A 57,671-nucleotide genomic window follows, 5' to 3' on the forward strand; every position below is an offset into this window, starting at 1 on the left:
TCTGCCTTGTCGACACCAAGGGTATGGGCGGCTGCAACTGCAGGCAACAAGAATCCAGCCAAAACAACAATTAGGATCAAGCAGCCAGAGCGGAATTTATCCATTGGTTTTGATGTCCGCCGGCTGGATTTCTATACGATAGTTCTGCCGCATTTTGTCGAGCGAAGCGTCTAGCAGTTCACGTGTTTTAGACGATAACCAATGGGTTGAAATCCAATCCTTGGCTGTTTCGAACTCTGGCGTATGTGGGAGATTTCGGTTGGCGACCCTCAAAAAATGCAAAGTACCATCGGGCGCCTCAATTGGCCCACGCCATGTGTTGTCTCCGACCGGTATAGAAAGAAGGTCCTTGGCCGTCTCAACACCAAACAGACCAACGAGGCGCCGTTGGTCAAGGTATCGCATGTGATAGCCAAGACGGGTATCTAGATCACCAAGTTCGGAGGGGTCTTCGGCCTCGTTGAGCGATGGAAGAATGTCATCGGGAACCCTTTCAGGATCATTGAACATGACATGGTTCAGGTCGAGGCTCGGCGGGCTGGTGAATTCGGCTATGTTGGTTTCAAAGTGCGTGCGCAGATCCTCTTCCGTCGGTTCGGGCACATCACTGCCGATGAAAAAGCGCATGTTTTGAAGAAGTAGGGCGCGGATACGGGAGCTGTCGGTAAAGCCGCGGGCTTTCGCCTCGCGAACCAGGATTTCTTCCTCAATGTAAGTTTCGATAATTCGTTGTTGGTCGTCTTTAGTGAGCGGCCTTAGGCGCAGATTTTCTTCCTGTTTAAAGAGGTATTTTTGTGCTTGTGCATCAACAACGATCAGCTCTTTTTCATCACTGCCGACAAATCCTTGAACTGCAAACAAGGCTGACGCCAGAAGCAGAAAATGCAGAAGAGGTTCGCGGATGATGCGCTGGAAAATGGATTGTTTAGGCGGCTCGTTTGGAGAGGTCTTTGCAGGAGGAGAGGAGCTGGTCATCTCGGTTCCTGCTGAGGCGTTGGGGCATCCGCAAATCTGTTGTTTTGCATAAGAGCTGTCCAATCTCGATCAAAGGCTTGCAACAGATGGGTTTGGCGCAAAATAGATCGCAAGCATCATCGCTGAAATAGCGGCGACCCATGCTGCGGCAACCCGCAAGGCAATTGGGATCCAGGCCCGTGACGCTCTCTCCTTCACGATGATCACCAATCCGGAAATGTAGAGCAATAGCAGGTTTGCACCTATGAAAGAACCGGCCATCGTAATGAGCCGTTCACGCAAAAGTCCACCTTCCGGGACAGACATCGCGCCAACTACCAACCCTCCGAGAACAACCAAGGCCGCCATAGCTGGAAAATATCGGCCGGCGGCCAAAGCAGCCAGTGTGCTTGCCAGCGTCGCGACGGCAAAGGCTGCCATGTCCGGCACGGCCCCGCTGGTCCACAACAGCCCAGCACCGGTTGCCACAAAAAAGGCGATCAGCAACCATCGTGCTGACGCCTTTGCCAATCCACCGGTGAGAAGGCCCAGTCCAAGCATTAACAGTGCTTGGGCTGGGGTCGAAATTGGGTGAAGAAGCCCGAGATAAAAGCCCTCAATCCCAGGCACCGGGCTATGGGCACCGGCTGGGGTGGCGAGGCACAATATGGCCAGTATCGCAAGACTGGCGGCTCTCATTCTCAAACAGCGCCGACCAGGAACGCGACACCGGCGAGGGAAATAGCGCCGCCTGCGCTGCGCACCGCAACGCGCCCGGCTGGCCATTTGACCAAAAGCCCAAAGGCAATCCCGATCATGTGCAGCATGCCTGTAGCTATGACGAACCCGACGGCGTAGGCAAAAATATTTGCAGACGCGGGCAATTCAGTGCCATGCGCATAGCCGTGGAATATCGCGAAGAGGCCAACGAGCACAGCAGACATCCAAATTGGTGCTTTCACCGCGAAAGCGATCATAAGTCCGAGAACCACGGCGGAAAGCGCTATACCGGTTTCAACGGCCGGGACAGGCACACCCAGGATCCCAAGAATGGCACCGAAGGCCATAACTATAGGAAAGACGACCGGAAGGACCCAGATTGAGGGCGCTCCCAGAAAGGCCCCCCACAAGCCAACGGCGACCATGGCAGCGACATGATCCCAGCCGAGGATGGGATGTACAAATCCGCTGATAAAGCCGCCGCCGTATCCGCCGCCGGAATGGGCGAGTGCGGGTTCGGAAATGATGAAAGAAAAAACAACCAGAAGGGTCATGCAAATAAAGGTTTTGGAACGCATGAGCGGCTCCCTTTTGTCTAGTTGGATCAGGTGCTTGTTCCTCGTGACATTACACAGGATTAGTTGCTTATGAAATTCCTTATAGGTGTCAGCTAGGAGAATTTTGCGCCTGCTGTCTTCAGAAGAACACCGAAATCCCGAAATTGAACTGCGCATCGGCGCCGCCTTTCAGATGCACAGGCGACCGCTATTGATTTTGCTCAATCTTTTGAGGGGTGAGGTGAGGGAAGCTAGGCTCCACTCACAAGCCGCTTAATTCTCGGCACTGTTGTCCTTCAGCATGGCGGGATGAACATAGTTCGGATCGGTGATCCCTTCTTTGCGAGCGGCCATCGCGGCAAACATGTGCCGCTGTAAGCGGCTGATGGTGTTGGCTGTATTGCGGCGGCGGTCGTCCAAAAGTGGTGAGTATTCCGTCCAGTCCACCATGATCACTTCATTCTGTAGCATTAGTCCGCGCAGCAGTTTCATCATTTGCAAGGAGGTGAAACCGCCGGTCTCGGGGTTGGATGTGCCAGGTACGACTGATGGGTCCATAACATCGACATCAATGGAAATGTAGATCCGGCGTCCCTTCAACTCTTCAAACAGTTCTTGTGCCGTTTCTTCGAAACCGTTTCGTTCGAACCGCGGCATGAAGTAATAATTCGTCTTGGTGTCCTGCATCCAGTTCATCCGTTCGACGCTTTCATAGGCACCGCGCAAGCCAACGTGAAAAATTTGGTCACCGTTAATCAGACCTTGTTCATGCGCCCAACGCAGCGCAGCACCGCCGTGTGTAAACATCCCCAATCGTCCATCGGGTGGAGCAAGATCGGTGTGTGCATCGAAGTGAACCACCGTGAAGCTCTTTGGCCCGAAATGACTATAAAGTGCCAAAAGCGAGGCAACCTGAGTGCCGTGCTCCCCGCCAATGACCATCGGCATGGCGCCGCCTTCAAGGATCTCTTTAAAAACAAGCGCCTGATCGGCGAAATTTTGGACCATTAGGGAAGGATGCTGGTTGGCATTGCCGTAATCGACAATGTTCAACAGATCAAAATATTGATTGTTGAACCACATGTCGTGGCCCGTCTGCGCGAAGTCGTAGTTGTGGATCAGGCGCATATAGTTGGCAGCCCAACCCGTACCTGCGGAGGGGTTAAAGGACGAAGGCGCGCCGACAAGCGCAACGTCAACTTCGCCAGCAATGAGGTCTTCGGTTGTCATTGCATAGGGTAAGCCAAAATAGGTAGGAAAGGCGTGTTTTGTCGGCAGGACGTGATAGCGCTGCAAGTCAATTGGGCCCGGTTCGCGCTTCGGGTTATCACCCATCATGTCCTTCCGCAGGTAGTACTTGTTCCACCCCTTATCGAGCAATTGGACGTTTGGATTGTTTGGGTCGCGCCAAGGCAATAGTGTTTCTGGCAAACCATCGATGAGAGTGTCATTTGACAGATCTGGCGCAGGGTTGTCTTGAGCATGTGCCTCAAAACTGATGCCGGAGCACAGTGCGCAGGTGACGAGCCAAATCCTAATCCAAGGCAACTTTAACATCACTGGGTTCCGTCCATTCTCGCAGGATCTGTCTTAAGCCTTTTGATGTTGCCGAAGGCAGATCTGTAGCGCTATGCAGAAAGTGCCAAAGCTTTAAAATTGATCAGTGCTTCCAATTGGGTGAATTCCCAGTATGGTTCTGAAGGCGTTGCGATATTTGTGGGATACCACGTGGTGCCAATGCGCCGTTGTCGGATGGATTTGCAGCTGGGAAGGAGGGACCCCGGTATGGCAATCGAGACATGCGTCTTACGGGACAGCGAGGAGATCGCAGCTTTCTTTCTGGAAATGACTGGGATGAAACCTGGCTTCTTCCAATTGTCCGCGGGAGTTATCGACCTCAGTTTAGAAACCGTTGATCTTGGTGGGGTCACTTTGATCTGGACCCGTTCGAAAGGTCGGCAGCGCTGGAAAGATTACATGACCGGCGATGGCCTGCACCTTGGGATCGCCGTAGAGAGTGATGGATCGATCCAGTTCAGGGGATCAGATGTCGCTAGAACGGAGGTTGCAGTTTGGCACCCTGGCGTAGAAATGGATTTCATCATGCAAGGCCCGCTCATCTCACTTGATATTGGCATTGAGAGCTGGCTGGTCGAAGAATTGGGGTGGTCAATCAACAGGCTGCCTATCGCCGAAACAACAAACGAATTTCTTCAGAAATTGCTTCACTATTGCTCTGATTGCAGCCGGATCCTTGAAAGGCTAGGTACAGCAAGTCCAGCAAAGCCACTAAAGACGGCGATGCGTGATCAGGTATTGGATCTTCTTGAACCGATCCTTGTGCCTTGGACCAGTTCAGATGCTGCCTCTCAAACCAGCTCCATCTCCAAAGATTACCGTATAATGACCCGGGCAGAAGATTTGTTTCGCGAATTTTCCGATCCGGCTCAGTTGGAAATTGGGATATTGTGCCGCGAGCTAGGTGTTTCTCGCAGGACTTTGTTCCGGGCTTTCCGGCAAACTTTAGGCGTTGGGCCTCGGCGTTATTTTGAACTGCGCCGACTTTACCAGCTAAGGTCGACACTCAAGGCTGCTTGTTCCGATGAAACGACGGTCACATCAATCGCAAATGACAGTGGTTTTACCGAACTTGGACGATTGGCAGGTCTCTACAAGCGGCACTTCGGTGAGACCCCTATTGAGACATTGAAAAGCAGCTACCCTCACTGACTTAAGCAGGTTTCGTTCACGAAAAATTCTATTGGGCTTCTTTAGCGCCGCATGTTTTGGACAGCGCGGAACGGCTAAGAGCGTAGCCGGAGATGCTGTTTCAAAGTGTCGGAAATTCCGACAATCCCAATAGTCTGTGCACGGTTAAAATTCACTTTGATTGTTGCATTTGTTATTTGCAAATTATACAAATTTATTACAAATATAACAAGTGAGGTGATTGATGATTGTTCATGCTGACAAGCCGTCTGAGTGGATGGATTCCGGGCCGGGTGCCAAGCGGAGAATCCTGTGTGAAAGCAAGGATATCATGATGGTGGAATTTCGTTTTGAAGAAGGCGGCGAGGGCGCATTGCACAATCACCCGCATACACAGACAACCTATGTTGCGTCCGGCCGGTTTCGTTTCACTGTCGATGGTGAGACAAAAGTGCTTCGTCCGGGAGATGCTATGGTGATCCCATCCAACGCGATGCATTCGTGTGTCTGTGAAGAGGCCGGCAATCTCTATGATGCCTTTTCACCGCGCCGGGATGACTTTCTTGCAGCACATGGCTGGCCGGTAAGCTGAGTTTTCCAAACCTATCGTCCGGCTTGTCCGGACCGGCGCAGCCCTAACCTGCAGCCTTTTATTGGGACAGGGCTGCGCTAACCTTCGAAAATACGTTTGCGGGCATTTTCGACATGCGCCCGCATAGCCGTTCTTGCTGCATCACTGTCACGGGCTTCAATCGCATCGAAGATGTCGTAGTGCTCGCTTTGAACCAGACGCATACGGTCCTGTGGCTTGGTCAGCGACAAGTTCCGGGTCAAGTTCATTCCAGTCAGAATGTTCGATTTCATGGAGGATCTGGCAGCAGCAAAATATTGGTTGTCAGCCGCGTTGCAGACCGCGGCGTGGAAAACTTCATCGGCCGCAACGCCGAGTTCGCCTTCCGCAATACAGCGTTCCAGTTCGGTCAGCGCATCTTGCATGTCTTTCAGGTCGGCATCCGTGCGCCGTTCGGCTGCAAGATAAGCTGCTTCCCCCTCAATGGCAGCCCTGAACTCAAATGTCCGCTGAATGTCCGCGATGGAGCCGACCGGCGCAAAATCGCGCACCGCTCCCTCGGGACGGCGTTTGACATAGGATCCGGAGCCTTGACGTGAAACGACCACATCGTCTTCGCGCAATTGCTTCAAGGCCTGGCGAAGAACCGGGCGGGAAACGCCGAGTTCCTCAGAAAGAACTTGTTCAGTGGGCAATTTACCGCCGACCGGGATGTCGCCATCCATGATCTTGGCAAGGATGTTTTCATACGCTTTGTCTGAGAGCGTCCGGTCCCGCACTTGCCGCTCGCTTGCCGCGGAACTTTTTACCTGCCGTTTGCTTGCCGCCACGCTTTAAACCTGTCCATAGTCGACGGATCGGTCGGGGGATAGAGCCCGAATGTCGAAGCGCCTTGTTGCACCATCTCCATCACAAAGTCTTCAAAGACTGTCATCTCTGCAGCTTCGTCTGCAACTTCATTTGCCATATGTTGCGGTATACAAACAACTCCTTCGTTGTCTCCAACGATGATGTCACCCGGGAAAATCGAAACACCACCACAAGCAATCGGGTCGTTGACGGCGACTGCATGGTGCTTCGTCAAGTTTGTCGGTGCGCTGGGTCGGGCGTGAAAACTCGGCATGTCGAGGTCCGCAATTTCAGGCGTATCACGAAAACCACCGTCAGTGACAATGCCTCTACAGCCGCGGGCCTGCAGCCGAGCGGCTAGAATGCAACCCGCCGAGGCTGCAGACGCATCTCCTCTGGAATCAATCACAAAAACAGCGCCGGCCGGACACTCCTCAACGCCCTTTCTTTGTGCGTTTGTGCGATCGGCAAACGAGTCTAGATGATCCAGATCCTCGCGCGCCGGAATGTATCTCAAAGTATAAGCCATGCCGACCATATTGGCGCCGGGACGCAACCGATGCAGGCCTTGCAGGAAAATGTTCCGCAAGCCGCGTTTGAACAGGACGGTGGTCAGTGTTGCCGTGCTGACGGCCATTAGCGTTTCCTGAGTTTGTTTGGTTAGACCGGACATCAAGCACGCTCCTCCATGCGCATTTTTAAAATGAGCGCCTTCTGATTTTTGTTCTCATTGGAATGATTAGTCAGCTGGAATGAATTTGTCAAATATTTGTAAATCTCGCCTTTTTGAGTGAAGGGGTGCTATGAAGTGGAGAATTTATCTGCTGAAATTTTGTATATAAACAATAGTTTAGAGTATTTTTCATTCTCATTTTTGACTGCCGGATCGATCTCGTTAGAGTAACGAATTACTGTTTTCGAACGTCGTGTTCAGCTTTGGAAAACTTATTTGTAATAATTTGTATTGATTTGTGCCGGTCAGGTGCTGTATCGAATTGGTTAGTTGGTCCGAGGTGTTGACTGCTATGGACATACGATTCCTGATCTGAAGGCTGCGAAGAAGTCAAAAAATCCGAACAAAAGCTATACATATCAATGATATAGAGTGTTTGAAATGCTTCATGATCATCCTAGCCGGTCATGGGCATCAACCAAGCGGAAATGTTTCGGACGAGGTTTTGACGAGAATTTGTAAATCAGCAACTTTCAGCCGCGGATCCACGACCTTTAGAGCGCCTTTGAAACCAAAAATAGTCACTCTCACGTGTTCAGGAGACAATGAGTATGAACCTCAACGGAAAAACAGCAATCGTGACTGGAGGCGGGCGCGATATTGGCCGGGCGTGTGTTCTGGCGCTTGCAGAGGCCGGCGCGAATGTTGCCGTAAATTATCACAGCAGTTCAGCAGGGGCTGATAGTGCAGTCGCTGAAATAATTGCGGCAGGCGGTAAGGCGTTTGCACTTCAAGGCGATATGACCCAAGAGGCGGATGTCCGGGCTTTTGTTGAAAAAACCGTCGCCGAATTTGGGGCGATTGATGTTGTTATTCCGGTCACGGGTGGATTGGTTGCGCGCAAAACGATTTCAGAGATCACTCCAGAGCATTGGAAGACTGTCTTTGATCTCAATGTGATGACTGCGTTTTCCATCATTCAGGCCGCGCTGCCGCACATGAACACGGGAGGGGCGATAGTTAATATGGCATCGCAAGCTGCGCGCGATGGCGGTGGGCCTGGCGCGATGGCATACGCGGCCACTAAGGGGGCTGTTCTGACAATGACGCGCAGCATGGCGAAAGAGCTTGCGCCCAATATTCGTGTCAATGCGTTGTGCCCGGGTATGATCGATACCGACTTTCACAACACTTTTACCAAGCCTGAAGTTCGGCAGCATGTTGCTGGGATTACCCCGCTCAAGCGTGAGGGAACTTCCGAAGATGTGGCGAACCTTGCAGTTTATCTCGCGTCAGACAAGGCGGCATTCGTCACGGGTGCCTGCGTAGACATCAACGGCGGTCTTTTCTTCTCGTGAATACAGGGCGGGGCTTCCAGTCGGCCCCGCCTTTCTTGTTTATGGCGCCGGAGAAGGTTTGTTTCGGTATTTTTACAAGTATCGAAATCCCTGGAGCCAAAATAGATCAACAAATACAATGCTTTATATCGAATGGCAAAAATTATTTGTTCAATTAATTTTTTAACTTGTAAAAATTTGTAAATTGCATATCGTGAAGTTGGTCAAAAGGGAGGAACCAATGACCTTGTTTAAATCTATCAAGTCAGGCGCACTGCTTGGATCAGTAGCTGCCGTAGCCTTGGCCTTCGCCGCAGTCACTGCCGAAGCAAAAGAAATCCGCGGGTGGAACATCCACGTTGAGGACTACCCCGTTTCCCACGGCATGGAAGCGTTCATAAAAGAAGTCTCGGAAAAGACCGGCGGTGAGATCACCGGTAAAGTCTTTCACAGCGGCGTACTTGGCTCTCAGCCTGACGCGATCGAACAGACACGCCTTGGTGTGATTGATTTTGGTGTGTTCAGCCTTGGGCCGATGGGGCAGGTTGTGCCTGAAGCAAATGTTGTTTCATTGCCGTTTATTTTCAAAAGCGTCCCGCAGATGTATGAGCTGATGGATGGCGAGCAAGGTGAGGCCCTGAGCAAGGGGCTGGAAGCCAAAGGTATTATCGCGCTTGGGTACTATGACGCCGGTGCACGCTCCTTCTATACGTCCGTCAAGCCAATCAATGATCCGGCGGATGTTGAGAGCCTGAAAATCCGTGTCATGAACAACGACCTATTTGTTGGCATGGTTGACTCCATGGGTGGCAACGCGACGCCAATGGCTTTTGCTGAAGTTTATCAGGCCATCAAAACCGGCGTTGTTGATGGTGCGGAAAACAATCCGCCGTCCTACGAATCCACGAACCACTTTGAAGTGGCCCAGTACTACTCTTTGACGCAGCATTTGATCATTCCTGAGTGCCTGTGCATGAGCAAACGCACATTTGATGCGCTGACGCCTGAGCAACAGAAAATCGTCAAGGAAGCTGGCCGCAATTCAACTGAACTGCAGCGCAAACTGTGGCAGGAGCGCGAAGCTGCGTCCATGAAAAAGGTTGAAGCTGGCGGTGTCACAGTTAATTCTGTCGAAGACAAAGCTGCATTCCAGGCCGCTATGGCTCCGGTTTACGAGCAGTTCCTGACCCAAAGCCCGGATCTGCGCAACCTGGTCGATATGTTCCGGAACGCAAACTAACATCACCGGCGGGCGGCACTCTTTTCGCGGGGTGCCGCCCGTATTTTATTCGGGGGAATAAATGGAACGCTCTGGAAGTATCGCGGACCAAATCGAAAAATGGTTGACCCAACTAAAACAAATCTGCGTGTTTTTTGGGTCCTTGGCTTTGGTTGTTCTCGTGGCAACATTTGGTTGGCTGGTCTTCGGGCGATATGTGCTTAATGCAACACCAACCTGGGTGGAGCAGCTTGCACTCCTGCTGATCTGCTACATCACCTTTCTTGGTGCCGCTGTCGGCATTCATGAGCAATCCCATCTTGGCGTGACGCTGCTACGTGACGCGCTTCCTCCTAAGCTGAGGCAGATCTTGTTTCTCTTGACGGATTTTGTTCTCGCTCTCTTCGGAGCGGTGATGTTGACCGCAAGTCTCGAATTGTTCGAGTTCGGCTGGTCCACACTTCTTCCGATGTTGAACATCCCGGAAAGCATTCGCACCGCAGCGGCTGTGATTTGCGGCGGGCTAATGGTTATCTTTGCTGGAGCACGCGTCTTCTTGAGAGGCTATAGCGCCCTCCGTGGCGAGATCCGCGAATTTGAAGAGGTGAAATAATGGGTCTCGCAATCTTGCTGGGTGTCTTCGGGGTGAGTGTCATTCTCGGAGTCCCGGTCGCCTTTGCCATGGGCATCTCTGCCGCCGCTGCCTTCTGGTATGAAGGCTTTCCCCTACTGATGACCTTTCAAAGGTCGATCTCAGGCATTTCAACGTTCTCCCTGCTGGCGATTCCGTTCTTTGTCTTTGCCGGCGAGTTGATGCTCCATGGCGGTATCGCGGTCCGCCTTGTCCGCTTTGCATCCTCTTTGGTCGGCCACATCCGTGGCGGCCTGGCGTCTGTGAACATTTTTTCCAGCATGCTCTTTGGCGGCATTTCCGGATCCGCAATTGCCGACATCTCTGCGCTGGGCTCGCTTCTCATTCCTGTCATGAAGGAAAAAGGGTACCGGCCCGACTACGCGGTCAATGTGACCGTGACATCATCGATCGCCGGGATCGTCATTCCACCGAGTCACAACATGATCATCTTTGTGGTGGCTGCTGGCGGAGGGATCTCGATCTCCAAGCTGTTCCTGGCAGGTGTGATCCCTGGCATCTTGATGTGCTTGTGCCTCGCTGTTGCTGCCTATTTTGTTGCCCTGAAGCACAATTACGGCGCAGAACCTTTTCCAGGTTGGCGTGTTGTGGCGCACACAGCGATCAGTGCCATTCCGGGCTTGATCACCGCAGTGATTATCGTTGGTGGCGTGCTGTCCGGTATTTTCACCGTCACTGAGTCTGGTGCCTTTGGAGCGATCTACGCTTTGGCCCTGACAGCGGTCGTGTATCGGACCCTTGGTTGGGAAGAATTCAAGATCTCGGTCACGTCGGCCATGCGCACAACCGCGATGGTGATGATCCTGATCGGTTTTGCCAGCTCATTTGCCTATCTGCTCGCGCTTTATCAGGTGCCGTCAAAACTGAGCGATTTCCTGGTTGGCATTTCGGATAATAAGATCGCTATCTTGCTGATGATCAACATCATGCTGCTGGTGCTTGGCATGATCATGGATATGGCTGCGCTGATCTTGATCTGTACACCGATCTTCTTGCCAATTGCCCGCGATCTTGGAATGGACCCGGTTCAGTTTGGTATCATGATGTTGGTGAACCTTGGTCTGGGTCTTTGTACACCGCCTGTTGGCACCTGCCTGTTTGTCGGCTGCGCAGTTGGCAAGATCAAAATCGAAGAGGCGTTGAAATCGATCTGGCCGTTCTATCTGGCACTCTTCGCGGCGCTCATGCTGATCACCTATGTGCCGGCGTTCTCCTTGTTCCTGCCGTCCTTGTTTGAGTAACCGCAAATGATGGATCGCGTGACTATTCGGAGAGCCCGATGACTCGCCGTTTTCTCGCAATTGGCGAGTGCATGGTTGAACTGGCTCCGGAACAAGGAGCCTCCTACAAGCTCGGCTTTGCGGGAGACACGTTCAACACGGCCTGGTACGCCCGGCAGCTGACTGAGCCGGAAGCCCTGAAGGTGGGGTACTTCAGTGCCGTAGGTAGCGATGATCTCTCCAGGCAGATGGCAGATTTCATGTGCGCGGCCGGAATAGAGCCGCATCTTGCCAAGGTGCAGGAATCTGGGCCAGGCCTCTACATGATCCAGTTGAAAGACGGAGAGCGGAGTTTTCAGTACTGGCGCTCCACATCCGCAGCGCGGCACCTTGCGGACGATCTCGACCGGTTTCCGTCAATCGTGTATGGGGATGTCGTTTATTTCTCCGGTATCACAGCGGCGATATTGCCGGAACTGCGGCGGGTCGAACTGCTGGGGCGATTAGCGGAGCTTTCAAATGCCGGCGCTCAAGTTGTTTTTGACCCTAATCTGAGGCCGCATCTTTGGCCGGACGCCGAAACCATGACCCGGTGGACTATGACGGCCGCGGCGATTGCCGACATCGTTTTACCGTCTCATGAAGACGAGGCGGCCCATTTCGGAGACGTAAGTTCCGACGCAACTGCACAGCGCTACATCGAAAACGGTGCGACCCTTGTTGTTGTCAAAAACGGTCCTGATCCAGTGGTGGTGCAAGCATCGGATGGTGACCGGTTTCAGTACCAGCCTGCTGTTTTAGATAAGGTTGTCGATACAACAGCGGCTGGCGATGCTTTTAACGCAGCCTTCCTTGCAGATTATCTGCAGCACAGCCGGTTGCGGGATGCTGTGCGGGCTGGATGCGTTTTGGCGCGCCATGTTGTTAGCCACAAGGGTGCATTAATCCCGGTCTCACAATTGGGGTTGATCAACGACCGAGCACGCTTCAGTGCCTGATGCCAATCACGATTTCCGGTGAAGACCGGAGCAGCTTTCGCGGACGACGAGGTCGCCATGCAGTAGGTGCGTTTGGGCAGGCAGAGATTTATTGGCGAGCTTGTCGAGCAAGATATTCATGGCGAGTTCGCCGATATGATGCCGGGGCTGGCGGATCGTTGTCAGGCCTGGCGTAAAGTTGTTGGCGAAAGGAATGTCGTCAAAGCCAAGCACGGAAAAGTCTTCAGGAACGTTGTAGCCGCGCAATTGCAGAGCTGAAATTACACCGATGGCGGTGTTGTCATTGAAGCAGAAAAACGCGGTCGGCAGATCATCCTTGATAAACAGTCGTTCGACCGCAGCGCGCCCGCTTTCGGCAGAGCCGTCGCCTTCCATGCGCCAGTCGCGCAAGGATACAGCAGATTCCTGAAGCCCCTTTTGATAACCGGTATGGCGCAAATCGCTGCGGATGTCGGCTGGTCCGCCGGAGATAAACACGATCCGCCGGTGGCCGAGGGAAATCAGATATTCCGTCGCCATCTTTGAGCTGGCGACATCGTCCACGCCAACGTAGCTGATATCTGGCCGGTCGACAGGCCGCTCTGTCGCGACAATCGGTGGAAGGGCGGTGAGCGGTGTCTGAGGTTCGCCTGCGACCGGAATATGGCCTGTAAGCAGGATCAGGCCATCCGCCATGCCGGTAGACAGAAATCTCAGGTAATTCTGTTCCAGGCCGGTCGTGCCTTCGGTGTTGCCGATCAGAACGCCATAACCACGGTCATTGGCCGCTTTTTCAAGGCCGGTGAGCAAGCCGGCGAAATTCGGATCTGCGATGGCGGAAGCGAGGACCAGCACCATTTGCGACCGTTGCATGCGCAGGTTCTGCGCCATGGCGTTGGCTGTATAACCCGTGCGGGCAATTGCAGCGGTAACCTTTTTTCGTGTGCTCTCAGCAACCTTCTCGGGGGAGCGCAGTGCCCGGCTTACGGTCGCAATCGATACGCCCGCGAGCTTTGCAACATCTTCGATTGTCGCCGGCCGGTTGCCCGGTTCGTCCATTTTTTATCCCCGATTATGCTGCGGTGCGCCGTTCCATTAAGCCCATGAAATTGCACACCTCTCTACGCTGTATAGGGTTTAAGAGCCCTATTGAAAAGGTTTACAAGGGATAATGTAAAGGTTTACATCGCATATGAAAACGTTTACATATCCGTTATGACGCCGATGTGGTAGAGGATGTCGGGGTCTGGGAGGAGTTACAGATGCAGCAGCATGCGTCTCAGTCGCAGACGGTGATCGAAGCCGTTAACATCAGCAAGTCCTTTGGGCCTGTACCGGTTCTATTCAGCGTCAGTATGGATATCCGTCCGGGCGAAGTGCATGCGTTGATCGGTGAGAACGGCGCGGGTAAGTCGACCTTGATGAAAATCCTTTCAGGGTTTCATGATCCGACATCCGGCCACATCAAGCTGGATGGAGAGACAACAGACCTTCCGGCCAACGGTGCGGCGGAGAAACTCGGCATTGTCCTCATCCACCAGGAACTCAATCTTGCCGAACAAATGACGGTCGAAGAGAACGTGTTTCTCGGCCGTGAAATGAAGGCGAAGGGTTTCCTGGATCGGGCTGGCATGCGCGCGGTGGTTCAAAAGTACTTGGATGACGTGGGGCTGGATATCTCACCTGCGGACCGGATATCGGATCTGACAATTGCGCAAAAGCAGATGGTTGAGATCGTCAAGGCGGTTAGCCGGAATGCGCGCATTCTCATTATGGATGAGCCGACTGCGGTTTTGACGGAAGAAGAAACAGAAATCTTCTTCCGCCAGGTTCAAAAACTGAAAGAAAGCGGCGTTGGCATTGTTTTTGTGTCGCATAAGCTCAATGAGGTTAAGGCGATTGCCGATCGCGTAACGGTTCTTAGGGACGGTCAATGGATCGACACCCGCCCGGCCAACGAGCTTACTCCAGACACCATGGCTCAGATGATGGTAGGGCGCGAACTGTCGGATCTTTATCCGCCGATGCAGGAAGCAGATGTCGATGCAGACCTGGTGCTGGAGGTGCAAAACCTGACCGCTCCGGGCATTGAAAATGTCAGTTTCAATTTGCGGAGCGGCGAAATTCTCGGATTTTCCGGACTGATCGGATCTGGCCGGACAGCCGTTTTCGAAGCGGTTTGCGGCTTGGCTCCGATCGAGAACGGCACGATCCGGCTTTTTGGTGAAGATGTCGGCCATTTGTCGGTCGCTGCTGCCCGAGATGCCGGGCTCGCCTATCTGACCAAGGACCGGAAAGAAAAAGGACTGCTGCTCGACAAGAAAATGCAGCCGAATTTGACCCTTTTTGCGCTACCTAAGTTTGTCAAAAACTTCGCGCTCGACCGGAAAGCGGAGGGAGCTGCTCTCGAACGGGCGATCCGGCGCTTTGATGTCCGGTCACGCGATCAGGACATCATCGTTGGCAAGCTTTCCGGGGGCAATCAGCAGAAGCTGCTCCTCGCCAAGATTATGGAGTGTGACCCACGGATCGTCATCATCGATGAACCGACGCGGGGCATCGATGTCGGCACCAAGCAGCAGATCTACCATTTCATTGCGGCACTCGCCGCAGAAGGGGTTTCCGTCGTCGTGATCTCCTCGGAAATGCCTGAAATCATCGGAATTTGCCATCGTGTCGTGGTGATGCGCGAAGGCCAGATCACTGGTGTTTTGACTGGCGATCACATCAACGAAAACGAAATCATGCGCTATGCCGCCGGGCTGAAACGGGAGGAAATCCATTGACCATGATGACTGCATCGGAAAACGCCGGCGTAAAACCGGCCAAGCGGTGGTCCGTAGACCTTAAAACTCTCGGACCTGCACTCGCGCTGCTGCTGCTTTGTATTATCGGTTTTCTGCTGAACCCGGCCTTTGTCAGCGAAGGCAATCTTGCCAATCTGCTCACGCGATCTGCCTTTATTGGCATCATCGCGGTTGGAGCAACATTTGTGATCACTGCTGGTGGCATAGATCTGTCGGTCGGATCCATGGCGGCAGCGATTTCCGGCGTGATGATCATTGTTATGAACAATGCAGTCGATACTCTAGGAACCGGTATTCCGACTGTTCTTTTCGGCTGCGGACTGGCAATTCTGCTTGGCATCGGTGCGGGTTGGATCAATGGCGCGCTGACCACCAAAGGCAAAATCGAGGCTTTTATCGTGACCCTTGGAACGATGGGGATTTATCGTTCGCTGGTGACTTATTTTGCCGATGGCGGCACCCTGTCTCTGAACTTTGACATCCGCGGCACCTACCGGCCGGTCTATTACGACAGCTTCTTGGGACTGCCGATTCCGGTCTGGGTCTTCATCGGTGTTGCCATCTGCGGCTGGCTACTTCTGAACCGGACAGCTTTTGGCCGTTACTGCACAGCGATCGGATCGAACGAGGCTGTTGCCAAGTATTCCGCGATCAACGTCGACCGGGTTAAAACGCTCACCTACATCATTCAGGGGTTGTGCGTTTCCTTTGCTACAATCATCTATGTGCCCCGTCTTGGGTCAGCCTCTGCGTCGACCGGCGTGCTGTGGGAATTGGAAGCAATTGCGGCGGTGATTATTGGCGGAACCGTGCTGAAAGGCGGTTATGGCCGGATTGGCGGGACTATTCTGGGGGCTTTGATCCTGACCACCATCGGCAATATTTTGAACTTCACTGATATGATCTCGAACTATCTGAACGGCACCATGCAAGGTTTGATCATCATCGTGGCTGTTCTTTTGCAGCGAAGCGACTGGAAACTGACCAAGAGCAACAAAGAGTAGCTCGTTAATCCAAGGAATCGGGACCCGTCCCCAACTTGAACCGGCTCGCACCGGACGGGAGAGGTGCGTCTAATCGAAGGTATTGGAGGAGGAAACAATGCTGGTAAGAAAAACTTTGGGAGCATTAGCTGTAACTGGATTGCTTGCATTTGCGGGCGCTGCGGCAGCTGCAGACAAAATCAAGATTGGTGTCAGCTATCCGACACCGACGCATGCCTGGGCCGCCGGTATGAACTGGCATGCGGAACAGGCCGAAAAACGGCTGGAAAAGCTCTATCCGGATGTGGATCTGATCCTGGTAAACTCACCGGACCCGGGCGCGCAGGCAAGTGCTCTGGAGGACCTGGTGTCCGTTCATCAGATTGACGCCTTGGTCGTGCTGCCGTTCGAATCCGAGCCGCTGACCGACCCGGTGCTGAACGTTAAGAAATCGGGTGCCTGGATCACCGTTGTTGACCGCGGCCTCAGCCAGCCGGGCATCGAGGATCTTTATGTCGCTGGTAACAATCCGGAACTCGGCCGGGTGTCCGCCCAATACATGAAGGGCCGTTTGAAGGATGGCGACAACATCGTTGTTCTGCGCGGCATTCCGACTGTCATCGACAATGAGCGCTTTGATGCTTTCATGACCGAGATCGAAGGCTCCGGCATCAATGTTCTTGATCACAAACATGCCAACTGGAATCGCGATGATGGCTTTGAAGTCATGCAGGACTTCCTATCCCGCTTTCCGGATATCGATGCGGTCTGGGCCCAGGATGATGACATCGCAATTGGTGTGGTTGCCGCTCTGAAACAGGCGGGCCGGGATGGCAATGGCATGTTCGTTGTCGGTGGTGCCGGCATGAAGGAAATCATCAAGGGCATCATGGACGGCGATGAGCTGATCCCGGTCGATGTGCTGTATCCGCCGGCAATGATCGCAACTGCAATGGATGCAACGGTTTCTGCTTTCAAGTCCAACGGTCCGGTTGCCGGTCGCTACATTCTCGGTGCGACCCTGATCACACGTGAGAACGCGGAAAGCTACTACTTCCCAGAGTCACCGTTCTAAGACCTGGCACGAAAACCGGGGCCGGAGTTTGATCGAGAACACCGGCCCTCTTTGTCTTTAGATTTTGGGAGGCCATCATGAAAACAATCAAAGGGCCGGCGTTGTTTCTGGCTCAATTCGCAGGGGATGAAGCCCCGTTCAATTCCTGGGATTCGATCACCAAATGGGCAGCCGATTGTGGCTACAAGGGTGTCCAGGTTCCCAGCTGGGATGGCCGACTGATCGATCTGGAGAAGGCCGCGAGTTCCATAGGCTATTGTGAGGACTTTGCTGGAACGGCGAAGGAAAACGGTGTCGAAGTCACCGAGCTTTCAACACATCTGCAAGGTCAGCTGGTTGCGGTTCATCCTGCGTATGATTCAGCCTTTGACGGTTTTGCAGCGCCGGAAGTCCGCGGCAATCCGGCTGCACGTCAAGCCTGGGCCGTAGAGCAGCTGAAACAGGCACTGACCGCAAGCCGGAACCTCGGCATCTCCGCCCATGCGACATTCTCCGGTGCTCTTGCCTGGCCTTACATTTATCCGTGGCCGCAACGTCCGGCTGGTCTTGTTGAAACCGCTTTTGATGAACTCGCCAAACGCTGGCGGCCGATCCTCGATTATGCCAACGATATGGGCGTCGACGTTTGTTACGAGATCCATCCCGGCGAAGATCTTCATGACGGCATTACGTATGAGATGTTCCTGGAGCGGGTTGATAATCACGCGCGCGCAAAGATGCTCTATGACCCGTCCCACTACGTTCTCCAGTGCCTCGACTATCTGGACAACATCGACATCTACAAAGACCGGATCGGTATGTTCCACGTTAAGGATGCTGAGTTTAATCCGACGGGTCGGCAAGGCGTTTACAGCGGTTATCAGCCGTGGGTTGACCGGGCAGGACGTTTCCGATCGCTCGGCGATGGCCAGGTCGATTTTGGGGCGATCTTTTCAAAAATGGCGGCCAACAACTTCGACGGTTGGGCTGTGGTTGAATGGGAATGCTGTCTGAAACACCCGGAAGACGGCGCGCGGGAAGGGGCCCAGTTCGTCGCTGACCACATAATCCGTGTGACGGAAAAGGCCTTTGACGATTTCGCTGATGGCGGGACGGACGAAGCGGCCAACCGCAAGATGCTGGGCATTTCCTAGGAGAGATTGATGGCTATTGAAGGAAAAGAAAATACAGCCGATAGGCCTCTCCGACTTGGTATGGTCGGCGGCGGCAAAGACGCCTTCATTGGTGCGGTTCACCGGATTGCAGCGCGGCTGGATGCGAGTTTTGAGCTTGTGGCTGGCGCATTGTCATCAACACCGGAAAAAGCACAGGAGTCCGGCCGTGCGCTCGGGCTCAAGGATGACCGGATCTATGATTCCTATTCTGATATGGCCAAGCGTGAAGCCCGGCTGAAGGACGGAATTGATGCTGTGGCGATCGTCACCCCGAACCATGTGCATTATCCGGCTGCCCGCGAGTTCTTGAAGCGTGGCATTCATGTCATTTGCGATAAGCCGCTGACATCGACACTGGCCGATGCCAATAAACTGGCGAAGGCTGTCGAGGCGTCGAATGGATTGTTCTTTCTGACCCACAATTACACCGGCTATCCAATGGTCCGGCAGGCGCGGGAAATGGCCGCGAATGGAGACCTCGGCGAGATCCGCGTTGTTCAGGTCGAATATCCTCAGGATTGGCTGACAGTCGAACAGCATAACAAACAAGCAGATTGGCGCACGGATCCAAGCCGTTCAGGTGCAGGCGGATCAACAGGCGACATTGGCACCCATGCCTATAACCTGGCGTGTTTTATCACAGGTCAGACAGCCGAAAGCTTGGCTGCGGATCTTCAATCCTTTGTTCCGGGCCGTCAGGTCGATGACAACGGTCATGTGCTCTTACGCTTTGCTAGCGGTGCCCGCGGTATGCTGTGGTGTTCACAGGTCGCGCCGGGTAACGAGAATAACCTGAAGATCCGAGTCTATGGAGATAAGGGTGGGCTTGAGTGGCATCAGGAACATCCGAACCATCTTCATTTCACGCCGTTCGGACAGCCGCAGCAACTGATCACCCGTGGTGGCGCAGGCATGCTGGAGAGCGTGGGGCCGACTACACGGATCCCGCCCGGTCATCCGGAAGGGTACCTGGAGGGATTTGCAAACCTCTACAAGGAAGCGGCAGAGGTAATCCGGGCTCATAAAAACGGCCAGACCGCAGAAACACTGGTTCCAGGTATCGCTGAAGGTGTTGCCGGTGTCCGGTTCGTTGATGCGTGTGTCCGTTCGTCTTCCAGGAATGCGGCTTGGGTCAAACTGACCTAAGTGCAAAAAACGTCTCACCTGCCGCAGAGGTGCGCATCTTTCCGCAGCAGGTGAGATAAGTTGCAGGTTGGGTGGGGACTTAAGCGCCCCAGGTGTCACTCAGCTTGTAACCGGCTGGCCAAGGATCGCTGGGATCCAGCATGTGCTGGTGGGTTCCGGTGATCCAGCCCCGGCCACTGATTTGCGGGACGATGCCTGGCCGCCCGCCGACTGAATGTTCAGACAGTATTTTTCCGGTGAACCTGGAGCCGATGATCGAAATCGCTTCAAACTCTTGACCGACGGACATTTGTCCACGCGCAGCCATAAGCGCCATGCGCGCTGAAACCGCTGTTCCACACGGAGAGCGGTCTACTTTTCCTGGTTGGATGGCGATCGCCGATTTACCGGCAAAGCCTCTTTCAGTCTTTTCAACCGGACCGCAAAACGCGCAAAATGAAATGCTGTTCCAATCGGAGTTCTCAGGATGTGAGAAACCCAGCTGCTCGTTTGCAGCATTGGTGATACGAACACCAAGATGTGCGATTTTAGCAGCTTCGCTTTCGACGATGTCCATTCCGAGCGCTTTTGCATCCACAACGACAAAGCTGTCTCCGCCATAGGCAGTGTCGACGGTCAACGTTCCGATACCTTCAACTTCCAGCTTTGCATCCAGTTTATCCGCGAAACTGGCAACGTTCTGGACATGAATGCGCTCGGCTTTGCCGTCCCGGCAGTCTGCTTTCACTCGGACAAGCCCACCGGGAGCTTCCAAAGTCAGCTCCGTGACTGGCTCGGTCATTGGAAGAATACCGCTGTCCAACAGGACCGTCGACACACAAATCGAATTGGAGCCTGACATCGGAGGCGTGTCCTCGGGCTCCATTATGATGAAAGCCGCATCTGCCGCTGGATGTTTCGGCGGCACAAGCAAATTGACATGCCGGAAGACACCGCCACGCGGTTCGTTCAAAACGAAGTTCCGGAGTGTTTGGTCCTTGGCGATGAAACTGCGCTGATCCCATACGGTTTCGCCGGGGGGCGGGGTGACACCTCCTACGATCACGTCACCGACTTCGCCTTCGGCATGACAAGAGACAACATGGATGGTTTTATTGCTGCGCATTGTCTTGTCCTCACGAATAGCTGGCGACGGGATCGCCGAGGGCTTCAAAGATCGGTGTGATGCCGAGGCCCGGCCGGTCTGAGGCGGTCATCCGGCCGTTGACCCGCTGCGGTGCCCCCTCAGCGATATCGACTGTGCCGTAGCTGTTGAAGTCCGTGGCGGAGAAGGTGAATTCGGACGGTGTCGACCGGGCCAGATGGGCGATCGTAGCCGTAGTGATGTCGCCGCCCCAAGTGTCTTCAATGGTCATTGGGATGCCGTGCACAACGCACAAATCCCGCATGAGTTTGGCCTTCGTCAGGCCGCCGACCTTGGAGATCTTCAGGTTGATGCAATCCATGGCGTCATCGGCGAGGCCGCGGACCAGCATGTTCGGCCCGTCGATCACTTCATCCATGACAAACGGCAGCGCTGTTCGGCGGCGGATGGAGATACTTTCTTCGTAGGTCAGACAGGGCTGTTCGATGTAGACATCCAGCGCCGACACTGCGCCCACAACCCGGGCCGCCTCATGGCGTGTCCAGCCTGTGTTAGCGTCGGCAACCAGAATATCCGTGGATCGTAAAACTGCACGTGTGGCCTTGATACGCTCGATGTCATCATTGGCATCGCCGCCAACCTTCAACTGGAACTTGGTGTACCCTTCTGCCGCATAGCCTTCGATCTTGGCCGCCATGGTTTCAGGCGCTTCTTGGCTGATGGCGCGGTAAAGCACAACATCGTCCTGCGCGGCGCCGCCAAGAAGTGTATAGACGGGCTGGCCGGTGGCCTTGCCCAGAAGATCCCAGCAGGCGATGTCGACTGGGGCCTTGGCGTAGGGATGACCTCTTAGCGCTGCATCCATCACCCGGTTGATCTCGCCGATGTTGAGCGGATCCTTGCCAATTAGGTGCGGCGCAAGCTCCTGTATCCCGCTTCGCACACCCAGCGCGTAGCTCGGCAGATAGGCCGATCCGAGCGGGCAGCATTCAGCATAGCCCTTCAGCCCTTCATCGGTGATGACTTCCAGCACTGTGCTGTCGAATACTTCGACGAAATTGCCGTTAGACCAACTGTAGCGGCCCTCCTTCAAAGGAAGGTCCACCTGATAGACATTGATGGCAGTGATTTTCATGGTGTCCCTCCAATTGTTGAGGCTCAGAAGCGGTTGGGTGAATAAGCAGAAAGGTCGATCGGCGGCGGTGCGCCTTTCGCGATGGTCGCAACAATTTCAGCAGTGCCTGCCGCCTGTGTGAGACCCAGATGGCCATGGCCGAACGCATAAATGATACGAGGATCCTTGGAAGAGTGGCCGATGACCGGCAGGCTGTCCGGAAGAGACGGACGGAAGCCCATCCATTGTCTGCCGGTGTTTGCTTCTATGCCGGGCAAGAAGGATTTGGCTTTATCAAAAAGGATTTGTGATCGTTTGTAGTTCGGCGGCAGCTTGAGCCCGCCCAGTTCAACCGCGCCGCCCACCCGGATGCCATTGTTAATGCGGGTCACAACAAAGCCATGACCGGGAAAGGTCAGATGTGTTCGAAGATCGAAAGATTCATCCGAAATAGTCGAATTGTAGCCCCGCTCGGTTTCTAGCGGGATTTTGTCGCCAATTGACTGCGCAAGGTGATGCGACCAGGCGCCGGCGCAGATGATGACCTGCTGTGCAGAATGCTGTCTTTCTGGTGTATTGAGTTGGATGGCATTTTCTTTTGGTTGGAGCGAAGTGATCGTAGCCGTGGACATCACGCCGCCTCTGGATTTGAAAAGGTCCGTCAGATGCGCAAGCCATGCAGCGGGATCACAAGTGTTGATCCATTCCGGGGTGTAGCCCGCATAGGCGAACCGGCCATTGATACCCGGCTGGATTTTTGCAATTTCGGCAGCACTTTTCAGGAGATTGAAATCCACGCCATGCTCCCGGCGGAGATCCCAGCCTGGAAGGCTGGTACGGAATTCCCGTTCGCTTTCATAGAGCTGTAGCTGCCCATCCCGCTGGATCAGGTGTTCGGCTGACGTATCCTTAATCTGCTGCTCAAGTGCCGCTTGCGACAGTTTCATCAGGCTTGCTTGAGCGGCGAGGCTCTTATGGTAACGGTCCGGAAGACTTGCCCGCCAAAACCGCAGCAGCCACGGCAGGATCTGGAGCGCGTAGGCCGGCGGGATCGACAGAGGACCGAGCGGATCAAGCAACCACTTCGGTGCCTTAAGCATAATACCGGGCGCAGCCAGCGGCATGATGTCGGCAAACGCAAAGGCACCCGCGTTCATTTCAGATGCCCGGGGGGGGGCGTCTTGCCGGTCGAGGATCGTCACCTTCCGCCCTTCTGCCTGGAGGGCAAGAGCCGTGCAGGTTCCAACGATCCCGGAGCCGATCACAATCACGTCTTTGATATTTGGATCCGTCATGGAAAATCAGCCGCACTTTCCCGCCAGAACAGAGTGCCTGGCGGGAACCGAATAGAAGTTAGGGGAGAGTGTAGGCGGTTTTTACCGTCGTATAGAATTCCGCCGCGTAGCGTCCTTGCTCGCGGGAACCGAAGCTGGAGCCCTTCGTGCCGCCAAATGGAACGTGATAGTCGACACCTGCTGTCGGCAAGTTGACCATCACCATTCCTGCCTGTGAGTTCCGTTTGAAGTGATGGGCGTGTTTCAGCGATGTCGTGCAGATACCAGCGCTCAGACCAAACTCCGTGTCATTGGCAACGGCAAGGGCTTCATCGTAATCCTTTACCCGAACCACAGACGCGACCGGACCGAAGACTTCTTCGCGGTTGATGCGCATGTCGTTGCTGGTTTCGGTCACCAGCGCGGGCGCCATGAAGAACCCTTTTGTCGCCAGATCCAGGCGCTGTCCGCCCAGAACCTTGCCACCTTCACTGCTAGCAATGTCGACATAGGAGAGATTTTGTTCCAGCTGCCGATTATCGACAACAGGGCCCATCTGGATACCGGCTTCCAACGCGTGCCCGACTTTCAGCGCGACCATCCGGTCGTAGAGCGTTGCGACGAACTGATCATGGATTTTCTCTGTTACGATCAAGCGGGAGCTGGCGGTACAGCGTTGACCCGTTGAGAAGAACGCACCGTTGAGACAGGTCTCCACCGCAACGTCGAGATCGGCATCATCTAGGATCACCATCGGGTTTTTGCCGCCCATCTCCAGCTGAACTTTTTTTAGTTTTGCGCCACAGGCTGCTGCAATACCGCGGCCGGTCGGAACCGACCCTGTGAAGGAGATGGCATTGACCTTTTCATTGTCGATCATGCGCGGACCGAGTTCGGAACCACGTCCGAACACAAGATTGACCACACCGTCTGGAAGGCCAGCCCGGGACACAATTTCGACAAGCGCATGCGCGCTGGCAGGAACCAATTCGGCGGGCTTCAGGACAACTGCATTGCCGAAGCAAATTGCCGGAGCCAGTTTCCAAGCCGGAATGGCAATCGGGAAGTTCCACGGCGTAATCAGACCGACAACTCCGACCGGTGACCGGGTGACATCCACCTCTATGCCAGGACGGACAGACGCAAGATGATCTCCCGACTGGCGTAGTGCTTCGCCGGCAAAGAATTTGAAGATCTGTCCTGCGCGGGCAGCTTCTCCGATCCCTTCTGGCAGGGTTTTGCCTTCTTCTCTGGAAAGCAATCTTCCCAGTTCTTCCTCGCGCGCCAGGATCTCCGTGCCGATGAAGTCCAGAACATCAAATCGTTGTTGCGGCGTCGAAGTTGCCCAGCCTGGAGCTGCTTCGTGCGCTGCATCAATGGCCTTATCAAGATCGGAAACGGTACCCTTGGCGGCAAAACCGATTGTATCTGTTGTGTCGGAGGGATTGATGTTCGGGATGCTTTCAGCGGTTGCGGCCCACGCTCCGCCGATGAAATTTTTATAGTCCATGATGTGGTCCAGTTTTAAGGCCGGATGCCCAGACGATAGGGGTCGGCCAGATTGAAAATCAGATTTGCGTCAGACGTGACAAAGGCTTGTCCGGTGATGGTCGGGAGAACCCCCTTGCCTGTTCCGGGCTGGTATGAGGCCCGGTAAGTACTGCCGATGACGCTTTCCTGTATCCAGGTTTCTCCCGGCGCTAGAACGCCGTCTTCAGCGAGGCAGGCGAGTTTGGCTGAACACCCGGTCCCGCAAGGTGACCGGTCGTAAGCGCCGCCAGGGCAAAGAACGAAGTTCCGGCTGTTTGAAGATGGATCGACAGGCGGCCCAAAGAGTTCGATATGGTCAATCCAGGCCCCATCTGTTCCGGTGATATCTGCGTCTTCAAGAGCTGTGCGGATGTCCTTTGTATAGGCGGTCAAATCCGTGACATTCGCCAAAGTCAGGTCGATCGGGCTTTCTTTAACCAGGAAAAACCAATTGCCGCCGTAAGCAACATCTCCAGTTACTTTCCCGCGCCCCGGAACATCAACAGACACGTCTTTTTGTAGGCGATAGCTTTCCACATTCGAAACAGCGACTGTGTTGGCATCAAGCAGGTCGACTTCGACAATGCCAACTGGGGTTTCTATGCGGTGTTGTCCGTGCGGCAATCTTCCAAGATGGGCGAGCGTAACCGCCAAACCTATCGTCGCGTGGCCGCACATCCCGAGATTTTGCAGGTTGTTGAAGTAGATCACCGCTGCTGTGCAGTCTGGTTGGGACGGCGGTAAGAGCAATGCCCCAACAATTGCATCGTGCCCCCGTGGTTCCAGGACCACGGATGAGCAGAAATCAAGATGCTCTGCTTCCAGGCGCGCCGCTCGTTCGGCAAGGGAGCCGGATCCAAGATCCGGTCCACCATCGACGACCAGCCGGGTCGGTTCTCCTGCTGTGTGGCTGTCGATTACGCGCATTCGGCCAAAACTCCGCCTTGCCCGCACCAGTCAGCATACCAGGTTTTGAAGAGGTCATATTGCGCTTCGATGTAGCCGCGCTGGGCGTCTGTCAGGGCGTCTGTCTCATTGAAGTGAAGGCGGTATTCGTCTTCGCCGTTCAGAACCATCAGGTGTTTGTAGTAGAGCACAAGATCCGGTCCCTCATCGAAGCTGGATAGCACGCCGAGCGCCTCTTCCAGTTCCTTTGCCCGGTTCCGAGCTTCCGCGTTTCCTTCTGCGGCTTTTTTACAAAGTGCCACAAGGTGCAGAACCGCATCCGGCAGGGCATTGCCGATGCCCGTGATGGCGCCGGTTGCACCGCAATTGACAAAGCCATGGTAGACTGCGGTGTCGACCCCGACCATCAAAGTAACATCAGCATCCTGAGACGTGATGTTTTCGGCTGCATAGCGTAGGTCATCGTGGCCGCCGAATTCCTTGAAGCCAATCAGGTTTGGAAACTGCTTTCGCAGGTCGAAGAAGAGATCTGCTCGGGTTGCAAAGCCATAATAGGGGCTGTTGTAGATGACAGCCGGAAGGCTCGGCGCTGCAGCCAGAATGGCACTGAAGTGATTGCGCTGGGCTATCGCTGAAACACCGCGGGATAAAACTCTCGGGATCACCATCAAACCATGAGCACCCACCTTTGCGGCATGAGCTGCATGCGCAACAGCCGACTTGGTGTTGACTGCGCCCGTCCCGACAATTGTCGGGACGCCAGCTTTGACCAGGCGCTCGACGCCTTCCATGCGCTCTTCATCGGTCAAGAGCGGCCAATCGCCCATGGAGCCGCAATAAACAACAGCTGACATGCCTTTGGAAATCAGGTCCTGTCCCTTTTTCACCAGCGCATCGAAGTCCGGCGTCCGGTCTGCTTTACACGGGGTCATCAGGGCCGGAATGGTGCCGGAAAAAATGTTTGAGGACATTGCCTTCTCCTTTTGAGACGAGCCGAACGGTCGCTGGAAAACCGAGCGTAAACCGTTGGCTTCGAAATTTAAATCAGCGCTGTTCAGCGCACATTGGACAGGAATTTTCGGGTGTGTTCGGATTGTGCGTCCCCAAACACTTGTTCAGGCGGGCCAATCTCTTCCATAACACCGTGGTGGAAGTAGGCGACGCGGTCGGAGACATCGCGCGCAAACCCCATTTCATGGGTGACACAAATCATCGTCATGCCCTCTTCGGCCAGAAGCCGCATGGTGTCGAGCACCTCGCCAACCAGTTCGGGATCGAGCGCCGATGTTGCTTCGTCAAACAGCATATAGGCCGGTTCCATGGCGAGCGCCCTTGCGATTGCGAGCCGCTGCTGCTGGCCGCCGGACAGAGCACTTGGATAGACATTCAGTTTGTCTTCCAGGCCGACATGCTTGAGTTGTTGTTCGGCGATCGCATTGGCTTCCGCACGAGATTTGCCTTTCACGATCTTTGGCGCCAGGGCCACATTCTCCAAGGCTGTCAAATGCGGGAAGCTGTTCCACTGTTGGAATACCATGCCGAGTTTCTGGCGCAGTTTGTTGATGTCTGTGCTCTTGTCATGAACGTTGGTGCCGTCCACGAGAACCGAGCCTTTTTGGATCGGCTCCAGTCCATTGATGCAATAGAGCAGAGTTGATTTGCCGGAGCCGGACGCGCCGATGACGGAGAGTACTTCGCCCTTGTCGACATCCAAGTCGATGCCTTTGAGGACTTGAAGCGCACCGAAGTATTTTTCTAGACCGCGTATCTCGATCATTGGGCCCACCTTTTTTCTAGTTGTGCGGCATAGCGCGAGATCGGAAAGGACAGCGCGAAATAGAACGCACCGGCAATTGCTAGGATCAGGAAGGGTTCCTGGGTCCGGGTAATCAGGATCTGGCTGGCTTTCAGAAGTTCGACATATCCAAGGACAGAGACCAGGGCGCTGTCCTTCATGACGCCGAGCGCAACACCGACCCAGGATGGAAAGACCGCACGGCCACCGATCGGCAGAACAACATGGCGCATGTCCTGCCAATAGCTCAGGCCAAGCGAGCGGGCGGCGCGGCGCATCGGTTTGCCAACAGCCTCAATGCCGCCGCGGGCAACATTGGCGACCAAAGACGCCGTATAGATCGTCAGAACCACCACTCCGGAGCCAAACGGACCAAAATCCAGGCCGATAATCGGCGCGAAGTTGTAGAAAAGGACCAGCTGGATGATCAGCGGGATCGACCGGAAGATATCCAGAACCGGCGCCAGCGCCATGGCTCCCAGAAGTTTGCCTTCGTAGAGCAGCCAGCCAAAGAAGATTCCGAGGACCGTTCCAAGGGAAATTGATACGGCCGAGATCCAGAGTGTACGGAGCGCTGCCTCGCCCAGAAACCACAGGTCATTGATGGTAAAGCCACTGAAGAAGCTTATCGTCTCTTGCACGGTCATCTCCTCAGTAGCGGAACAGGCGCAGAGCAAGCAGGCGCGAGGCCGCAAGGATGACCTTGACGATCACGTAGTAGATGATCGCGGTCACGGCGAAGTATTCGAAGATGCGGAAGGTCCGGCTGGCGAAAAATTGTGTTTCACCGCTGAGTTCCCGGAATCCTACGAGCATGCCTAATGATGACATGAGCACAGCCCAGACCAGCTGGTTGGTCAGCGGGTGATAAACTACGCGAAACACCTGAGGAATGATGATCCGTGTGTAGGCTTGCCAGGACGACATGCCAAGGCTGCGGGCGGCGCGCAATTGGGTGTTTGGAATTGATTGGAAACCACCGCGGAAGTTTTCCGCCAGATATCCTGCGCAGTTGAAGCTAAGGCCCGCGAGGACGATGGTGAAGGGACTGAGGTGCAGTCCGAAGGCGCCCAGACCAAATCCGAAAAAGAACAGCTGAAATAGAGCCGGGGTGTTCCGTGCCAACTCGACCCAAGCGGTCGCGAACCAATAGGCCGGTCCACTCCAGTTCAGGCGGATGAGGGCGAGCCCCAGGCCAATGATGATGCCGATGACCATTGAAAGCGTTGCGACCTGCAAGGTCAGCAAACCTGCTTCCAAAAGGTCCGGCAAGCTTTTCATCACCGGGCGCCAATGGAAATTGTAGTCAAACATTCTCAGGATGCTCCACCAGATCTGCCAGTCTGTGAACTGGGTGTCTGCGGAAAGAGGAAGTGGGAAATCAGCATTGAGCCGTTTTCAAAGACCTCTTGAACAAAGGGACGCAGGGCATGCCTTTGGTGGGGTGGCATGCCCTGCATATCGTCAGTACATGACGCCCGGGATGCGGAGTTCCGGAGCTTCGCCTCCGACGTACTTGCCCCAAAGCTCATCGTAACGGCCGGAGCGGACCTGATGGGTGACAAACAGGTTGAGGAAGTTCAGCCAGGTCACATCTTCACGTTTTCCGACAACGGAAGTGTAATCTGTTGTCCAGGGCATGCGTGGGCCGGCCAGAACAGTGTCATACTGGTCCGTGATGGGCTTGACCGCTGTGTTGGTTGTGATGCCGATATCGGCTTTGCCTTGGGCGACTGCCAGAAACACTTCGTTTTCCGACTGATACCCCTGATAAAGGTGTTCTTCGCCCCATTCTTTGGCGATTTTGAGCCATTCCTGCTCTGGGACGGTGCCGATCGCGCCAGCAACAGTTTTGCCGCGGATATCCTCGAACGACTCGATACCGCTTTCCGCGTTGACGACGCCCTGCGCGTAGTAGATTGCATAAGGAATGGTGAACCCAACAGTTCGGGCGCGGGCCAGACTGTCCGATGTGGCTCCAAAGACAACATCTGCACGACCGGTGACGATGACCGGGAGGCGCTCGGCCCACGTTACTGGGTAAATGGACGGTTCAACTTCCAGAGCGGCTGCGAGATCATTGCAGTATTCGACGTCAAAGCCCGCAGGCTCGTTGTTGGCGTCCCGGTAACCGATCGGCGGAAAGTCGAGGACTACGCCACAGCGAAGTTCACCGCGATCAACGACATCGTCCAGAGTGTCAGCCTTGGCTGGTAAAGTGGCAACGAGCGTAAGCGCTGCTGCGGCTGCGAATTTCCTAAACATGATTTTCCCCTCTTCTTTTCGAAGATTTTTGGTCAGCGCGGAATTGATAATCCAAATCGGATCCAATATTCAATATAAAATATTCAAAAAATTTCCCGCTGTACCAAAACAGGGCGTTCGCCTAAAAAGATCCCGAACGGAGAGGCGTTGGTATGAAACTGAAATCAATGGACATTTCTGCAACGGCATCGGCGTCATCGATTGTCTTCGATGCCTTGCGAACGGCCATTATCGAAGGTCAGCTGGAGGAGGGGGAACCCTTACGCCAGGATGAAATCGCGCGCCTTTTCAACACGAGCCGGATTCCGGTTCGGGAAGCTATTTCCCGTCTTGAAGAGCAAGGCCTGGTTAAAACGCAGCGCTACAAAGGGGCGGTTGTCGCTGGTCTGTCGCCGGAGGAAGTCGAAGAGATTTTTAACTTAAGGGCACTCGTGGAGCCGGAGATCATCAAGAATGCGGTTCCGAGGATGTCCATGGAGCTGCTCTCCCAGGCCCGGGAGAAATGCTCTGATTTTTCGGCCTCAAAGGATCCGATGGAGTGGGGCAACCTCAACCGTGATTTTCACGAAACGCTCTATAGTGCCAGCGACTTGAAGTATTTTCTTGAAATTGCTGGCAATGCGATTGACCGGGTGGAGAGGCAAATCCGGGCTCAATTGGTGATGAGCAATGGTATGGAGCGGGCCGGTCGCGAGCATTTTGGTATTCTTGAAGCTTGTGAGAAGGGGGAAGCGGAAAAGGCCGCCGACCTGACCCGGGCACACATTATGGGGGCAAAATCCTCACTGCTGCAGTTCCTGCCAAAAAAGTAGCTTGCTGCGGCAAGCTCACGTCACCATAAGGCGCCGCCCGAATGCGGCAACGGGCTTCAATTGCCAATGCGCAAACGTTTCGAAGCGAGCATGTTTTGCTTGCTCCAAAGGGTGATATATCGGTTAGGTGAGTGCTGGTGAGAAATTGTGGCCGATATAATGTATGCACAACAGTTCCCGGCAAAAATAGGCTCTCCGGCAAATTCTGCCTGATCGAGTATTTTTCTAAGTAATCTCATTTTATCCGGACTTTTTGGCGGTGTTAACACTTGATTAACTATAAAATTCGCGCATCTTTTAAGTATAATTCATAGAAATATTACTAGTAGGCACATTTTTCCCACTTAAAGGCAAAATTTTCCCAAATTAAAGCAAAAAATTCCTAGTAAAAAATCTAAAAAAATTAATAAATCTCCGCCTGATCTGGAGTATTGGTACGTTATAGACTTGTACAACCAAGTTTGGGGCCAGGCAAAGGACCTGTGGGCGGGTGAGCAAATATGACAATCGCGGCAACAAGTTCACATCCGGAAATGGACTTGCCCGGCAATGAACGGGCGCCAGAACAGCCGACGCAAAGCGTGAATCTTACGGATTTGGGAGACGATGCGCTTTTGGAGTTGATAGGCCAGCATCGGGAAGATGCGTTCCGGCTTTTGATCCAGCGGCATATTGATCGAGCCTACGCGGTTGCCTACCGGATTTTGCACAATGGTCCGGATGCTGAAGATGCGGTCCAGGATGCGTTTTTGAAAGTCTGGACGCAACGCGGAACCTGGCAAGCGGGGAAGGCCAAGTTCTCCACCTGGCTCTTCCGGGTCGTCACCAACCGCTGCATCGACCTCCTGCGCAAGAGCAAGGTGGATGTGACGGACGAGCTGCCGGAGCTGGAAGACGATGCATGCGACCAGTCTGAAGAATTGGAGCGGACGGAGGCAGCCGAAATTCTCGAGGGGGCAATGGGAAAGCTGCCGGATCAGCAACGCATTGCCATCGTCTTGTCGTATAATGAAAGCTTGAGCAATCCAGAAATTGCCGAGATCATGGAAACAACAGTTTCCGCAGTGGAGTCGCTTTTAAAGCGTGGGCGGCAGAAACTCCGGGATTTGCTTAAATCACACAGTGTCGAAATCTTGGCGTTGTTTACTTCTGGTTAACAATAAACCTGAAGTGAAGCGGAGAAACTCCGCCTGAATTCATGCAGTTGCTTCGTTGTAGGGACAAGGCACGGGAAACCCGCGCCGCCCGCGCCGCTTCTTTTGTGCGGCCCGCTTGACTGCAGGAGTTAGACTATGCCCGTTATTTCAACGAACACTGCCGCAAACACTGCGGTTCGCTATCTTAACATGAATTCGCTGGATCAATCCGATTCCCTGGCCAAGCTCGCCAGCGGTTCGCGGATCAACAAGGCCTCTGACGATGCGGCCGGTCTTGCGATCGCCACCAAGATCTCCTCCGACATTGCCGCGCTCGACCAGGCCGCGACCAACTCCTCCCACGGCATTTCCGTGCTGCGAACCGCAGACGGCGGCGCGGCCAACGTTGCCGACATTCTGGAGCGGATGAAGACCCTGGCCTCCCAATCGGCATCCGGGACCGTGACCGACACCGAGCGCGCCTATGTTCAGGCGGAATTCGATCAGCTGAAACAGGAAATTGACGGCATCTCCAAGAGCACCCGGTACAACGGTGTCAGTCTCCTGGACGGCAAAAGCGACTTCTCGGACGATAACACTTATACCGCTGCTACGGTGACCGGTGCGACTGCAAATGCCACTGGTTTGACGGCTAACACGAGCGGGACAATCCAGATCAATGGAGCGACCATAACTCTCTCCACTACGGCAACGTCTATGACTGTTGCTGACATGGTTACGCAGATTAACGCAGGGCTGACTGCCGCTGGTAACACCAGTGTTGTTGCTTCAAACAACTCCGGCACCCTAACGTTAACTTCTTCGGCTAAGGGTGCTGATGCGAGCATTACGATTGCTGCGGGAACGGGCACTCTCGGCTTAGGAACTGTGGGTCTAACCGCTGGCACCACAAATGGCTCAACCACTGTAGCTGCTACGACCGGTGCCGATATCGTGGTTGGTTCATCCGCATCCGATACGATTAATCTTGTGCTGCCCACACTGGATACGACAACTCTCGGATTGTCATCATTGAATGTATCGAGCCAATCCGGTGCAAAGGCGGCTATTTCAGCTCTGGATACAGCGATCGACAAAGTCTCCAACGCCCGGGCCGATATGGGTGCCACCATGTCGCGCTTCGAGTTCCGCTCGTCCCAGATCGCAACCAGTGTTGAAAACCTGGATGCAGCCAAATCGGCGATCTCCGATGTCGATATCGCCAAGGAGCAGGCCAAGCTTGCTGCGTCCAAAGTCAAGGTTCAGGCGGCGGTCGCAGCTGCCAGCCAGGCCAACCAAATGCCGGAAAATCTGCTTCAGCTGATGCGGTAAATTTTTACCGGCATAGGCCGGACCGGGTGACCGTAGTGACTGCCCCCACCTAGCGCTGCGTCAGCCGGTCCGGCTCTTCATTTTCCCTTTGGGCAAATAGATCTCGGGTTTAGGGAGTGAGTTGATGAATGTCGGTGGCACCGCTTCAACGGCAAATACGGCGACCCAGTCTCCGGCAAAAACAACCCCACAATCCGTACCGCAACCTTCCAGCAAATCTGCAAACGGCAGCGATTCTGTCGATTGGAATTCGCTGGTCGAAGCCTCCGTTGTGCAGAAGAAGGCCCCTGCGGTTCGGCTGGACTTGAAAATCAAGGAAAACACAACAGAAATCAAAGCCTATCAAAAGATGCAAGGGCTGATGCAGAACCTTGCCTCGTCCTTGAAGTCTATCCGGGGCTCCGACAGTTCGCTAACCCGCAATGACGACATCTTTTCCAAGCGCCAGGCGTATTTGACCGGGCGCGGCGTGACCAACCCGCAGTCCAATGTCGTTGTCACCGCCACCAATGGCGCGGATGTGCGTACTTATGATCTGAAGATCCTGAAGGTGGCGACGGCGCAAAAGGTGGCCAGCCAGTCCTTTCCTGATTCCAAGACGGACCTCAATCTGGAAGGTTCGTTTTCGCTGAAGCTCGACGGCGCGGCCGGTGCCGCCACCACCATCGATATCAAAAAAGATATGCCTCTGGCTGAAATCGCCGAGGCGATCAATGCCAAGAAGGCCGGAACCGGTGTGTCCGCGGCGGTCGTCAAGGTGTCCGAGACCGAATCCAAGTTGATATTGAATGCGGACAAAACCGGCAAGAACATCCTCATGACGCCGGTTGCGGGCGCCAACATCGGCCAGTCTCTCGGCCTCGTCGCGCCGGGCGGCGGGTTTGCCAATCAGCTTCAAGCTGCCACCGATGCGCTTGTTGAACTGGATGGTGTTCAGGCGAGCCGCGATTCAAACGTGATCGACGATCTGGTCAAGGGCGTCACTTTCTCGCTCTACAAGGAAACCGGGGCCGGCAATTCGGTATCGGTGGAAGTCGCGCAGTCGCTGAACGACATCAACACCGCGATCAAGGGACTTGTCGACAGCTACAACGCCTACCGCACGTTCGCGATCAGCCAGCAGCAAGTCGCCACAGGCGGGCAGGTGTCGGCCGATGCAGCTTTGTTTGGTGAAAGCATCCTGCGCAACGCCAACACAGGGATTGCCGGTGCTTTATCGACCACGATCAACACCGAAAGCATGGCGCTCCTGGGTTTGTCATACGACCCCAACAACATGCTGCAGATCGACGCTACCAAGTTGAACGACGCCTTGATCAACCGGCTGCCGGATGTTGAAAAGATCCTGGGGTTCCAGGCCTCGTCCAGTTCCGCCGATGTTGGTTTGCTGACGCGGGGGGCGAACATGCCAGCCAGCCTGTCGCTGGATATCAAAACCGACGGCAATGGCAAAATTACTTCAGTTTTAGCAGACGGCAAGGCAGATCAGTTTGTGGTCAGCGGCCAGCGGATCGTCGGTGCGGAAGGCACGGCCTACGCAGGGATGACGCTTGTTTTTACCGGCAAGACAGACACGACGGCGAACCTGTCGTTTTCGTCCGGCATCGCAGAGCGGCTTTATCAAAGTGTTACGCAGTATTCGGATCCGCAAAACGGCCTGATCCAAAAGGTTGTGACCGAAATGACGGCCGACAACGAAGGCCATACAAAGAGATACAATCGCATGATGAGCGATGTGAACCAATTCCGCACGCGCCTGATCAAGCTGTTTTCTGAATATCAGAAAGAGATTGTGCGCGCTGAGTCGGACCTGAACTATTTGAAAGCAATCTTGGGAATAAAGGACTGAGTGTTGTGAGTTATGCAATGAACCGCGCGATCGGGGCCTATCAAACCGCTGCAACCACCGTGGCGCCGCCTGCCGCTGTCACTCTTTTGCTGGATGAGGTGTTGAACGCTTTTGTCCTGGCTGCAGGCCACATGCGCAACAATGAACACGAAGACGCGTTTGCCCGCGTGAACCGGGCGTCCGGAATTCTGCGCGGTCTGCGCCAGAATGTGGACCTGGAGTACGATCTTGAGATGGGACACCAGCTTGTCGACATGTACACGCGCAACATTTTTGCGATCAACATGGCTTATCCGGCTGCGGATGCGATCGAGCAATTTGCCGATCTTGCCGAAGGTCTGCTTGAGTTCCGCAACTCCTGGGCGGAGATGACGACTCTAGCGCCTCGGGGGCTGGAAACACTCAGAAACGATATTTTGACGGAAAGATCTGTTGTCGACGGACTGGCTTTGGTAGACACGGCTTAGTCAGGCCTGTAGCGTTCGCCTGAGTATTAGTTATCAGGTGGCGCATGGCCGGATCAAAATCTGAAATGTCGTTAGAGCAGTTCGATGAACTGCTAAAGCGGCATGGACCAGACATCGGGAAATGGCCGGAAATGGAACAAGAAAGCGCCAGGTATCTTCTCGATCATTCTCCCGCGGCAAAAGCGCTCTTCCAATTTGAACAGGGCATGGATGATCTGATTCGTTCCGGAGATACCCCCAAAGCGCCAGCGTCTTTGATTGATTCAATCATGGATAAGGCGAAAAAAAGCTAGCATAATCGTTTTCATGGAAGTTCGATTGCAGCTTCTTAATATGTAGATTTCTTCTTTGCCCGGTCTGGGCGACTTCCTTGATGTGCATCAGATTTTAAATGACTTCGTTAAGGGAAGGCTGTGCCAGACCGCTTCACCTGATGTGAAGGCCGGAATATTTGGCCAATTTCTCCCGTTTTTTCATCATTTTCATCAGAAAGCCAATAGGAAGCGCCTTCATTATTGTTGGTGGGCAATATTTTCCTTGGTAAATTCTTCTTATGGGAAAATATTTCCGAAGTAAAAAATATAAAAAAACTTCGCCTGAACTTGGCTTCGTGTCCGTTTCAGAAATAACGGGCGATGTTTTGCCGTAAGGCGGTGTCTTCGTCCTCTTCCGTAGATCCTTCAAGGTGGGGCGAAAATGTCGATTACTTCCATAACACAAACGCCGCAAGCTCAGGCGCAGGCTGGTGCCACGCCGATCAAAGGCTCGAAGCTGACGACATCTGATTTTCTTCAATTGATGGTGTTGCAGCTGAAAAATCAGAACCCGACATCTCCATCTGACCCGAACCAGGTCATGAAACAGATGATGGATCTAGCGGGCTATGAAGCGCAGGTCGACACCGGCAAAAAACTGGATGCGATTACATCGTCGCTTAGTGCCCTGCTGTCCGGCAATGGTCTTGGGTACATCGGCCGTACGGTTGAGGCAGCTGGTGACACGACCGCTCTCCAAAGCGGGCAGGCCAAATGGTCCTACGCGACAAATGGTAAGGCGCAATCGGTCAAACTGCAGGTGCTGGATGAAAAAGGCGCGGTGGTTTTTGAGACGGCCGGGAAGACAGATCCCGGCAAGCAAAGTTTCTCCTGGGATGGCAAGGACAAAGACGGAAAGCAATTGCCTGATGGCGGTAAATACACGCTCAAGGTCACAGCTCTAGACGGCAATGACAAGGCCGTTCCGACAGGCACCACGATTTTCGGCAAGGTCACCGGCATCGATGCCACGGGTGACAAATCTGTTCTTCAAATCGGCGGCATAAGCGTTCTGATGCAGAACGTTCTGGCTGTCCTCGAATCTAAGTAAGGGGACGGTCATGAGTTTGATGGGTGCAATGAATTCAGCGATTTCGGCACTGGCTGCTCAAAGCCACGCTTTGTCCACGATCGCCAACAATCTCGCCAATTCAGATACGACAGCCTACAAGTCTTCCAAAACCAGTTTTAACAACCTGGTGGCGGGAACCGGATCAAACACAAGCGGCGGGGTCGCTGCAACGACACGGTCGAACATCAGCCAGCAAGGTTTGGTCACTCAATCCACGCATACAACTCATTTGGGCATTGAAGGTAACGGCTTTTTTGTGGTCTCCGACAACGCTGACTCGCGTTCGCGCTATTACACGCGGAACGGTGAATTCAACGTCGACACTGGCGGTTATCTTGTCAACGGTGGTCACTATCTTCTCGGTTGGACAACAGATGCGTCTGGGAACCCGACTGGTGGAACAAGCGAGACGAACTTGCAGCCGATCAATCTGAACGCAATCCGCAGTTCGGTTGAGGCGACCAATAAAGTACACACTCAGGCGAATTTGCCATCCGAAGCGGCTGTTGGCACAAAATACCAAACCAGCTTTGAGGTTTATGATGCGCTGGGGACGACCAGCACAATAACGGCCACTTATGAAAAAACTGCCGCAAACGAGTGGAAGCTGACCTATGCCGATCCGGTGTCGCCGTCTACCAAGGCGAAGACCGGCACGGTGACATCTGCCGCAATCACGCTGAAGTTTAATTCTACGGATGGCACGCTTGCCAGCACCACACCAGCCAATCCGCAGCTGACCATCGGCAGCTGGACGACCGGCGCAGCCAACAGCACCATCGATATCAGTCTAGGAACGCCGGGCAAAAAAGATGGCATGACACAGCATGCATCAAAAAACCCGAACAAACCGGATATCGACGTTCAGGATATTCAGCAAAACGGCTTGGCATACGGCAACTTGAAAAACGTGCAGATTGCCAAGGATGGTCAGGTTGTCGCGTTCTTCGACAACGGTGAGCAACGGACCATCTATCAGATCCCGATTGCCAACTTCCGGAATATCAACGGTCTCACCGCAATGAGTAATGGCCTTTATGCGCGCTCAGCGGAAAGCGGCAATTCGACTTTGCATGTTCCGAGTAACGGCGGTGCCGGGTCGATCAAGGGCGGTCACTTGGAGCGCAGCACGGTCGATACCAGTGCTGAATTCGCTGACATGCTGGCCGCGCAACAAGCCTATTCGTCAGCATCTCAGATCATGTCGACTTCTAACAAGATGTTCGACACGCTGCTGAATGCTGTGAGGTAACAGTCATGGAAGAGGACCTGGACGGCTGTCGTGCAGAACGCCATCGGCTCAAAATTGAGATGAATCGTCTCTCGTCCAGCCCCGCCCAAACTGCAAGCCGGCTCCAACTGCTGGTTTTAAAACAAGAGCTGGAAGCCCTGATTGGCCGCATGTCGGCCGCTCAGTTGGAGCTGAAATACAAAATGGCCCGAACAACGGAAGCCAACAGAGTAGCAGGAGCCTACGCTCAGGTTCCGCAAAAAAGCAGGTGAGTGATGCCCCAGAAAACACCAAGCAGAGTGCGCTTACCGCAAACATATATCGCGGAAGTGGAAGCAGCCATCTCAAACGCCATTGCTGTTGCCGAAGAACTGATCTCGGTCACGGAAGAGGAGACGCGGCGCCTTTCCAGCGGGCGGCCCGAAGCGATTGAGGAGCTTGTTGCCCGCAAGAAAAAACTGGCTTCGGATTTTGAGGAGTTTCTCCAGAAGTATAAGGCAGAGCGCAATCTGTTCATGCTCGCTTCGGATGAACGTTTTGAGGCGTTGCAGGTCAAAACCAATCACCTAGCCAAAATTCTGATTGAGAACACGGATCATTTGAAACGCGCGATGACCGCAAATGAGCGCCGCATTGAAACCATCATGCGGGCGATCCGGGAACAGCAGACTTCGGTATCGCCGTATGGTGCAAATGGGGTTCAGCGTCATCAAGGGCAGGCACCAATTTCCATGCATACGGGCCACAAGGCGTAATTCTCAATACGGTAAAGGATGTGAGCCATGACCTCCCTGAGTACGGCGCTACAGATTGCTTCCGGATCACTTGGTGCAACTCAGGTAAAACTGTCTGTAGCGGCGAACAACATTGCCAATGCGGACACTAAGGGATTTACGGCGAAACAAACCAGCCAGTCCGCACTTGTCACCTCCGGGTTCGGTTCGGGATTGTCGATCGAGCGGGTTCTGTCGAATGTCAGCAAGTTTCTACTTGATGATCTGCTCTCGGCGACCACCGCGACTGTGGCCGCTGAGACTCAAGCCAGCTACATGGATAGTCTTCAAAAGACATTTGGCGCGATAACGGGACCAAATGGTGAAAGCACGTCGCTTGCTAGCACGATCGCCAAATTCGAGGAAGCTCTGACGAAACTTGCGGGCACACCGGAAAGCGCCAGTCTTGCAAACAGCGCTGTTCAAGCTCTGCAGGATGTGACCCGGCAGCTTCAAAAGTTTTCGATCAAAGTCGATGATCAAATCCTGCAAGCCGACAGCCAGATGGATCTCGGTGTCAAAGCGGCAAACCAGGCGATTACAGAGATCCACCAGATCAATCAACAGATTAGGCAAGCTGGAGCGAGCGGGCAGCCGTCAGCGGAATATGAAGACAAACTCAACTTGGCACTTGGAAAACTCTCCGAGCAGCTTGGGATCAAGCCGTTCCGCGCGGCAGACGGTTCCGTGAAGGTCTACTCCCTGTCAGGTCAGGTTTTGGTCGATAATTCACCACATCCCTTAGCAACATCAAAGGATGCGAATGGCCACACACGGGTTTCGGCCAATGGGGCAGATATCACGGGTGCTCTCAACGGTGGAAAACTGGGTGGCCTAGCGGAAGTGCGGGATAAGATGCTTCCAGCTTATCAGGAAACCTTTCATGAGCTCGCTGGAAACCTAATTTCTGGATTGAATGCCGTGCGCCCGAATTTGCTGGTCGGCACAAATGCACGGGATATCACGGTCAATTCCACCGTGTTGAACAACCCCAAATCTATGCTTGGAACGACTCAGCCGGCGAAGGTTGCCAATGCACTGCTTGATGTCATGCAAAAACCTACGTCCTTTGGCGCGGCTGGTGGTATCGCAGCGGGCAACAGAACCTTTTCCGGCTATGCCAACGAAATACTGTCAAAGGCGGTGAGTGAAACCAACGCCGAAAAGGCGATCCTGGCCTCTGCGCGGCTTGAGCTCGACACTGTGTCGGGAACGATTGCTTCCATGCATGGAGTCAACGTGAATGAGGAAACAGCCAATCTTGCGCAATTAAAGCAGCTTTATTCGGTATCCTCGACCGTTCTGAAGATAATTCAGGAAATGTTTCAAGACCTAAGAGCTGCTGTGAATTGAGGAATTGTTGAATGCGTGTTGCAACCTTTCATCAAAGCACTCTGGTACTTCAGCACGCGATGGAGACTCAGGCGCGTCTGGCTTCGGTGCAAACACAGCAGGCAAGCGGTCTCAAGTCTGCGGACTATGCGGGGCTCGGAACGGATGCTGCTATCCTTGCCAATCTCGAAGTGTCGGTCTCTCGTTCAGAAACCGTAATTGGTGCTGCGAAAGAAACGCAAAGCCGTGTGGATATGGTGCACGCCACTCTGGGCAAACTCTCCGACATCTTGACCAAAATGCGCGCCACGGTGAACGGTACAACGTCGGAAGACCAGATTAGCGCCTTGCAGAGCGAGGCTGCGGCCCATCTGAAAGATGCTGCGCAGCTGGTGAATTCTCAATTCTCGGGCAGATATCTTTTTGCTGGCAGTCTCACGGAGACACCGCCTGCCGACCTGACCGGCTATAAGGCAACGTCGCTTACAGCCACAGATACAAGCTTTTATAAAGGCGACAGCTATGTTCAAACCGTGCGATTGGGGCCGGACAATTCAGTTGACTATGGCCTGACTGGGGATAGGCCGGGATTTGAGAAGACACTCCGGGCACTGTCTTACGTGGCAACGGCATCCCCGTTAACACTGGACAAACTCAAAGACGTGTCTGACTTATTGGTCAGCGCGCAAGACGATGTAATTGCGGATCAGAGCATCAACGGGGCAACGGCAAGCCGATTGAAAACGTTTATCGATAACGAAACGCAATATGCAGCGGAAGCAGGGAGACTTTCCCTCGAGTTGGCTTCTGTCGATGTTGCTGCGGCTGCTGTCCAGGCGGCAAGTTACAATGTTCAGCTGCAAGCCAGTTTTTCTGCGATCAAGACCCTGACCAGCCTCAATTTGCACGATTATCTGAGGTGATGGATCTTTGGGCCCCGGGCGATAGGCCGGCCAGTTAACACGCCGCTGCTTGCAATCCGCATTTTTATACAATCTCTTCGTTGTGCTGCTGGTTTTTGACCTTAAATGCGGTTTACAAACAAGGCGTGCCGGATTGAACTATCGTCCGCTCCACGTCTTTTGTTATTCGCCCCGGAAAAGGACACCTTTCTCATGTCACTTCGCATCAATGACACTGTTCCTAATTTTACTGCCGAAACCGATCAGGGCCAGATCACATTTCATGATTGGATCGGAGATAGCTGGGCCATCCTTTTCAGCCATCCGAAGGACTTTACACCGGTCTGCACCACCGAATTTGGTGTTGTTGCTCAGCTAGCTGACGAGTGGGAAAAGCGCGGTACCAAAGTGATCGGAGTATCGGTCGACAGCGCGGATGATCACAAGAAATGGAAAACTGACATCGAAAAAGTCGGCGGAGCGGCCGCTGGTTTTCCGATCATCGCAGATGAAGGCCTGGAAGTCTCCAAAGCTTTCGACATGCTGCCGGCAGAAGCCTATCTGCCGGATGGCCGTACACCAGCTGACAGTGCGACAGTCCGTTCTGTTTTCATCATCGGTCCAGACAAACAGCTGAAGCTGTCTATGACCTACCCAATGACCGTTGGCCGGAATTTTGCCGAGGTTGTCCGGGCGCTTGATGGGCTGCAGACATCCGCAAAAGGCGTCGCTACCCCTGCAAACTGGCAGGTTGGTGAGGACGTGATTGTGCCGCCGGCTGTGAGCGATGAGGACGCAAAGGCAAAATTCGGCAGTTTCGATGCTGTTCTGCCATACTTGCGCAAAGTGAAAATGCCAGCCTAATCAAGTTTAGGAGGCGGTGGTCTATCAGCCGTTTCATCCAAAACTGTATCAAATTGCGGCACAGGGCAGGGCCCTGTGCCGTTTGCGTTCTGGGTTTCTGAAATAGGCCTAGCCGACGATCAGCTGTTTGAGCTGCAGAGATTCGTATTCCAGCTCATTCAGCCGGTAGTTCACCACATCTCCGATGGTAACGATCCCGACGATGTTGTCGTCGTCGAGAACCGGCATATGACGGAAACGGCCTTCTTTCATCTTGCGAAGAACCGCAATCAAGGGATCGTTTGGACTGCAGACTTCCACTTTCCGGGTCATGATGTCTTCGACCTTCTGAGGAAGGGTTTGGCCGGGCGTTTCTGCAAGCCGGCGGACAATGTCGCGCTCCGATAAGATGCCTTGGAGCTTGCCGTCTGCATCTTTCACCAGTAGCGCACCGATCCCTTTTTCTTTGAGCATCACGACGGCCTCGTGAAGGGTGTTTTGCGGACGCAGCGCAAAAATGTCTTTGCCCTTCGAATCGAGGATCTTTCCAACCGTCACGACCTCATGTGAGGTGTTTGATTGTTGGGACTGGCTGTGGGTCGTCTCGTGAATCTTGTCTTTTCGGCTTGGGGCCTGATAAGAGCTTGGCATGAAATATGGCTCCCTGCTGGTCTATCCACTTTCGAAGTGATGAACCAGCTTAACCGAAACTTGGCGGCTTAAGGAACTCTACAAATTGGCTGATTTGGTATTGACGCCGCTCACGGCAACGATTCTATTCGTTTTAGCCTGTTTTGCGGGGTATCAGTATCGCCGGGTCTGGGTCAAAGAGGGGCCGCGCTGGCAGCTTTGGTTGTTCGGCATTATCGCCGGCAGCTGCCTGGCGCTGGTCGCATTTATCCCGGTGCGGTAACAAAAGCTTCCGGTAAAATCCGGTCAGCCTTCCATTTCAGCCAGCTTTTTGCGGGCATTGGGGCACGTCAACCGATCCCGCAGCGGGCTGTTCGGGTCGATTTCCTTGTTGCAGACCACACAATGGTCGGCTCCGGAAATCGCATTTAGCCCGCCGCAGCTGCCCTTGATCGTCTTGCCTGCAAAAATCACCCCAAGCGCCATGCCGAGCACGACGGTCAGAAGCAATCCAAAAGCCAGAAAAAAAGTCAGCACGGTGAACGCCTTCTTGTTGGGTATTAGGCCTGCAGTTGGGTGAAGCGCTTGCTGGCTGCAGAAACAAACCCGTTATTTCCGGCCTCTGCCTTGCGATCAATAAACAAAACCGCGAGGTCGAGTTTATTTGCGATCTCAAGGCCGCGCTCTGTTCCAAGAACCAGCATTGCAGTTGACCACGCGTCTGCCAGCATTGTGTTTTCAGCCAAAACAGTCACAGACGCTGTTTTGTGAGTGATCGGTTTGCCGGTATGCGCATCAATAATGTGAGAGAATCGCTCGCCATCGCGTTCGAAATAGTTGCGGTAGTCACCGGACGTCGCCATGCCCATGTTGGAGACGCTGGCGACTTGGAATACCTTCTTGCTGATGGAATCAGGCGTCTCAATACCGATCTGCCAATCCATGCTGTCGGCATTGCGTCCAGAAACGTAAATGTCACCGCCGATTTCAACCATGAAATCTGTCAGGCCGAAGCTCTTGGCAACTTCTGCCATCTGATCAACGCCATAACCTTTGCCGATGGACGGCAAATAGATTTGTGCATCCGGATGGCTCTTGCTCAGCTGCGTGCCGTTGACTTTGAGACCCTGAGTCTGACCGGCAACTTCTAGAGCTGCAGTCAATGCGCTGGAGTCAGCACTTGGACGCTGACCTGCATTTTGTGCGCCGAAGCCCCAGGCTTCGATGACTGGGCCAAGGGTAATGTCAAATTGACCGTTGCTGGCTTCATGAATCTCGCGGGAAGCCTGCACAACTTTGGCCAGGCCTTCGGAAACGTGCATTGGTGCCGTGGAATTATGCGCGTTAAAGCGCGACACTTCCGAGGAAGCATCCCAGTTCGACATTTGTGCGTTGACGGCCAAAAGGCTCTTTTCAAGAGCGCTCTTCAAAGCCGCCTTGTCGACGTTTCGATCATGATCGAGAGCGGTGACCGAATAATTGGTCCCCATGGTAGAGCCAGAAAGCTCGATTACATCCGCACCACCTTTGCAGGCAGCCAAGGTCAGCGACATCAGGATGAAGCTGCGCCGGGAGAATTTGATGTTAGTTGGCACGGTAACCTTCTCCGATTGATCTGAAGCGACAAGCGTCGCACTTCATGCGGCGCTTTTCATTGGTTTTTAGAGCCGATTCAACAAAAAAATGTACCCATGCGGCAAAATAGTGCTTTTTAAGGGCGCGAAAACGTAGCATATGGCGCTTTATCGAATTCTGGAGGCCGGATGCGTGCAAAGTTTTAAACTCAAAAAAGGTCTGGATCTACCTGTACAGGGAGCGCCAGTCCAAGAGATTGACGCTAAAGGGGAGATCCGAACCGCTGCGGTGCTTGCCGCGGACTATATTGGTTTGAAACCCCGCCTGGTTGTTCAAGAAGGTGATTCGGTCGGTGTTGGCGCTCCGGTGTTTTTCCACAAGGATACACCGGATGTGATGGTTACCTCTCCGGTCTCTGGTCGCGTGAAGGCGATTAACCGCGGTGCCCGTCGTGTTCTGATCAGCGTTGAGATCGAAGTAGATGCATCTACGGCCGAACCGGTTGATTTTTCTGGGGTAGGCGATGTGTCGACACCAGAAGGACTTGTTGAACGGCTTTGTGCATCCGGATTGTGGACGTCTTTCCAGACCCGTCCGTATTCGAAAGTCCCGGACCCAGCGACACGGCCTGCCGCGCTTTTTGTAACTGCAATGGATACGGAGCCGTTATCTGCCGATGCAGCTGTCATCATCAATGACAGCAGTGCCGCTTTCGAAAAAGGCCTTGAGGCAATCAAAATCCTGAGTGCAGGAAAAACGTATCTTTGCTGTGAGACCGGGGCGAACATCCCAGGTCTTTCAATGGACGGGATTGAAGTTGCTGGTTTCTCCGGGCCGCATCCTGCAGGTCTGGCTGGAACCCACATCCATTTCCTGGATGCGCCGAGCGCAGAAAAAACCGTTTGGGCGATCGGCTATCAGGACGTCATCGCGATTGGCCGCCTGCTGGAAACCGGCCAGTATGATCCGGCTAGAGTCATCGCACTGTCCGGCCCAATGTGTTCCAAGCCGCGCCTCATCCGAACGGTTGCCGGTGCTTCCATGGCCGAACTGGCCGACGGTGAAATCTCTAGTGATGCGCCTATTCGCCTCATTTCTGGCTCTATCCTGAGTGGCCGTCTGGGAGAAGGGCATAGTGCTTATCTTGGACGGTATGCCCGGCAGATGACCCTGATCGAAGAGGATCAGAAACAGAATATGCTCGGATGGATCCTACCAATGCCATCCAAGTATGCTGTTCAACCAGTTCTGGGCTCAGCCTTCTCCAAAAAACTATATGCGCTGACGTCGAACCTGAATGGCGGACGTCGTGCAATGGTGCCACTGGGTACGTTCGAAGAGCTTATGCCGCAGGATTTTCTGCCCACTCAGCTGTTGCGTGCATTGCTGGTAATGGATACGGATCAGGCCCAAGCGCTTGGCGCTTTGGAACTGGATGAAGAAGATCTGGGGCTGGTGGGCTTTGCTTGCCCTGCCAAATATGAATATGGCATGGCGCTTCGCGACTGCCTCACCAAAATCGAAAAGGAGGGCTAGACCTTGGGTCTGCGCAACTTCTTCGACCGCATCGAGCCTTATTTCGTCAAGGGCGGCAAATACGAGAAGTTCTTCCCCATCTACGAGATGGTGGAAAGCTTGGTCTACACACCGAAAACAGTGACGACAGCCGCGCCGCATGCGCGGTCTTATGTCGACATGAAACGGATCATGACCTACGTGGTCATCGCAACGTTCCCATGTATTTTGTTCGGGCTGTATAATGTCGGCTTTCAAGTCAACTTGGCGCTGACGGGCACAGAGCCGTCCGGCTGGCGGGCTTGGATAATTGAGGCGCTTGGCATCGGCTTCAATCCGGCCAATCCGTTCGCTAACTTCATGCACGGCCTGATGTACTTCCTACCGATCTATCTGACGACTCTGGTCGTTGGCGGTATCTGGGAAGTTCTCTTTGCGACCGTTCGTGGCCACGAGGTGAACGAGGGTTTTCTCGTCACATCGATGCTGTATTCCTTGATCCTTCCGGCTTCGGCACCTTTGTGGCAGGTCGCGCTTGGGATTTCCTTCGGTGTTGTGATCGGCAAGGAAGTGTTCGGCGGAACTGGCAAGAACTTTCTCAATCCGGCGCTGGTCGGGCGGGCGTTCCTGTATTTTGCCTATCCAGCGCAAATGTCCGGCGATACGATTTGGACGCCTGTTGATGGTTTTTCCGGGGCGACGGCTCTTTCTGTCTCCGCCTCCGAAGGCTATCAACAGCTGGCAGCCAATGGCATGAGCTGGACGACGTCTTTCCTTGGCACGATTCAAGGCAGTATTGGTGAAACCTCAACCTTGGCCTGTTTGATCGGTTTGGCCTTCCTGCTGATCACCAAAATCGCAAACTGGCGCCTAATCGTTGGCTGTATGGCCGGAATGATGGCCTTCTCCACTTTGCTCAACATCATTGGCTCAGACAGCAATCCGATGTTTGCTATGCCGTGGTACTGGCACCTCGTGGTCGGTGGCTTTGCATTTGGCTTGGTCTTTATGGTCACCGAACCAGTGTCGGCCTCTCACACCAATCTCGGACGGTACATCTACGGTGCCTTGATCGGGGTTATGGTAGTGATGATCCGGGTCATCAATCCGGCTTTCCCGGAAGGAATGATGCTGGCAATTCTGTTCGGTAATGTTTTCGCACCACTTATCGATTATTTCGTGGTGCAAGCAAACATCAAACGCAGGGCGAAGCGAAATGCCTGAAGACAGCGGACACAACGAAAACAAAGGCTTCCTGCGGCGCTTTCTAGACCTACCGACGGACTCCATTCCGAAGACGATTTTCGTCGCCGTTTCGGTCTGTCTGGTCGCGTCCATGATCGTGTCGGCTGCGGCGGTTTCGCTGCGCCCGCTGCAAGAAGTGAACAAACTGAAAGACAAGCAGATCAACATTCTGCAGGTTGCTGGTCTTTACGACCCGCAGGCCGATGTTGTTGAGGCTTTCTCGGTTTTTGAGCCGCAGGTGCTGGAACTGGAAACAGGCAAGTTTACCGATCAGTTTGATGCTGCAACGTTCGATGACCGGGCAGCGGCCTCCGATCCTGCCTTGTCAGTGGCGTTGACCAATGATCCCGCATCGATCGGCCGCAAGTCCAAGTATGTGACGGTCTATCTGCTCCGCAAGGACGACGGCAGCCTCGACAAAGTGGTTTTGCCGATCCACGGCTATGGCCTTTGGTCAACGCTGTACGGCTTTATCTCGCTTGAGGCGAATGGCAACGACATCTATGGCCTGCAGTTCTACAGTCACGGCGAAACACCGGGCCTTGGTGCTGAAGTGGACAATCCGCGCTGGAAATCACTTTGGAAGGGCAAGAAGTTGGCGGATGACAGCGGCGAACTGCTCATCACCGTGGCTAAGACCGCACCTGCACAAGGCGAGGACTTTCATGTCGATGCCTTAGCCGGTGCAACGCTGACAACAGTCGGTGTCGACAACCTTGTCCGTTTCTGGATGGGTGAGGCTGGGTTTGCACCGTTCCTTGAAAACCTTAAAGCAGGAGAGATCTGATGGCGCAGACCAGAAGAAGCATGTTGATCGACCCGCTGGTCGACAACAATCCGATCACTCTTCAGGTTCTTGGGATTTGTTCTGCCCTTGCGGTGACTTCGTCCTTGCAAGTTGCCTTTGTGATGACGGTCGCGGTGACATTCGTGACGGCTTTCTCGTCGATGTTCATCTCGATTTTGAGAAACCATATTCCGGGTGCGATCCGGATTATCGTTCAGATGGTCATTATCGCATCGCTGGTGATCCTGGTGGACCAGGTGCTCAAGGCTTACCTCTTCGAAATCTCTAAAACGCTTTCGGTTTTTGTTGGCCTGATCATTACCAACTGTATCGTGATGGGCCGCGCTGAAGCGTTTGCGATGAAAAACCCGCCGCTCGACTCCTTTATCGACGGGATCGGCAACGGGCTCGGCTACGGCTTGATCCTGATGCTGGTTGGCGTCATCCGCGAATTGTTCGGCTCCGGCAGCCTCTTCGGTGTGACCATTCTGGAAACCGTGAACAATGGCGGTTGGTATGTCCCGAATGGCATGCTGCTGCTGCCGCCTTCGGCATTCTTCATCATCGGTTTGCTGATCTGGGCGTTCCGGTCCTGGAAACCGGAGCAGGTCGAAGAACCTGAGTACAAGATCCAAGTGGTGGATGCGCACTGATGGAACAGCTGATTTCCCTTGCCGTTAAGGCCATCTTTGTCGAGAATCTCGCACTGTCGTTTTTCCTTGGCATGTGTACGTTCATCGCCGTGTCGAAGAAGATCTCAACGGCGCTTGGTCTTGGCATTTCGGTCATGGTCGTTCAGGCGATCACCGTTCCGGCCAACAATCTCATTCTGACCTATCTCCTGGCCCCGGGTGCATTGGCTTGGGCTGGATTTAGCGATGTCGATCTGACCTTCTTGGGATTGATCTCTTATATCGGAGTGATTGCAGCCCTGGTTCAGATTCTGGAAATGGTGCTCGATAAGTATTTCCCTCCGCTTTACAACGCGCTCGGCGTGTTTCTGCCTCTGATCACCGTGAATTGCGCCATTCTTGGCGGCTCACTTTTCATGGTGGAGCGGGACTACAACTTCCCGGAAGCCGTTACCTACGGCTTGTCCTCAGGCTTTGGTTGGGCGTTGGCGATCACAGCCATGGCCGGCGTACGCGAGAAGTTGAAGTACTCCGACATTCCGGAAGGCCTTCAGGGTCTGGGCATCACCTTTATCACCGCAGGTCTGATGGCGCTGGCCTTCATGTCCTTCAGCGGCGTCAAACTGTAACGGGAGAGCCTTGTGGCCACATTAGGACTAGGCATACTGCTCTTTACCCTGATCGTGCTGGCACTTGTCACGATCATTCTTGCAGCGCGCTCAAAGCTCGTGTCGACCGGCAACGTCAACATCTCCATCAACGGTGAGAAGACGATCTCTGTTCCGGCCGGCGGCAAGCTGCTGCAAACTCTGGCCGAACAAAAGTTGTTTGTTCCCTCTGCTTGCGGCGGTGGCGGCACATGTGCCCAGTGCCGGGTGAAGGTTCATTCCGGCGGCGGGTCTATTTTGCCGACCGAGGAAAGCCATATCACCAAGCGTGAAGCGGCCTGCGGCGACCGCTTGTCCTGCCAGGTTGCTGTCAAACAGGACATGGAGATCGAGGTTCCTGAAGAGGTCTTCGGCGTCAAAAAGTGGGAATGTACGGTTCGTTCCAATGAGAACGTTGCGACGTTCATCAAGGCTCTTGTTCTTGAATTGCCGGAAGGCGAAGATGTCAACTTCCGTGCAGGTGGATACATTCAGATTGAGGCCCCGGAGCATCACCTGAAATACACCGAATTTGACGTTGAAGAAGAGTACCGGGAAGACTGGGACCGCTTCAACCTCTGGCAATATGAATCCAATGTCGATGAACCGGTTGAGAGGGCCTATTCCATGGCCAACTATCCGGAAGAAAAAGGCATGATCATGCTCAATGTCCGCGTAGCGTCACCGCCTCCGGGCTCTGCGGGCATTCCTCCGGGCAAGATGTCCAGCTACATCTTCAATCTGAAGCCCGGTGATAAGGTCACGATTTCCGGTCCCTTTGGCGAGTTCTTTGCGCGCGATACCGAAAAGGAAATGGTCTTCATCGGTGGAGGTGCCGGCATGGCGCCGATGCGCAGCCACATCTTTGACCAGCTCAAGCGGCTTCACTCCAAACGCAAGATCAGCTTCTGGTATGGCGCCCGCTCCAAACGCGAAATGTTTTTCGTTGAGGACTTTGACAGTCTTGCCGCCGAGAACGAGAACTTTGAGTGGCATGTGGCTTTGTCCGACGCACTGCCGGAAGACGAGTGGGAAGGCTACACCGGGTTCATTCACAATGTGCTCTATCACGAGTATCTGAGAGATCACCCTGCTCCAGAAGACTGCGAATTCTACATGTGCGGACCACCCATCATGAACCAGTCCGTCATCAATATGCTGCTTGAACTTGGCGTTGACCGCGAAGACATCATGCTGGACGACTTCGGCGGATAACACATCTCTCGCTCAATCAATGGCGATCAAAAATCTGGAGAGGGTTGGCTCATGGCTGACCCTCTTTTGTTTCAGATGCTGAACATTTGGCCGGTTGATCAATCGGGGCAAATAGTACTCACCAGAATGGTTCCTGGCTACGCGTAGAAAGATCATTCTAGGTCAAATTAAACCAATGGTATGTGGCGGCGGCCGGTGCATCTTGGTTACCCTGCGTCAAGTATGTTAAGTTTAGCGCTTGGCATCATAATTTGACGTAGATCAAAGCCAGTTAAACTTTAATATATTCATAATTTCATATCTAGTCGCGTGTTGATTTGCGCGGAGTCCGCGAAATCATCTGCGTCAAGTAAATCCCAAAGTGTCCGGACATTGTCAATGGGAGGGCAATATGGCTGATGTTTTTAGGTTTTTTAATCCCGCAACCGGGTCTCACTATTTTGCGGTGGGGGATACGGCGAGAGCAGAAATCGCCGCTGCAAATCCAACTTGGCTAAATGAAGGAGTCGCCTTTCAGGCGCTTACGTCACAAATAGCTGGCACAACTCCGGTCATGCGCCTCTATAATGCTGATACTGGCCGGTATTTGTTCACGTCAAACGCTGCTGAAATAGAGATCGTCCAAACGCAGGGATTTGTCATCCAAGACACAGCAGCCTGGTATGTCAGCGCGACCGAAGGAGGGGCAACTGGGTATGACCTATCAGTTGTTCGGATATACGTCCCGGCTTTGAACAGTCATGTGTATTCTTCCAACCAGGCTGAGATTGATATCCTTATTAATCAGCTTAACGGAGTGAATGAAGGCGCTGCCTATTTCATCAGTTCGACCGGAGTTGATGACGGTGCAAAGACCGATCCGGATTCCGGTATCAATTATGGTGATAGTGACGAAAAAGTCGGCACTACAACGATTGAACTGGCGTATGAGCCCACTGAACTCGAAGGGATGACAGCCCAAAGCTCGGATCAGATCAATCTGACCGCGTTTAGATCAGATTCACGGTTTGCCGGGATTGATGGAACCGGCCAGACAGTCGTGGTAATCGACACAGGTATCGACCTCGACCATTCTGCTTTCGGTCCTGACACCAACGGAGATGGCGTCTCAGATAGGATTGTCTATCATCAAGACTTTTCCCAGGATGGCGATGGGACGGTCAATGATGTTGACGGCCACGGGTCGCATGTCGCGTCCATCGTTGCAAGTTCCGCCTCCGGCTATACGGGGATGGCTCCCAATGCGAACATCATTGCGCTGCAAGGCCTAGGAAACAACGGTGGCGGTAGCTTCGGGGACGTTGAGAAAGCCCTGCAGTGGGTGGTTCGCAACGCTTCGGCCTATAACATCACTGCGGTGAATATGTCGCTCGGTGCGACGACCAACCGCAACACCGAAGCTGCAAACCCCTACGGCTTGGATGACGAGTTGGCAGCGCTGACCAACCTCGGTGTGATTACAATTGTGGCGGCCGGGAACGACTATGCTCAGTTCCAAACCGAAGGTACCTCCAACCTGTCGGCCGATCCGAACTCGATTGCCGTTGGTGCGGTTTGGTCGGGTGATTTCGGGAAAGTCGGTCTGGACAACACAACGGCTGCCGACAGGATTACGAACTTCTCCCAGCGCAGCGATGATATTCCATCAGTGATGGCGCCGGGCGCACTTATCACCGGGGCAGCGCCAGGCGGCGGAACGGTTCAGCTCCAAGGAACCAGTATGGCCGCTCCGCATATTGCCGGTATTGCCGCGCTGGCGCAGCAGCTTGCGAACCAAACGATCGGACGGTCCTTGTCACCGGCCGAATTTGAAAGCCTCCTGCTGCAAACGGGTGTAACCGTCTTCGACGGCGACGATGAAGATAACAGCCTTGCTGCAACCAACACGAACTATCAACGTGTTGATGTTTTAGCTTTGGGTGAAGCCATATTATCGCTCGGAGGCGGGACGACCCCAACACCCAATCCGACCGACACAATCCCGAATGACACCTCAACAACGGCCGCTGTGACAATTGGCACAGACCTCGGATCCAGCATCGACTTCTCAGGAGACTCGGACTGGATTCGGGCGTCTCTGACAGCGGGGCAAACCTATACAATTGATATCCTGGGTTCGCCGTCGTCCGCTGGAACGCTCTCCGACCCGACGCTGACACTTCGTGACAGTCTTGGGAATGTCATTACTTATAATGACGATGGTGGCACCGGGTACGAGTCACGGCTGGAATATACGCCTACGAGCTCAGGGACGTATTATCTGGATGTGGCCGCATACGGGAGCGCGACTGGCTCTTACGTAGTCAGAACATCTTCTACTGGCGGCAGCACCGACATTGCAGGCGATACATCAACGACTGCGACGATAACAGCTGGCAGCACGGTCACCGGCACGCTTGATTTTGCGGTGGACCGGGACTGGTACCAAATCCAGCTCACCGCTGGTGGTATCTACCAGATTGATTTGAAAGGGGCGCCATCAGGTGCCGGTACGATTGCCGACCCATATGTTCGCCTCTACAACTCTTCCGGTCAGCTGGTCGATTACAATGACGACGGTGGTACTGGGCTGGAATCCTTGTTGCAGTACACGCCAAGCACCACCGGAACTTACTACATCTCGGCGGGATCTTTCCGGAACACGGATCTTGGGACTTATTCACTGAGTGTCAGCCAAACGGGACAGTCGACACAGGATATTCCTGGAGATTCATCGACGACTTCGGTCATCACAGGGACGACAAGCGTCAATACCAGCACGCTTGAATCTGCCGGTGACACCGATTGGTTCCGGCTTGATGTAACGGCCGGTAGCTCTTACCAGATTGATCTGGAAGGAACTGGATCAAGTGCGTTGTCCGATCCATTGGTTCGTGTGGTGACAGCCGCAGGTACAGAACTGGCCCGGAACGATGACGGCGGGACTGGCTTGAACTCGCAACTCATCTATTCGCCAACCACGACCGGCACGGTCTATATCTCAGCTGAAGCCTACGGAAACTATTACAGCGGAGATTATCAGCTGACCGTGGTGCAAACGTCCGTTGGCGGTGCAGATATCCCTGATGATACCTCGACGACCCAAACGGTCACGCTCAACTCCGCTATGCAAAGCGACTTGGGCTTTGTAGGAGATGAAGACTGGTTTGCCTGGGATATCGTCGCCGGAACATCCTATCAAGTCTCGCTTGCTGGTGTTGGATCCAATGAACTGTCGGATCCTCTTCTCCGGATCTATGATTCCACCGGCACAAGCGTGTTGTTGTCGAACGATGACGGCGGCACCGGTCTTGACTCGCTGCTAAATGTTACTGCGACAAGCTCAGGACGGGTTTACATAGAAGCCGATTCCTACGGCGGCTTTTATACCGGCGACTATCAGTTGCTGGTGACGGTCACCGGAACAAGCGCTCTGTCCGGGGCACGTCTCGCAGATGATGCCGGAGTGCAAGTACTTGCCGCAACTGAGGTTCTAGATCCGTTTGCGGGGATGTAGAGTGAATCTGAGCTGCAGACCGGAGCTGATGTTGGTGGAAGGGGCAACAATTTGCCCCTTTTTCCATCTGCGTCAGCAACTTTGCGTTTCTTGATGGCATGCAGGCTGTTCAGCACGACAAGAAGGGCCGATTTTATGATCCGGATGCCGTGTTTCGTTGGATGTTTGTTTTGGGCTATTGGTAGCGCCGGGATTGCGTTTGGAATGGATTACTCAAAAATGGGATTAAGCCGCGGTGAGATTACAAACATCGCAGGCCAAGTGAACAAAATGATGCCAGAAAGGGTGATCGATTCACAGCAAGTGAACATGAAAAACAACAAGTATTCTGTTCGTTTTTCAGGCGGGAAGCTAAATTATCGTTTCTCGGTATTGGTGCCCAACCATTGTTACAAAAATGGCCGGGTGAGCCATTTTGAAAAGAAATCGGACAAGGGGAGAAGTTCAAGTATCATTTTCAACGTTGAAATTCTTCATCAACCTGGTCTCTGTGCTCAATCAGTTAAAACACTCAAATATTCTGGTTCTATCGCCATTGGAAATACCAGGCCGGACCATGTTTATGTTCGGCTTTTAAACCGTCTTTCCGGCACTGAAACCGTCGAGCAGGTGTTCTAAGCCGCGGCGCTGATTAAAAGTTGGGGCGGCTCTGGAAGGATATTGGAGCAAAAAAAGCTTGAAACGCCTAGGACGCCTGGTGTCAACTGATCAGACCAGTTGATGTCTATGATAGGTCCAGAAGTGGCGATCAAACCAGAGCAATTCCACTTAGATCCGAAATTCGAAGGTACCCTTCAGCAACAAATCCAGCATCTTGTCAGCCAGGGGGTTTTGTCTGGCCGGTTCTTGCCAAATGAACGGATGCCGTCTAGCCGGAAGTTGGCCAGTTGGCTGGGCGTGAGCCGAATTACGGTAACACTGGCTTATGCGGAATTGGTCGCAAATGATTACCTGACCTCTCGGGGGCGCTCTGGATATTTCGTGTCCGATAGCGCCCCGCCGCCGCCCATGATCAATGTAGCGGACAAGGAGCAGCAAGAGGCAGTCAGTTGGCAGGGAATGATCACCACCCGCTTCTCCTACCGCTCGAGCCTGGTGCGCCCCTCGGACTGGCGTGAGTATCCGTTTCCCTTCATATATGGACAGCCGGATGCGCGCCTGTTTGATCACGACAATTGGCGGCGTTGTGCGCTTGAAGCGTTAGGGCGGAAAAATTTCGAAAGCATGACGGCTGATCCATATGAACAGGATGATCCCAAGCTGATCGAATATATTGTCCGCAATATTCTTCCTCGGCGGGGGATCTCCGCACAGCAGGATGAAATCCTGATTACGATGGGAGCTCAAAACGCGCTTTGGCTGTGCGCGCAGGTGTTGCTGAACAATGGCCGAGTCGCTGCGATCGAGAACCCGTGTTATCCTGGACTACGCGATATTCTGGATCAAACCAGCTGCCAAATCGATCAGGTGAATGTCGACGAGAATGGCCTGCCGCCAGATAATATTCCGAAAGATACGCAGGTGGTGTTCACCACGGCGAGCCATCAGTGTCCGACCAACACCACGATGCCTTTGGACCGCCGCCGCGCCTTGCTTTCCCGTTCAGTCGAAGACGGCTTTGTGATCGTGGAAGACGACTACGAGTTCGAAATGGCTTTTCAAAAAGCGCCAACGCCAGCGCTGAAGTCTCTCGATCGGGCCGGGACCGTTGTTTATGTCGGGTCATTTTCCAAATCATTGTTTCCAGGATTGCGGCTGGGGTACATCGTTGCCGCGAAACCACTGATCCGTGAAGCACGGGCGCTAAGGGCGCTGGTGCTACGGCACCCACCCGGTCATATCCAGCGGACAACAGCTTACTTTCTGTCGCTCGGCTACCATGATGCGATGGTCAACCGGATGGGGCAGGCCTATCGCCGCAGACGGTCCGTCATGGATAAAGCTATCCGGGATTACGGTCTTCAAATCGCCAGCGGCGGCAATCATGGTGGATCGAGTTTTTGGATGCGGGCGCCAGAGCGGGTCAACACCAGCGAACTGGCCATAACACTTCGCCGAAGCGGCGTCGTGATCGATCAAGGCCGAGCCTTTTTTGACCGCTCTGATGACAATCATTGCTATTATCGGTTGGCATACTCCTCGATTCCTTCAGCACGGATCCCCGAAGGAATTGGCCGGATTGCAGAGGCTATGAGGTAAGCTTCGCATCAGGCGCCTAAACTGGCTATACCAAGCCCCTGAAACTGGCCCTAAGACCGGCGCTCGAAGCGCGGCATGAAATCACTTCAAGTTCATATCAGCCAGCCGTTGGGTCAAGGCGAGGGAGTGCGTTTCAAATGAAAATGACAACAGAGGAAGCTTTCGTAAAGGTCTTGCAAAGACACGGGATTGAGCATGCCTTCGGGATCATTGGATCCGCCTTTATGCCAATTTCTGACCTGTTTCCGAAAGCGGGCATCACCTTCTGGGATTGTGCTCATGAAGGCTCGGGCGGAATGATGGCTGACGGTTACACCCGTGCAACCGGCAAACTCAGCATGATGATTGCCCAAAACGGCCCAGGCATTACGAACTTCGTCACCGCTGTTAAAACCGCCTACTGGAATCATACGCCATTGCTTCTGGTCACACCGCAAGCTGCCAACAAAACTTTGGGGCAGGGAGGTTTCCAGGAAGTGGAGCAAATGGCCTTGTTCAAAGACATGGTCGCCTACCAGGAAGAAGTGCGGGATCCATCGCGTGTCGCGGAAGTTCTTAACCGGGTTATCCTTCAAGCCAAACGTGCCAGTGCGCCGGCACAGATCAACATGCCGCGTGATTTCTGGACGCAAGTGATCGATATCGATCTGCCGGCCATCGTTGATTTTGAGCGCCCCTCCGGAGGAGATGCGGCTATCCAGGAAGCGGCAGATCTTTTGAGCAGTGCCAAGAATCCGGTGATCCTCAATGGGGCCGGTGTGGTTCTGGCGGATGCTATTGAAGACAGCATTGCGCTCGCCGAACGGCTCGATGCGCCGGTCTGCTGCGGTTATCAGCACAATGATGCGTTTCCGGGATCGCACCGGTTGTTTGCAGGGCCTCTCGGTTACAATGGATCCAAAGCGGGGATGGAGCTGATTGCCAAAGCGGATGTGGTTTTGGCGCTTGGCACACGGCTCAATCCATTCTCAACATTGCCGGGATACGGCATGGATTACTGGCCGAAAGACGCGAAGATTATCCAGATCGACATCAACCCGGACCGGATCGGCCTGACCAAACCCGTGAGCGTCGGAATTGTCGGTGATGCCAAGAAAGTTGCGCAATCCTTGCTCGCAAAGCTTGCTCCAGATGCTGGGAACAGCGGCCGCGAGGAGCGGAAGCACGAGATTGGACAGACAAAATCACGCTGGGCCCAGCAATTGTCGTCCATGGATCATGAGGACGATGATCCAGGGACTTCTTGGAATGAGCGTGCACGGGCTGCGAAGCCGGACTGGCTCAGCCCGCGCAAAGCTTGGCGGGCGATCCAGGCAGCTCTTCCGCGCGAAGCGATCATCAGCTCCGATATTGGCAACAACTGCGCGATCGGCAATGCCTATCCGAGCTTTGAAGCCGGGCGGAAATATCTTGCACCGGGTCTTTTTGGGCCGTGCGGTTACGGTCTTCCTGCGATTGTAGGCGCCAAGATCGGTTGTCCGGACACCCCGGTTGTTGGGTTTGCCGGGGATGGCGCATTTGGGATCGCGGTTACCGAGCTCACCGCCATCGGCCGTAGCGAATGGCCGGCGATCACAATGGTAGTTTTCCGAAATTATCAATGGGGTGCTGAAAAACGGAACTCGACGCTCTGGTACGACGACAATTTCGTCGGGACGGAACTTGATGACAATGTCAGCTACGCGGCGATTGCAAAAGCGTGCGGTCTTCAGGGGGAAGTCGCCCGAACCATGGACGAGTTGACCGAAAAGCTTGATGCCGCGGTCAAAGATCAGATGGAAAACGGCAAAACCACCCTTGTCGAAGTTCTGATCAACCAGGAACTTGGTGAGCCCTTCCGCCGCGATGCTATGAAGAAACCGGTCGTGGTCGCCGGGATTGACCCGGCTGATATGTGCGCGCAGTAAATATACTAAGGTGATTGCTTGATGGGCGGCATATTGGTTCTCAATTCCGGGTCGTCGTCCGTCAAGTTCGCTGTTTTTGACGGACACCTCGAACAAATTCTGTCCGGCAGTGCTACCGAGATCGGTGGCGCTTCGGTTCTGAAGATTACTTCCAAAGGTAAGAGCAGCGAGGAAACGTCAGCTTCTTTG

The 57,671-nt window shown here is 53.9% G+C and carries 57 protein-coding genes (2 of these 57 cut by a window edge); 36 read left to right on the forward strand and 21 right to left on the reverse strand.

Features of this window, described 5'->3' with window-relative positions:
- The 5 genes from FJ695_RS09360 to FJ695_RS09380 form a co-directional block, all read right to left on the reverse strand.
- Positions 1-104: the beginning of a HupE/UreJ family protein gene (locus FJ695_RS09360; RefSeq protein WP_141185190.1), read on the reverse strand. 910 nt of this gene lie to the left of the window's left edge; only the first 104 of its 1,014 coding nucleotides appear in the window; the start codon lies at positions 102-104; its stop codon lies beyond the left edge, outside the window.
- On the reverse strand, positions 97-975 hold the full coding sequence (locus FJ695_RS09365; RefSeq protein ID WP_141185191.1) for a peptidyl-prolyl cis-trans isomerase: 879 nt from the start codon (positions 973-975) through the stop codon (positions 97-99). The genes FJ695_RS09360 and FJ695_RS09365 overlap by 8 nt, the downstream gene beginning before the upstream one ends.
- A gap of 69 nt (positions 976-1,044) precedes the next feature.
- Positions 1,045-1,653, reverse strand: coding sequence for a HupE/UreJ family protein (locus tag FJ695_RS09370; RefSeq protein ID WP_141185192.1), 609 nt, complete (start codon positions 1,651-1,653; stop codon positions 1,045-1,047).
- A gap of 2 nt (positions 1,654-1,655) precedes the next feature.
- A complete protein-coding gene (locus FJ695_RS09375; protein WP_141185193.1) occupies positions 1,656-2,252 on the reverse strand; it encodes a HupE/UreJ family protein in 597 nt (198 codons plus the stop codon).
- A 252-nt stretch (positions 2,253-2,504) separates the two neighbouring features.
- A complete protein-coding gene (locus tag FJ695_RS09380) occupies positions 2,505-3,788 on the reverse strand; it encodes an arginase family protein (protein WP_141185194.1) in 1,284 nt (427 codons plus the stop codon).
- A 228-nt stretch (positions 3,789-4,016) separates the two neighbouring features.
- Here FJ695_RS09380 and FJ695_RS09385 point away from each other — a divergent pair, with 228 nt between their 5' ends.
- Entirely contained in the window at positions 4,017-4,961 is a 945-nt protein-coding gene (locus tag FJ695_RS09385; protein WP_168206307.1) for an AraC family transcriptional regulator, read from the forward strand.
- Between the two features lie 223 nt (positions 4,962-5,184).
- Complete coding sequence (locus FJ695_RS09390) at positions 5,185-5,532, forward strand: cupin domain-containing protein (protein WP_141185196.1); 348 nt, start codon at positions 5,185-5,187, stop codon at positions 5,530-5,532.
- 77 nt (positions 5,533-5,609) lie between these two features.
- On the opposite strand, the gene FJ695_RS09395 is transcribed toward FJ695_RS09390, so the two are convergent.
- A complete protein-coding gene (locus FJ695_RS09395) occupies positions 5,610-6,341 on the reverse strand; it encodes a FadR/GntR family transcriptional regulator (protein ID WP_141185197.1) in 732 nt (243 codons plus the stop codon).
- The gene (locus FJ695_RS09400; protein ID WP_141185198.1) at positions 6,317-7,033 is read right to left on the reverse strand and encodes a ribonuclease activity regulator RraA; all 717 of its coding nucleotides are present in this window, start codon (positions 7,031-7,033) and stop codon (positions 6,317-6,319) included. The genes FJ695_RS09395 and FJ695_RS09400 overlap by 25 nt, the downstream gene beginning before the upstream one ends.
- Positions 7,034-7,644: 611 nt before the next feature.
- Here FJ695_RS09400 and FJ695_RS09405 point away from each other — a divergent pair.
- The 5 genes from FJ695_RS09405 to FJ695_RS09425 all read left to right on the forward strand — a co-directional run bounded on the left by FJ695_RS09405 (position 7,645) and on the right by FJ695_RS09425 (position 12,459).
- Entirely contained in the window at positions 7,645-8,391 is a 747-nt protein-coding gene (locus FJ695_RS09405; protein WP_141185199.1) for an SDR family NAD(P)-dependent oxidoreductase, read from the forward strand.
- Positions 8,392-8,611: 220 nt separating this feature from the next.
- On the forward strand, positions 8,612-9,610 hold the full coding sequence (locus FJ695_RS09410) for a TRAP transporter substrate-binding protein (protein WP_141185200.1): 999 nt from the start codon (positions 8,612-8,614) through the stop codon (positions 9,608-9,610).
- A 61-nt stretch (positions 9,611-9,671) separates the two neighbouring features.
- The gene (locus FJ695_RS09415; protein WP_141185201.1) at positions 9,672-10,202 is read left to right on the forward strand and encodes a TRAP transporter small permease; all 531 of its coding nucleotides are present in this window, start codon (positions 9,672-9,674) and stop codon (positions 10,200-10,202) included.
- A complete protein-coding gene (locus tag FJ695_RS09420) occupies positions 10,202-11,482 on the forward strand; it encodes a TRAP transporter large permease (RefSeq protein WP_141185202.1) in 1,281 nt (426 codons plus the stop codon). The genes FJ695_RS09415 and FJ695_RS09420 overlap by 1 nt, the downstream gene beginning before the upstream one ends.
- 38 nt (positions 11,483-11,520) lie before the next feature.
- Positions 11,521-12,459, forward strand: coding sequence for a sugar kinase (locus FJ695_RS09425; RefSeq protein ID WP_141185203.1), 939 nt, complete (start codon positions 11,521-11,523; stop codon positions 12,457-12,459).
- Positions 12,460-12,465: 6 nt separating this feature from the next.
- On the opposite strand, the gene FJ695_RS09430 is transcribed toward FJ695_RS09425, so the two are convergent.
- A complete protein-coding gene (locus FJ695_RS09430) occupies positions 12,466-13,497 on the reverse strand; it encodes a LacI family DNA-binding transcriptional regulator (protein WP_141185204.1) in 1,032 nt (343 codons plus the stop codon).
- 203 nt (positions 13,498-13,700) lie between these two features.
- Here FJ695_RS09430 and FJ695_RS09435 point away from each other — a divergent pair, with 203 nt between their 5' ends.
- From FJ695_RS09435 to FJ695_RS09455, 5 genes are all read left to right on the forward strand, one after another.
- Entirely contained in the window at positions 13,701-15,224 is a 1,524-nt protein-coding gene (locus FJ695_RS09435; RefSeq protein ID WP_141185205.1) for a sugar ABC transporter ATP-binding protein, read from the forward strand.
- A gap of 2 nt (positions 15,225-15,226) precedes the next feature.
- Positions 15,227-16,249, forward strand: coding sequence for an ABC transporter permease (locus FJ695_RS09440; RefSeq protein WP_247653813.1), 1,023 nt, complete (start codon positions 15,227-15,229; stop codon positions 16,247-16,249).
- 97 nt (positions 16,250-16,346) lie between these two features.
- A complete protein-coding gene (locus FJ695_RS09445) occupies positions 16,347-17,303 on the forward strand; it encodes a substrate-binding domain-containing protein (protein ID WP_141185206.1) in 957 nt (318 codons plus the stop codon).
- A 77-nt stretch (positions 17,304-17,380) separates the two neighbouring features.
- Positions 17,381-18,436 carry a sugar phosphate isomerase/epimerase gene (locus FJ695_RS09450; protein WP_141185207.1) on the forward strand — a complete coding sequence of 352 codons (1,056 nt, stop codon included), beginning with the start codon at positions 17,381-17,383 and terminating at the stop codon, positions 18,434-18,436.
- Positions 18,437-18,445: 9 nt separating this feature from the next.
- Positions 18,446-19,603: a Gfo/Idh/MocA family protein gene (locus FJ695_RS09455; RefSeq protein WP_141185208.1), complete on the forward strand. Its 1,158-nt coding sequence runs from the start codon at positions 18,446-18,448 to the stop codon at positions 19,601-19,603.
- Positions 19,604-19,682: 79 nt separating this feature from the next.
- Here the strand turns inward: FJ695_RS09455 and FJ695_RS09460 are convergent, their stop codons facing one another.
- From FJ695_RS09460 to FJ695_RS09505, 10 genes are all read right to left on the reverse strand, one after another.
- Positions 19,683-20,708: a proline racemase family protein gene (locus FJ695_RS09460; protein WP_141185209.1), complete on the reverse strand. Its 1,026-nt coding sequence runs from the start codon at positions 20,706-20,708 to the stop codon at positions 19,683-19,685.
- Positions 20,709-20,718: 10 nt separating this feature from the next.
- A complete protein-coding gene (locus FJ695_RS09465) occupies positions 20,719-21,822 on the reverse strand; it encodes a cis-3-hydroxy-L-proline dehydratase (RefSeq protein WP_141185210.1) in 1,104 nt (367 codons plus the stop codon).
- Between the two features lie 23 nt (positions 21,823-21,845).
- Positions 21,846-23,096 carry an FAD-binding oxidoreductase gene (locus FJ695_RS09470; protein WP_141185211.1) on the reverse strand — a complete coding sequence of 417 codons (1,251 nt, stop codon included), beginning with the start codon at positions 23,094-23,096 and terminating at the stop codon, positions 21,846-21,848.
- Positions 23,097-23,154: 58 nt separating this feature from the next.
- Positions 23,155-24,585: an aldehyde dehydrogenase family protein gene (locus FJ695_RS09475; protein ID WP_141185212.1), complete on the reverse strand. Its 1,431-nt coding sequence runs from the start codon at positions 24,583-24,585 to the stop codon at positions 23,155-23,157.
- Positions 24,586-24,599: 14 nt separating this feature from the next.
- A complete protein-coding gene (locus FJ695_RS09480) occupies positions 24,600-25,532 on the reverse strand; it encodes a proline racemase family protein (RefSeq protein WP_141185213.1) in 933 nt (310 codons plus the stop codon).
- Positions 25,523-26,482 (reverse strand): dihydrodipicolinate synthase family protein, encoded by a 960-nt coding sequence (locus FJ695_RS09485; RefSeq protein WP_141185214.1) that lies wholly within the window; start codon positions 26,480-26,482, stop codon positions 25,523-25,525. The genes FJ695_RS09480 and FJ695_RS09485 overlap by 10 nt, the downstream gene beginning before the upstream one ends.
- Before the next feature lie 83 nt (positions 26,483-26,565).
- The gene (locus FJ695_RS09490) at positions 26,566-27,288 is read right to left on the reverse strand and encodes an amino acid ABC transporter ATP-binding protein (protein WP_141185215.1); all 723 of its coding nucleotides are present in this window, start codon (positions 27,286-27,288) and stop codon (positions 26,566-26,568) included.
- Entirely contained in the window at positions 27,285-27,947 is a 663-nt protein-coding gene (locus FJ695_RS09495) for an amino acid ABC transporter permease (protein ID WP_141185216.1), read from the reverse strand. The genes FJ695_RS09490 and FJ695_RS09495 overlap by 4 nt, the downstream gene beginning before the upstream one ends.
- Positions 27,948-27,957: 10 nt before the next feature.
- On the reverse strand, positions 27,958-28,620 hold the full coding sequence (locus tag FJ695_RS09500) for an amino acid ABC transporter permease (RefSeq protein ID WP_141185217.1): 663 nt from the start codon (positions 28,618-28,620) through the stop codon (positions 27,958-27,960).
- Between the two features lie 150 nt (positions 28,621-28,770).
- Positions 28,771-29,571, reverse strand: a complete 801-nt coding sequence (locus FJ695_RS09505; RefSeq protein WP_141185218.1) for a transporter substrate-binding domain-containing protein — start codon at positions 29,569-29,571, stop codon at positions 28,771-28,773.
- A gap of 152 nt (positions 29,572-29,723) precedes the next feature.
- Between FJ695_RS09505 and FJ695_RS09510 the strand changes: the two genes are divergently transcribed.
- The 12 genes from FJ695_RS09510 to FJ695_RS09565 all read left to right on the forward strand — a co-directional run bounded on the left by FJ695_RS09510 (position 29,724) and on the right by FJ695_RS09565 (position 41,655).
- Complete coding sequence (locus FJ695_RS09510) at positions 29,724-30,383, forward strand: GntR family transcriptional regulator (protein WP_141185219.1); 660 nt, start codon at positions 29,724-29,726, stop codon at positions 30,381-30,383.
- Positions 30,384-30,883: 500 nt separating this feature from the next.
- Complete coding sequence (locus tag FJ695_RS09515) at positions 30,884-31,540, forward strand: RNA polymerase sigma factor (protein ID WP_141185220.1); 657 nt, start codon at positions 30,884-30,886, stop codon at positions 31,538-31,540.
- 135 nt (positions 31,541-31,675) lie between these two features.
- Positions 31,676-32,851 (forward strand): flagellin, encoded by a 1,176-nt coding sequence (locus FJ695_RS09520; protein ID WP_141185221.1) that lies wholly within the window; start codon positions 31,676-31,678, stop codon positions 32,849-32,851.
- Between the two features lie 124 nt (positions 32,852-32,975).
- The gene (gene fliD, locus FJ695_RS09525; RefSeq protein WP_141185222.1) at positions 32,976-34,700 is read left to right on the forward strand and encodes a flagellar filament capping protein FliD; all 1,725 of its coding nucleotides are present in this window, start codon (positions 32,976-32,978) and stop codon (positions 34,698-34,700) included.
- Positions 34,701-34,717: 17 nt separating this feature from the next.
- The gene (gene fliS, locus FJ695_RS09530; protein WP_141185223.1) at positions 34,718-35,167 is read left to right on the forward strand and encodes a flagellar export chaperone FliS; all 450 of its coding nucleotides are present in this window, start codon (positions 34,718-34,720) and stop codon (positions 35,165-35,167) included.
- A gap of 44 nt (positions 35,168-35,211) precedes the next feature.
- The gene (locus FJ695_RS09535) at positions 35,212-35,460 is read left to right on the forward strand and encodes a hypothetical protein (RefSeq protein ID WP_141185224.1); all 249 of its coding nucleotides are present in this window, start codon (positions 35,212-35,214) and stop codon (positions 35,458-35,460) included.
- 403 nt (positions 35,461-35,863) lie between these two features.
- Positions 35,864-36,532 carry a flagellar hook assembly protein FlgD gene (locus FJ695_RS09540; RefSeq protein WP_141185225.1) on the forward strand — a complete coding sequence of 223 codons (669 nt, stop codon included), beginning with the start codon at positions 35,864-35,866 and terminating at the stop codon, positions 36,530-36,532.
- A gap of 10 nt (positions 36,533-36,542) precedes the next feature.
- The gene (gene flgE, locus FJ695_RS09545; RefSeq protein ID WP_141185226.1) at positions 36,543-37,805 is read left to right on the forward strand and encodes a flagellar hook protein FlgE; all 1,263 of its coding nucleotides are present in this window, start codon (positions 36,543-36,545) and stop codon (positions 37,803-37,805) included.
- Positions 37,806-38,059: 254 nt separating this feature from the next.
- Complete coding sequence (flgN, locus tag FJ695_RS09550) at positions 38,060-38,539, forward strand: flagellar export chaperone FlgN (RefSeq protein WP_141185227.1); 480 nt, start codon at positions 38,060-38,062, stop codon at positions 38,537-38,539.
- A gap of 27 nt (positions 38,540-38,566) precedes the next feature.
- The gene (gene flgK, locus FJ695_RS09555) at positions 38,567-39,910 is read left to right on the forward strand and encodes a flagellar hook-associated protein FlgK (RefSeq protein ID WP_141185228.1); all 1,344 of its coding nucleotides are present in this window, start codon (positions 38,567-38,569) and stop codon (positions 39,908-39,910) included.
- An 11-nt stretch (positions 39,911-39,921) separates the two neighbouring features.
- Complete coding sequence (locus FJ695_RS09560; RefSeq protein WP_141185229.1) at positions 39,922-40,812, forward strand: flagellin; 891 nt, start codon at positions 39,922-39,924, stop codon at positions 40,810-40,812.
- A gap of 192 nt (positions 40,813-41,004) precedes the next feature.
- Positions 41,005-41,655, forward strand: a complete 651-nt coding sequence (locus FJ695_RS09565; protein WP_141185230.1) for a peroxiredoxin — start codon at positions 41,005-41,007, stop codon at positions 41,653-41,655.
- Between the two features lie 108 nt (positions 41,656-41,763).
- Here the strand turns inward: FJ695_RS09565 and FJ695_RS09570 are convergent, their stop codons facing one another.
- Complete coding sequence (locus tag FJ695_RS09570) at positions 41,764-42,285, reverse strand: CBS domain-containing protein (RefSeq protein ID WP_141185231.1); 522 nt, start codon at positions 42,283-42,285, stop codon at positions 41,764-41,766.
- Positions 42,286-42,370: 85 nt separating this feature from the next.
- On the opposite strand from FJ695_RS09570, the gene FJ695_RS27980 reads away from it, so the two are divergent.
- Positions 42,371-42,547 carry a hypothetical protein gene (locus tag FJ695_RS27980; protein ID WP_168206309.1) on the forward strand — a complete coding sequence of 59 codons (177 nt, stop codon included), beginning with the start codon at positions 42,371-42,373 and terminating at the stop codon, positions 42,545-42,547.
- 23 nt (positions 42,548-42,570) lie between these two features.
- Here the strand turns inward: FJ695_RS27980 and nqrM are convergent, their stop codons facing one another.
- Both nqrM and FJ695_RS09580 read right to left on the reverse strand, forming a co-directional pair.
- On the reverse strand, positions 42,571-42,801 hold the full coding sequence (gene nqrM, locus FJ695_RS09575) for a (Na+)-NQR maturation NqrM (protein WP_141185232.1): 231 nt from the start codon (positions 42,799-42,801) through the stop codon (positions 42,571-42,573).
- A gap of 23 nt (positions 42,802-42,824) precedes the next feature.
- Positions 42,825-43,859, reverse strand: a complete 1,035-nt coding sequence (locus tag FJ695_RS09580; RefSeq protein ID WP_247653814.1) for an FAD:protein FMN transferase — start codon at positions 43,857-43,859, stop codon at positions 42,825-42,827.
- Between the two features lie 172 nt (positions 43,860-44,031).
- Between FJ695_RS09580 and FJ695_RS09585 the strand changes: the two genes are divergently transcribed.
- The 11 genes from FJ695_RS09585 to FJ695_RS09635 form a co-directional block, all read left to right on the forward strand.
- A complete protein-coding gene (locus FJ695_RS09585; RefSeq protein ID WP_141185233.1) occupies positions 44,032-45,375 on the forward strand; it encodes a Na(+)-translocating NADH-quinone reductase subunit A in 1,344 nt (447 codons plus the stop codon).
- A gap of 3 nt (positions 45,376-45,378) precedes the next feature.
- Positions 45,379-46,578, forward strand: coding sequence for an NADH:ubiquinone reductase (Na(+)-transporting) subunit B (locus tag FJ695_RS09590; protein ID WP_141185234.1), 1,200 nt, complete (start codon positions 45,379-45,381; stop codon positions 46,576-46,578).
- A complete protein-coding gene (locus FJ695_RS09595; RefSeq protein ID WP_141185235.1) occupies positions 46,571-47,386 on the forward strand; it encodes a Na(+)-translocating NADH-quinone reductase subunit C in 816 nt (271 codons plus the stop codon). The genes FJ695_RS09590 and FJ695_RS09595 overlap by 8 nt, the downstream gene beginning before the upstream one ends.
- Positions 47,386-48,039: an NADH:ubiquinone reductase (Na(+)-transporting) subunit D gene (locus tag FJ695_RS09600; protein ID WP_141185236.1), complete on the forward strand. Its 654-nt coding sequence runs from the start codon at positions 47,386-47,388 to the stop codon at positions 48,037-48,039. Before FJ695_RS09595 ends, FJ695_RS09600 begins: the two co-directional genes overlap by 1 nt.
- Positions 48,039-48,647: an NADH:ubiquinone reductase (Na(+)-transporting) subunit E gene (nqrE, locus tag FJ695_RS09605; RefSeq protein WP_141185237.1), complete on the forward strand. Its 609-nt coding sequence runs from the start codon at positions 48,039-48,041 to the stop codon at positions 48,645-48,647. The genes FJ695_RS09600 and nqrE overlap by 1 nt, the downstream gene beginning before the upstream one ends.
- A 12-nt stretch (positions 48,648-48,659) precedes the next feature.
- A complete protein-coding gene (gene nqrF / locus FJ695_RS09610; protein ID WP_141185238.1) occupies positions 48,660-49,880 on the forward strand; it encodes an NADH:ubiquinone reductase (Na(+)-transporting) subunit F in 1,221 nt (406 codons plus the stop codon).
- Between the two features lie 391 nt (positions 49,881-50,271).
- Positions 50,272-53,376, forward strand: a complete 3,105-nt coding sequence (locus FJ695_RS09615) for a S8 family serine peptidase (RefSeq protein WP_141185239.1) — start codon at positions 50,272-50,274, stop codon at positions 53,374-53,376.
- A 135-nt stretch (positions 53,377-53,511) separates the two neighbouring features.
- Positions 53,512-53,994, forward strand: coding sequence for a hypothetical protein (locus tag FJ695_RS09620; RefSeq protein ID WP_141185240.1), 483 nt, complete (start codon positions 53,512-53,514; stop codon positions 53,992-53,994).
- 102 nt (positions 53,995-54,096) lie between these two features.
- On the forward strand, positions 54,097-55,575 hold the full coding sequence (locus FJ695_RS09625; protein ID WP_141185241.1) for a PLP-dependent aminotransferase family protein: 1,479 nt from the start codon (positions 54,097-54,099) through the stop codon (positions 55,573-55,575).
- Between the two features lie 137 nt (positions 55,576-55,712).
- Positions 55,713-57,482, forward strand: coding sequence for a sulfoacetaldehyde acetyltransferase (gene xsc / locus FJ695_RS09630; RefSeq protein ID WP_141185242.1), 1,770 nt, complete (start codon positions 55,713-55,715; stop codon positions 57,480-57,482).
- Positions 57,483-57,503: 21 nt separating this feature from the next.
- Positions 57,504-57,671: the start of an acetate/propionate family kinase gene (locus tag FJ695_RS09635; RefSeq protein ID WP_141185243.1), read on the forward strand. 990 nt of this gene lie beyond the right edge of the window; only the first 168 of its 1,158 coding nucleotides appear in the window; the start codon lies at positions 57,504-57,506; the stop codon falls past the right edge of the window.

The sequence above is a fragment of the Labrenzia sp. PHM005 genome (assembly GCF_006517275.1).
GTDB lineage: Bacteria > Pseudomonadota > Alphaproteobacteria > Rhizobiales > Stappiaceae > Roseibium.

Coding starts and splice junctions, on each gene's coding strand:
- FJ695_RS09365 (WP_141185191.1), bottom strand. CDS start 975: ATGACCAGCTCCTCTCCTCCTGCAAAGACCTCTCCAAACGAGCCGCCT.
- FJ695_RS09370 (WP_141185192.1), bottom strand. CDS start 1,653: ATGAGAGCCGCCAGTCTTGCGATACTGGCCATATTGTGCCTCGCCACC.
- FJ695_RS09375 (WP_141185193.1), bottom strand. CDS start 2,252: ATGCGTTCCAAAACCTTTATTTGCATGACCCTTCTGGTTGTTTTTTCT.
- FJ695_RS09380 (WP_141185194.1), bottom strand. CDS start 3,788: ATGTTAAAGTTGCCTTGGATTAGGATTTGGCTCGTCACCTGCGCACTG.
- FJ695_RS09385 (WP_168206307.1), top strand. CDS start 4,017: ATGGCAATCGAGACATGCGTCTTACGGGACAGCGAGGAGATCGCAGCT.
- FJ695_RS09390 (WP_141185196.1), top strand. CDS start 5,185: ATGATTGTTCATGCTGACAAGCCGTCTGAGTGGATGGATTCCGGGCCG.
- FJ695_RS09400 (WP_141185198.1), bottom strand. CDS start 7,033: ATGTCCGGTCTAACCAAACAAACTCAGGAAACGCTAATGGCCGTCAGC.
- FJ695_RS09405 (WP_141185199.1), top strand. CDS start 7,645: ATGAACCTCAACGGAAAAACAGCAATCGTGACTGGAGGCGGGCGCGAT.
- FJ695_RS09410 (WP_141185200.1), top strand. CDS start 8,612: ATGACCTTGTTTAAATCTATCAAGTCAGGCGCACTGCTTGGATCAGTA.
- FJ695_RS09415 (WP_141185201.1), top strand. CDS start 9,672: ATGGAACGCTCTGGAAGTATCGCGGACCAAATCGAAAAATGGTTGACC.
- FJ695_RS09420 (WP_141185202.1), top strand. CDS start 10,202: ATGGGTCTCGCAATCTTGCTGGGTGTCTTCGGGGTGAGTGTCATTCTC.
- FJ695_RS09425 (WP_141185203.1), top strand. CDS start 11,521: ATGACTCGCCGTTTTCTCGCAATTGGCGAGTGCATGGTTGAACTGGCT.
- FJ695_RS09430 (WP_141185204.1), bottom strand. CDS start 13,497: ATGGACGAACCGGGCAACCGGCCGGCGACAATCGAAGATGTTGCAAAG.
- FJ695_RS09435 (WP_141185205.1), top strand. CDS start 13,701: ATGCAGCAGCATGCGTCTCAGTCGCAGACGGTGATCGAAGCCGTTAAC.
- FJ695_RS09440 (WP_247653813.1), top strand. CDS start 15,227: ATGATGACTGCATCGGAAAACGCCGGCGTAAAACCGGCCAAGCGGTGG.
- FJ695_RS09445 (WP_141185206.1), top strand. CDS start 16,347: ATGCTGGTAAGAAAAACTTTGGGAGCATTAGCTGTAACTGGATTGCTT.
- FJ695_RS09450 (WP_141185207.1), top strand. CDS start 17,381: ATGAAAACAATCAAAGGGCCGGCGTTGTTTCTGGCTCAATTCGCAGGG.
- FJ695_RS09455 (WP_141185208.1), top strand. CDS start 18,446: ATGGCTATTGAAGGAAAAGAAAATACAGCCGATAGGCCTCTCCGACTT.
- FJ695_RS09460 (WP_141185209.1), bottom strand. CDS start 20,708: ATGCGCAGCAATAAAACCATCCATGTTGTCTCTTGTCATGCCGAAGGC.
- FJ695_RS09465 (WP_141185210.1), bottom strand. CDS start 21,822: ATGAAAATCACTGCCATCAATGTCTATCAGGTGGACCTTCCTTTGAAG.
- FJ695_RS09470 (WP_141185211.1), bottom strand. CDS start 23,096: ATGACGGATCCAAATATCAAAGACGTGATTGTGATCGGCTCCGGGATC.
- FJ695_RS09475 (WP_141185212.1), bottom strand. CDS start 24,585: ATGGACTATAAAAATTTCATCGGCGGAGCGTGGGCCGCAACCGCTGAA.
- FJ695_RS09480 (WP_141185213.1), bottom strand. CDS start 25,532: ATGCGCGTAATCGACAGCCACACAGCAGGAGAACCGACCCGGCTGGTC.
- FJ695_RS09485 (WP_141185214.1), bottom strand. CDS start 26,482: ATGTCCTCAAACATTTTTTCCGGCACCATTCCGGCCCTGATGACCCCG.
- FJ695_RS09490 (WP_141185215.1), bottom strand. CDS start 27,288: ATGATCGAGATACGCGGTCTAGAAAAATACTTCGGTGCGCTTCAAGTC.
- FJ695_RS09500 (WP_141185217.1), bottom strand. CDS start 28,620: ATGTTTGACTACAATTTCCATTGGCGCCCGGTGATGAAAAGCTTGCCG.
- FJ695_RS09505 (WP_141185218.1), bottom strand. CDS start 29,571: ATGTTTAGGAAATTCGCAGCCGCAGCAGCGCTTACGCTCGTTGCCACT.
- FJ695_RS09510 (WP_141185219.1), top strand. CDS start 29,724: ATGAAACTGAAATCAATGGACATTTCTGCAACGGCATCGGCGTCATCG.
- FJ695_RS09515 (WP_141185220.1), top strand. CDS start 30,884: ATGACAATCGCGGCAACAAGTTCACATCCGGAAATGGACTTGCCCGGC.
- FJ695_RS09520 (WP_141185221.1), top strand. CDS start 31,676: ATGCCCGTTATTTCAACGAACACTGCCGCAAACACTGCGGTTCGCTAT.
- fliD (WP_141185222.1), top strand. CDS start 32,976: ATGAATGTCGGTGGCACCGCTTCAACGGCAAATACGGCGACCCAGTCT.
- fliS (WP_141185223.1), top strand. CDS start 34,718: ATGAACCGCGCGATCGGGGCCTATCAAACCGCTGCAACCACCGTGGCG.
- FJ695_RS09535 (WP_141185224.1), top strand. CDS start 35,212: ATGGCCGGATCAAAATCTGAAATGTCGTTAGAGCAGTTCGATGAACTG.
- FJ695_RS09540 (WP_141185225.1), top strand. CDS start 35,864: ATGTCGATTACTTCCATAACACAAACGCCGCAAGCTCAGGCGCAGGCT.
- flgE (WP_141185226.1), top strand. CDS start 36,543: ATGAGTTTGATGGGTGCAATGAATTCAGCGATTTCGGCACTGGCTGCT.
- flgN (WP_141185227.1), top strand. CDS start 38,060: ATGCCCCAGAAAACACCAAGCAGAGTGCGCTTACCGCAAACATATATC.
- flgK (WP_141185228.1), top strand. CDS start 38,567: ATGACCTCCCTGAGTACGGCGCTACAGATTGCTTCCGGATCACTTGGT.
- FJ695_RS09560 (WP_141185229.1), top strand. CDS start 39,922: ATGCGTGTTGCAACCTTTCATCAAAGCACTCTGGTACTTCAGCACGCG.
- FJ695_RS09565 (WP_141185230.1), top strand. CDS start 41,005: ATGTCACTTCGCATCAATGACACTGTTCCTAATTTTACTGCCGAAACC.
- FJ695_RS09570 (WP_141185231.1), bottom strand. CDS start 42,285: ATGCCAAGCTCTTATCAGGCCCCAAGCCGAAAAGACAAGATTCACGAG.
- FJ695_RS09595 (WP_141185235.1), top strand. CDS start 46,571: ATGCCTGAAGACAGCGGACACAACGAAAACAAAGGCTTCCTGCGGCGC.
- FJ695_RS09600 (WP_141185236.1), top strand. CDS start 47,386: ATGGCGCAGACCAGAAGAAGCATGTTGATCGACCCGCTGGTCGACAAC.
- nqrE (WP_141185237.1), top strand. CDS start 48,039: ATGGAACAGCTGATTTCCCTTGCCGTTAAGGCCATCTTTGTCGAGAAT.
- FJ695_RS09615 (WP_141185239.1), top strand. CDS start 50,272: ATGGCTGATGTTTTTAGGTTTTTTAATCCCGCAACCGGGTCTCACTAT.
- FJ695_RS09620 (WP_141185240.1), top strand. CDS start 53,512: ATGATCCGGATGCCGTGTTTCGTTGGATGTTTGTTTTGGGCTATTGGT.
- FJ695_RS09625 (WP_141185241.1), top strand. CDS start 54,097: ATGTCTATGATAGGTCCAGAAGTGGCGATCAAACCAGAGCAATTCCAC.
- xsc (WP_141185242.1), top strand. CDS start 55,713: ATGAAAATGACAACAGAGGAAGCTTTCGTAAAGGTCTTGCAAAGACAC.